Origin of the sequence: Paraburkholderia lebeckiae (assembly GCF_014201005.1) — a bacterium.
Classification (GTDB): Bacteria; Pseudomonadota; Gammaproteobacteria; order Burkholderiales; family Burkholderiaceae; genus Paraburkholderia; species Paraburkholderia tuberum.
On sequence record NZ_JACHDK010000035.1, the window covers coordinates 1 to 42,696 of the forward strand.

Below are 42,696 nucleotides of genomic sequence, written 5' to 3' on the forward strand. Positions count from 1 at the left end.
CTTCTGAGGCGATTACGGTCGGCAATAACACGATTAAGCTGCCGGGCATCGGCGCCTACCTGGCGCAGGCGATCAGCGACAAGAACCTGCACGCGGTCGGCTGGGTCATTCTGACGATGACGGTCGTGATTCTCGCCTATGACCAGTTGCTGTTCCGTCCGCTCGTCGCGTGGGCCGACAAGTTCCGCATGGAGACCACGACTTCGGGCAACGCGCCGCAGTCCTGGCTGCTCGACACGATGCGGCGCACACGTCTGATTCATCGGTTGCTGACGCCGGCGGGCGTGATGCTCGCGACCACCGCACGCATTCCGTTCCGTGTGCCTTTCGCGAGCGCGCGACGCGCCAGCGGACCGCGCGGCGAGAAATCGACGCGCGTGGGGGACATCGTGTGCGGCGTGCTCGTATTCGTGCTGACGGTCTATGCGATCTATCGCGTCGTCGCCTATGTGCGTGCCGGCGTCACGCTCGACGAGGTCGGTCACGTGTTCGTGCTCGGGCTCATCACACTACTGCGTGTCGCCGTGCTGATCGCGATCTCCTCGGTGATCTGGGTACCGATTGGCGTGTTGATCGGCCTGCGTCCGGCGCTCGCCGAGAAGGTCCAGCCGCTCGCGCAGTTTCTCGCCGCGTTCCCCGCGAACCTGCTGTTCCCGGTGTTCGTGATCGTGATCGTGCGCTTTCATCTGAATCCGGATATCTGGCTGTCGCCGCTGATCGTGCTCGGCACGCAGTGGTACATCCTGTTCAACGTGATCGCGGGCGCGACCGCCTATCCGAACGACTACCGCGAGGCGGCCATCAATTTCCGCATCCGGGGCTGGCAATGGTGGCGCCAGCTGATGCTGCCGGGCGTATTCCCTTACTACGTAACTGGCGCGATCACCGCATCGGGCGGCGCGTGGAACGCGAGCATCGTGTCCGAGTGCGTCCAGTGGGGCGATACCAATGTGGTCGCGCACGGCCTCGGCGCCTATATCGCCGAGACGACCGCCGCGGGCGACTTTCCGAAGATCATCCTTGGCGTCGCCGTGATGTCGCTATTCGTCACGCTATTCAACCGCGCGCTGTGGCGCCCCCTGTATGCCTTTGCCGAAATCAGGCTGCGACTCGACTAGGAGTGAACCCATGCAAAACGTCATTCAAGCCATTCCCGCCGACCGGCTCCAGTCGTCGCCGCGCGTGGGCGCGCAAGTGCTGAACATCGAGCACGTGAGCCGCGGCTTCCATAAAAACCAGAGCGACCTGCTGGTGCTCGACGACGTCAATCTGACGCTGCACGAGGGCGAAATCGTCGGACTGCTCGGCCGCTCGGGCTCGGGCAAGTCGACGCTGCTGCGCATCATCGCCGGTCTGATCCGGCCGACGAGCGGCAATGTGACCTACCTGGGCAAGCCGCTCGACGGTCCCGCCGAGGGTGTCGCGATGGTGTTCCAGACCTTCGCGCTGTTTCCGTGGCTGACGGTGCTGCAGAACGTCGAAGCGGGGCTGGAGGCGCTCGGCGTCGCCGTCGAGGAGCGGCGCACGCGCGCGCTCGCCGCGATCGATCTGATCGGCCTCGATGGTTTTGAAAATGCGTTTCCGCGCGAACTGTCGGGCGGCATGAGGCAGCGCGTCGGCTTCGCGCGCGCGCTCGTCGTCGATCCGACCATCCTGCTGATGGACGAGCCGTTCTCCGCGCTCGACGTGCTGACCGCCGAAACGCTGCGCACCGACCTGCTCGACCTGTGGAACCAGGACCGCATGCCGATCAAGTCGGTGCTGATCGTCACGCACAACATCGAGGAAGCCGTGTTCATGTGCGATCGTATTCTCGTGCTGTCGTCGAACCCCGGGCGCGTGGTGGCCCAGACCGTAGTGCCGTTCGCGCATCCGCGCAACCGGCTCGACCCGGATTTTCGCGCGCTCGTCGACGAAATCTACGCGAAGATGACCGCGCGCGCCAGCGACACCGCGGCCAAACGCGAACTCGAACCCGGCAGCTGGTTGCCGAACGTGTCGACCAACCTGATGGCCGGTCTGCTCGAAACGCTCGCTGCAGCGCCCTACAACGGCCGCGCCGACATGCCCGACATCGCGCGCACACTGCAGCTGGAAGTCGACGAACTGTTCCCAATCGCGGAGATGCTGCAGTACCTCGGCTTTGCCGAAGTCAGCGAGGGTGACGTGTTCCTGACGCCACCCGCGCATCGATTCGCCGAGGGCAGCACGCAGGAGCGCAAGATCATGTTTGCCGATCATCTATTGCAGCGCGTGCCGCTCGCCGCGCGAATCAGAAAGGTGCTCAACGAACGGCCCGGACATCGCGCGCCGCGCGTGCGCTTCGAGCAGGAACTCGAGGACCTGCTGTCCGACAGCGCAGCGCAGGAGACGCTCGATGCGGTGATCGACTGGGGTCGTTACGCGGAAATCTTCTCGTACAACGACAAGACGGAGACTTTCAGTCTCGCGGACGTCGAGACCTGAGCGAGTGCCGAAACGAAATGGCCGCGGAGAACCTGAGAGCGGTGGATCGTCTTCACGAGTTGGAGGTTTTTCCCAATCGACCGCCTCAGGCCCGCGCGCGCGAGCATGAAACTCGCGCGGCCCATCGATGAAGATTCGGGCTTCCAAGGAGAACGCAAGTACGCTGTCGCGTTATCGCTGCCCGACGTGCCGAACCTCGGCCAGTTGTTGCCGGCGTTGCTCGCCCTGCCGCTCCAGCATCCAGCCGGGGTACTCCGCCGGCAGCGCGCTGACTTCGGCCAGCTTCGCGAGCTCATCGGCGGATAGCGCGACGTTGGTCGCCGCGATGTTGTCGTCGAGCTGCTCGATTTTCTTCGCGCCGACGATGACCGTGCTGACGACACGCTGATGCAGCAGCCACGCCAGCGCGATCTGCGCGACCGAGACGTTTTTCGCTGCAGCGATTTCGCGCATCACGTCGATGCAGTCATACGCGCGCTCGCGATCGACCGGCGGAAAATCGAAGTTCGTGCGACGGCTGCCCGCCTCGGCCTGCTGCTCGCGTCCGTATTTGCCGCTCAGCAAACCGCCCGCGAGCGGACTCCACACCATCAGGCCGAGGCCTTCGCTTTGCAGCATCGGTACGAGTTCGCGTTCGAGATCGCGGCCCGCGAGGGTGTAATACGCCTGCAGCGTTTCGAAGCGCGCGGTGCCGAGCCGCTCGGCGATGCCGAGCGCCTTCGCGATCTGCCACGCGGCCCAGTTCGACACGCCGACGTAGCGCACGTGGCCGTGCTGCACAAGCGTATCGAGCGCTCGCACGGTTTCTTCGATCGGCGTGGCCGGATCGAAACCGTGGATCTGATACAGGTCGACGTGATCGAGTTGCAGACGCTTCAGGCTCGCCTTGATGCCGTCGAGGATGTGATAGCGCGACGCGCCGCGCGCGTTTGCGAACTCGCCGGTCTGACCGAACACCTTGGTCGCGATCACGACCTTATCGCGCGGTACTTGCAGATTCTTCAGCGCCTGGCCGGTGATCTGCTCGGACAGGCCGCCCGCGTAAACGTCGGCTGTGTCGATGAAATTGATGCCCGCGTCGAGCGCCCGGCCGACCAGCCGCTCCGCGTCGTTCTGCTGCAGATCGCCGATCTGCCGCCAGATGCCTTCGCCACCGCCGAAGGTCATCGTGCCCAAACACAACTCTGAAACAAACACACCGGTACGGCCCAACTGGTTATATCGCATCGTCGACGCTCCTTCGTGGGTGCAGGAAGAGTCGTCAAGCGTACTGCAATTGGCGGAGGCTGGCAGGAGAGGCGCGCACGCCGCAAAAAACTACGAATTCCAGCAGCGGCGCGAAGCCCGATGCGCCGCGCACGAGCGGCGAAAACCTGCGAGACTGACCGCTATTGCGCCGTCAGCGTGGAATGACCCGCAGCCCCAAAACGGTCGACATTGCCCGATACCGACTGGATATCCCCCGCGTCGCCCTCATCTACTCAAGCATGACTTCGGCAAAAGCTTCCGCCGCACTCGACGCGGCGCCCCGTTCCCGCAAGGCCCACTCCACCGCGAACGCGGCGCGCCCCGCCGCGCCAGCCCAGCAGGCACTCGACGGTTTTCACCCAGCCGTCGCCAACTGGTTCCAGCAAACCTTCGACGCCCCGACCGACGCACAAGCCGCCGCGTGGCCGCAGATCCGTAGCGGCCGCTCGACGCTGGTCGCCGCGCCGACGGGCTCCGGCAAGACGCTGACCGCATTCCTGTCCGCGCTGAACGAGCTGGTGTCGCAAGGCCTCGCGAACGGCGGCACACTGCCCGACGAAACGCTGATCGTCTACGTGTCGCCGCTGAAGGCGCTTTCGAACGACATCCGCCTGAATCTGCAACTGCCGCTGCAAGGCATCGCCGCCGAACTCGACAGGCTCGGCCTGCCGCCGCTCGACATTCGCACCGCGGTGCGCACCGGCGACACCACGCAGCAGGAACGCAATGCGTTGAAAAAGCGCGCGCCGCACATTCTCGTGACGACGCCCGAGTCGCTGTACGTGCTGCTCGGCTCGGATTCTGGCCGCCGCATGCTGGCAACGGTGCGCACGGTGATCGTCGATGAGATTCATGCGCTCGCCGGCAGCAAGCGCGGCAGTCATCTCGCGCTGAGCCTCGAACGGCTCGACGCGCTCTGCGCCCGGCGCCTGCCGCGCATCGGGCTGTCGGCGACGCAAAAGCCGGTCAGCGCGGTCGCGCGGTTTCTGGTCGGCGGCGCGAGTCTCGAGAGCGACGTACCGGCCGAGTGCGCGGTAATCGACGTCGGCCACATCCGCGCACGCGACCTCGCGCTCGAGATCCCGCCGGTGCCGCTCGAAGCGGTGATGGCCAACGAAGTGTGGGAGCGTATCTACGACCGGCTCGCCGAACTGGTCGCGCAGCACCGCACGACGCTGATCTTCGTCAACACGCGCCGGATGGCCGAGCGCGCCGCGCGTCATCTGACCGAGCGGCTCGGCAAGGACGCGGTCGCCGCGCATCACGGCAGTCTCGCGAAAGAACATCGTTTCGACGCCGAACAGCGCCTGAAACGCGGCGAACTGCGAGTGCTGATCGCGACCGCTTCGCTCGAACTCGGCATCGATATCGGCGAGGTCGACCTCGTCTGCCAGATGGGTTCGCCACGCGCGATCGCGCCGTTCCTGCAACGCGTCGGCCGCTCGGGCCACCACGTCGGCGGCATGCCGAAGGGGCGGCTCTTTCCCGCCTCGCGCGACGACCTGCTCGAATGCGCGGCGCTGCTCGATTGCGTGCGGCGTGGCGAACTCGATACGCTACGCATCCCGCGCGCGCCGCTCGACGTGCTCGCGCAACAGATCGTCGCGGAAGTGTCGAGCGCCGAGTGGAGCGAGGATGCGCTGTTCGACATGCTGCGGCGCGCCGCGCCGTACGTGGATCTGTCGCGCGAGCAATACGACGCGGTGCTGCGCATGCTCGCCGAGGGCTACACGAGCCGCCACGGTCCGCGCGCCGCGTATGTGCATCGCGATGCGGTAAGCGGCACGCTGCGCGGCCGGCGCGGCGGCAAGCTGGTCGCCGTAACGTCGGGCGGCACGATCCCCGAAAACGCCGATTACGCGGTCGTGCTCGAACCGCAGGCGATCAACATCGGCACCGTCAACGAGGACTTCGCGGTCGAAAGCCTCGCCGGCGATGTGTTCCAGCTCGGCAACGCGTCGTACCGGATTCTGCGAATCGAGAGTGGCCGGGTGCGGGTCGAGGACGCACAAGGGCAACCGCCGAACATTCCGTTCTGGCTCGGCGAGGCGCCGGGGCGCAGCGACGAACTGTCATTCGCGGTCGCGAGATTGCGGGAGCAGGTCGAGCGTTTGCTGACGGAGGGCGAGCCGGCGTCACACGCGGTTGCGTCGGCGCAAATCGCCGCGGCGCAATTCGAAGCAGCCGCAACGCCCACGAAATCCGCGGCAAAGCAAGGACGCAAAGCGAAAGCTGCCGTGGCGCAGCGCGCGACGCAGACCACAACGGCGTCCGCAACCGCCGCAGCCACGTTGCCCGCGAGCGAAGCCGAACCCGCCGCCGCGCGCCTCGACCACGCCATCGCCTGGCTCGCCGACGACCTCACGCTCGACGAGCCCGCCGCGCGCCAAATCGTCGAATACCTGGCGCGTGCGCGCGCCGCGCTCGGCGTACTGCCGACGCAGAGCACGCTGGTGATGGAGCGCTTCTTCGACGAATCGGGCGGCACCCAGCTCGTGATCCACTCGCCGTTCGGCAGCCGCGTGAACCGCGCGTGGGGGCTCGCGCTGCGCAAGCGCTTCTGCCGCAGCTTCAACTTCGAGTTGCAGGCCGCCGCCACCGAAGACGCGATCGTGCTGTCGCTGACCGGCAGCCACTCGTTCGTGCTCGACGAGGTCTGGCGCTATCTGCACTCGAACAGCGCCGAACGTCTGCTGATCCAGGCACTTCTCGATGCGCCGTTGTTCGGCGTGCGCTGGCGCTGGAACGCGACGACCGCGCTCTGCCTGCCGCGCTACACGGGCGGCCGCAAGACCGCGCCGCAACTGCAGCGCATGCGCAGCGAGGATCTGCTCGCAAACGTGTTTCCCGAGCAGGCCGCGTGTCTGGAGAACGTCGTCGGCGAACGCGAGGTGCCGCGCCACCCCTTAGTCGACCAAACCATCGACGACTGTCTGCACGACGCGATGGACAGCGAACGCTGGCTCGCGCTGCTGCGCCGCATCGAGCGCGGCGAGTTGCGGCTCGTCGCGCGTGATCTGCCGGCGCCGTCACCGCTCGCCGCCGAGATCCTGACCGCGAAGCCCTATGCGTATCTCGACGACGCGCCGATCGAGGAGCGCCGCACGCAGGCGGTTCTGAACCGCCGCTGGACGGACCCTGAAAGCGCCGACGATCTTGGCGCGCTCGACGCCGCCGCGATCGACAGCGTGCGCGACGAGGCGTGGCCGCAGGCGCGCAACGCCGACGAAATGCACGAAGCGCTGACGGGCCTCGCGTGCATCACCGGGGCCGAGGCGCTGGCGCACGAGGATTGGCCGACGCTGCTGGCGGCGTTGGCGAAAGCCGGCCGGGCGACGCGCTTGCCGCTGGCCGCGCAAGCCAACGCGAGCACGGGCAACGACAACGCCAGCGACAGCGCACTGTGGCTGCCCGCCGAACGCCTGACCTGCTTCGAAGCGCTGTACCCCGGCATTGCGCGCAATCGCTATACGCCGCCGCTGAGCGCCCCGAAGGGCTACACCGAGAGCTGGAGCGCTGACGACGCGCTCGTCGACGTGTTGCGCGCGCGGCTGACCGGCTTCGGCCCGCTGACGGTCGAGGCGATCGCGCGTCCGCTCGGTTTGCCGGCCGACCGGATCGAACAGGCGCTGATCCGGCTCGAAGCCGAAGGCTATCTGTTGCGCGGCCGCTTCACGCCGCACACGCGCGACGAGGAATGGTGCGAACGACACCTGCTCGCACGCATCCACCGCTACACGGTGAGGCGGCTGCGGCGTGAGATCGAGCCGGTCGAGCGGCACGACTTCATGCGCTTCCTGTTCGAATGGCAGCATCTGACGCCGACGACACGCGCAGAAGGCCGCGACGCGCTCGCCGCCGCGCTCGACCAGCTCGAAGGCTTCCAGGCCGCGGCCGGCGCGTGGGAGGAAGACATCCTGCCCGCGCGCGTGCGTGCCTACGCCAGCAGTTCGCTCGATGAGCTATGCCGCGCCGGCAAGATCGTCTGGACCCGCCTGACCGAGCGGGCGCGCGGCGCCGCCGGTCCGGTCCGCGGCACGCCGATCGTGCTGCTGCCGCGCGCCCAGTTGCGTGCGTGGCGCGCGCTGCTCGATCCGGCGCGCCAGGTCGAGTTGTCTGCGCTCGCGCAGAGCGTGCACGATACCCTCGCGCAACACGGCGCGATGTTCTTCGACGAACTGCTCGCCGAGGTGCGCGTGCTGCGCATGGAGCTCGAAAACGCGCTAGGCGAGCTGGTCGCGGCCGGCCTCGCGAACTCCGACAGCTTCGCGGGCTTGCGCGCGTTGCTGAAGCCGGTCGCCAAACGCAACGCGTTTCCCAGCAGCCGGCGCGCGCGAGCGAGCGCGCTGATCGGCGGCATGGACGACGCGGGGCGTTGGGCGCTCGTGAGCCGTCCGTCCGCCGTCGCGCCGGAAAATCCATCCGAACGGCGGCGCCAGTTGCCGCCCGAGGCGCTCGAACACGTCGCAATGACGTTGCTGCGCCGCTACGGTGTCGTGTTCTGGCGCGTGCTCGAACGCGAAGCCGAATGGCTTCCGCCGTGGCGCGATCTGCTGCGCGTTCTGCAGCGGCTCGAGGCGCGCGGCGTGATCCGCGGCGGGCGGTTCGTCAACGGGCTCGCGGGCGAGCAGTTCGCGCTGCCCGAGGCGATTCCGCTGCTGCGCGAGGTGCGCCGGCAGCCGCACGACGGTGCTCTTATCTGCGTTGCTGGGACCGACCCGCTGAATCTCGTCGGCACGCTGCTGGTCGGCGACAAGGTGCCGGCCGTGGCCGGAAACCGCGTGCTGTATCGCGACGGCGTGGCGGCGGCCACGCTGGTGGCCGGCAAGTTCCAGTTCGACGCGGCGCTCGACGCCAGCCCGCCCGAACGCGAACGCGCCCGCGCACTGCTGGCGCGCCGCCTCTAGCGACGTCGTCGTGGCGCCGTTTTGCCGCGCGATAATGCCGCCGCGCGCGGCCGCGCCGGCCCATACCCCTGGTTAGCAAAACGTTAATGATTCTTCGCTCGAATTGTCACGCTTAGATACAATGAGGCAGTTTCAATTTGGTATGAGGAAGACTGTCTGCCGCCGCCCGCCTTGATAGGGACCGCCGGCACACTCCGGGGATTCCATGAGCGACGAGCTACACGACCAGGTGCTTCACGCGCGGTTCGGCACGAGCAGCCCTCGCTGGAGCCTGGCGGCGGCCAGCGACACGCTGGAACTCGTGCCTGCGCACGGCCACGCGGCTGCCGGCGTCGCCATTTCCCTCACCTCTTCTCAAGCCTCCCAGGTCCGCGCGCTGAGCGGCGTGACCTCCCACGTCGTCGTCGACGTTCAGCTCGACGGCGCGCCGCTGCGGCTGCATCTGGTCGGCAAGAAACTCGATTGTCATCGCTGGGGCGGCACGGCGTCGGCCGATGGCGACACCGAATCCGTCGCGCGAGCGTTGCTGCACGGTCTGTCGTTCGCTGAACAGGTCGTCTCGGAGGTCAATTCGGTCGTCGTGATCGTCGACCGGAACGGCCGGATACAGCGCTTCAACCGGCTTGCCGAAGAGCTGACCGGGCTCAGGGAAGAGGACATCATCGGCCGCAGCGTCTGGACGCTGTTCATGTCGTCCGACGACGGCGGGGTCTCGAACGAGGTCAGCGCGAACTTTTTCAATCGTGGCGAACCGTACGAGATCGAACGGCGCATCAAAACGGTGCACGGCGAACGGCTGTTCCTGTTTCGCAACAAATTCGTGCGCAGCGGCAGCGGCATCGAAGACCAGTTCCTGATCTGCTCGGGCACCGACATCACCGAACAACGGCTCGCGCAGGACCGCCTGATCGAGCAGGCCACCACCGACCCGCTCACTGGCCTCGCCAATCGCAACGCGATCCAGGAGCGCATCCGGATCGCGATCGAACAGGCCGCGCCGGGCGAAACAGTCGGCGTCCTGTTTCTCGATCTCGACAACTTCAAAAAGGTCAACGATCACTACGGCCACGTGTTCGGCGACCGGCTGATCTGCGACGTCTCGGACGCGATCCGCAACTGCCTGAATCCGGGCGACTCGCTCGCGCGTCTGGGCGGCGACGAATTCATCGTGCTCGCGGCGAAGGGCTCCGCGCATGACCTGGAAAACACCGCGCTGCGCATTCTCGATCATATGCGCATGCCGTTCGCTGTCGGGCTCGTCGAGGTCTATACCGGCTGCTCGATCGGCATCGCGCGTTCGCCCGAGCACGGCGAAACCCTCGAATCGCTGATCCGTTCGGCCGACACGGCGATGTACGTCGCGAAGGACGAAGGCAAGCGCACGCATCGCGTGTTCTCGCCGGACATGAACCGCCGCGTCGCGGAGTTCATGTGGCTCGACACGAATCTGCGCCGCGGACTCGAGGAAGGCCAGTTCGCGCTGCACTATCAGCCGAAGCTGAACCTCGCGACGGGCGCCGTGCAAGGCGCGGAAGCGCTGGTGCGCTGGAATTCGCCCGAGCGCGGCCAGATCATGCCGGCGGAATTCATCCGTTATGCCGAGGAATCCGGACTGATCGGCGTGCTCGGCCGCTGGGTGATGGAAACCGCAGCGAAACAGGCGGCCCGCTGGAAAGCGGCCGGCTACGACCTGCGCGTCGCGATCAACGTGTCGGCGCGACAGCTCACGGATACAGCCGTAGTCCGCCATTTCACCGAGGCATTGCAGCACGCGAGTCTCGATCCATGCCTCGTCGACCTCGAACTGACCGAAAGCTGCCTGATCGAAAACGAAGCGGCCGCGATCGAGCTGATCAAGCAGTTCCGCCAACTCGGCGCGCAAGTGCATCTGGACGACTTCGGCACCGGCTACTCGTCCCTGTCGCAACTCGGCCGTATTCCGCTCGACGTGATCAAGCTCGACCGCAGCTTCACGCGCTCGATCCACGCGGATATGAAGGCACAGGCGCTGGTGCGCTCGATGGTCGCCGTCGCGCAGGAACTCGATTTCCAGGTGGTCGCCGAAGGGATAGAAACCGAGGCGGAAGAAGCCTTCATGAAGGGGCTCGGCGTCGATTACGTGCAGGGCTTCCTGTACGCGAAGCCGATGCCCGCCATCGAGTTCGAGCGCTGGCTGCTCGATAGGCGCAAGCTCAGACTGATTGCCTGAGCCCTGCTGTCGCGCGCTTCAGCCGAGGTGCGCGGACCAACCACCCACTTCGTCTTCATCCATCCCGACGGCGCGCGCCGCGGAGTGGATTTGCGTCCACGTCGCCGCGTCGATCGGAATGCCGCCGGCCTCGCGCTGCGCGCGCGTCACGCGCTCGGGCTCGCCGGGTTCGTAGATGCGCTCCGCGCCCGCCGCGAGCGGCGACGCCTTCACCCACGCGAGGAACGCATCGGCTTCGGCTTGCGCATCGGGCGCGTCGAATGCGGTGGGATCGATGATCACCGATAGCATGCAGTTGATGATCGCGTGTGTGGTGCCGAGCGTGTCCGCATGCGTCGTGAAGCCGCCCGACAGCGCGCCGCCGAAAATCTCGCACATCGCCGCGAGCCCGAAACCCTTGTAGCCACCGAACGGTGTCAACGCGCCGAACGGCGCTTCGTGCATGACTTTCGGTTCGAGCGTCGGCATGCCTTCGTGATCGATCAGCGCGCCGGGGGGGGTGTGCTTGCCCTGGTTATAAGCGACGCGCGTCTTGCCGAACGCGATCGTGCTGGTCGCGAAGTCGAGCACCAGCGGCGGTTTGCCTGGCCGCGGATAAGCGGCGCAGAACGGATTCGTGCCGATGCGCCGGTCCGCGCCGCCGAATGGCGCGACGAGCGGATCGCCCGCCACGTTGACGAAGTGAAACGACACCAGCCCGGCGCGCGCGCACTGCTCGGCCCAATGCCCGATGCGGCCGATATGATGCGCGCCGCGCAAGCCCACCGCGCAGACGCCGAGCCGCCGCGCGCGCTCGATGCCCCGCTCCATCGCCTCGAACGCGATCACCTGACCGAAGCCCTTGCCGCCTTCGACGGTCAGTACCGCGCCCGCGTCCTTCACGACGTCGGCGTGTCGATTCAGTTGCAGTTGCCGGTCGGCGAGCGATTCGACATAGCGCGGGATCATGCCGACGCCGTGCGAGTCGTGCCCGGTCAGATTCGCGGCCACCAGATGATCGGCCACCAGCTCCGCTTCGCGCGGCGTACTGCCCGCTCGCTCCCAGATCGCCCTGACGTAGGCATGCAGTTGATCGGCCGGAATCCGGGGCGTGGTGGTTTGGGCAGTCTGGGAGTCGGTCATTCAGCGTGTCGGTGAGGTTCGAACGGGAGGAATGAAACGGCGGGAAAAACAGCTGCATCAAAGCTGCATCAATAAACAGCGGGCCCGGGTCACGCCCGAGCCCCACTCAAACGAAACCAGAACTCACGGCGCCGCGGCAATCACTTCGGCAACCGCGGCCGTCAGCTTCTTGCCGTACGGAACGTGCAGGAACTCGTTCGGCCCATGTGCGTTCGACTTCGGCCCGAGCACGCCGCACACCATGAACTGCGACTTCGGGAAGCCCGCCTTCAGCACGTTCATCAACGGGATCGTGCCGCCGAGACCCATGTAGGCCGCGTCGGCGCCGAAGTGCTGACGCGACGCATCGTTGAGCGCGGTGGCGAGCCATGGCGCGACCTCCGGTGCGTTCCAGCCGCTCGCCGCGCCCGCATCCGGCTTGAACGTGACCTTCGCGTTGTACGGCGGATCGAATTCGAGCAGCGCCTTCAGTTCGGCGACCGCCTTCTCCGCTTCGATGGTCGGCGGCAGCCGCAGCGACAGCTTGAACGCCGTGCGCGGACGCAGCACGTTGCCGGCGTCGGCGAGCGCGGGCAAGCCAGCCGCGCCCGTCACCGACAGCGACGGACGCCATGTCGAATTGAGCAGCGCCTCGCGCGGATCGGTCGTGGTGGGCAGCACCTGACGGCCGTCCTGGCCGCACGCCCACGGCATCTTCTTCCAGACGTCATCGCCGAGAATCTTTGCGGCGGCCTCCGCTTCACGCAGACGATCGGCCGGCACCGTGCAGTGGAAGCCCTTCGGCAGCAGCGTGCCGTTCGCGGAGTCTTCGAGACGGTCAAACAGTTGCCGCATGATGCGGAAGCTCGACGGCACGATGCCGCCGTAGACGCCCGAGTGAATCCCTTCGTCGAGCACCTGCACTTCGAGATCGCCGCCGACGAGTCCGCGCAGCGACGTGGTCAGCCACAGCTGATCGTAATTGCCCGCGCCCGAGTCGAGACACACGACGAGCCCGACGTTACCGAGCCGCTCGCGCAGCGCGTCGACGTAGGGCAGCAGATCGTAGCTGCCCGATTCCTCGCAGGTTTCGATCAGCCCGACGCAGCGCGGCCGCTCGACACCCTGCGCATCCAGCGCGGCGAGCGCCGTCAGGCTCGCATAGATCGCGTAGCCGTCGTCCGCGCCGCCGCGGCCGTAAAGCTTGCCGTCTTCGAACTTCGGTGTCCACGGACCGAGGTCGTTGCGCCAGCCATCGAACTCGGGCTGCTTGTCGAGGTGGCCATAGAGCACGATGGTTTGGTCGCTGCCCGAGCGCGTCGCGGCCGTCTCGAAGAAGATCACCGGCGTGCGGCCCGGCAGGCGGATCACCTCGAGCTTCAGGCCGCGCACCGGTTGCTGTTCGGCCCATTGTGCGGCGTCGGTGATCACGCGCTCCAGATAACCGTGTTTCGCCCAGTCGGGATCGAACGCCGGACTCTTGGCCGGCACCGCGATGTAGTCCGTCAGCGCGGGCACGATCTCGTCGTTCCACTTGCGCTCGACGAATTCTCGTAGCGTGTCCGGGTTGAGTTGAGCCTGCTGGGTCGTGTCGTCGGTGATCATGATCGGGTCCGTGAAGTACTGTTCGGTCGAAACGATCATGATAGTCCCGATGCGTGTCGGGCTGAACCCCTTGCGGTGATTGGAGTGGAGACTGGAATGCGCAAGTGCGAGACGCGCGGCCGCCATTCGCGCGACAATCGCTATATGCATCGCGCATCAGGAGCTGGTATGGGTGGCAACGTGGCCGTTCAGGCCATCGGCGCGGCGTTCGCGCTGGCGCTGTATTTTCTGCCTGCGATCATCGCGGACCGGCGCAAGCGCCGCGACGTGCTGACGCTCGCGCTCTTCAATGCGTGCCTCGGCTGGACCGTACTCGGCTGGGTGCTCGCACTGTATTGGGCGCTACAGCCGAATCCGGCGGAGAGCCTCGCGCGGGACGTCGTGGAGACACGCAAGGTGTCGACCTTGCGCGCGTTTTCATCGGCGCTGACGCTGCGCGTGCGGCGACGCGAGGCCGCGCGCGACCGGCCCAAGCGCTGAAACGATTCGGGCGGCTCGAGCAATACGAGCAACAAACGAACAACAGGAAACCGATTGATTGACGTGCACGGGCGTCACTCAGGGGCGTCACTCAGGCCGCGCGCCCGATGCGACTCCACTGTACCGAGCCCGCCGGAATGGAGCGCGGCTCCGCGCGCACGGCATGCGCGGCAAAGCTTTCGTGGCGCAGTTCGCCGTGTTCGTCGAACCACTCGCAGATCACCCAGTCGCCGGGATTCAGCGCGACCGGACCCGCGTACGTCACGGTCATGCGCGGGCCCCCTTCTTTTAACTTGACGACGTCGCCCACATTGAAGGCGGCGGCGGATGTTGTCTGGAATGCGTCAATGGTAGCGGTCAGCATATTGGGTCCCCCTATCTTGAGCGTTTATTAAGTTGAGCCCGGCTTTATCGACTCCGACCTGTTGAACGTACACTCTAACGTAAAGTTAAGACAGATTAACAATCGAATTTAAACGCGGCAAGCGCTTTTTTATTGATACCGTTTTCATTAGGCCCGCAGTCCATGCTCGCTGGCTAAAGGTTCCCCGCATTACCGAACACAATCATCGCGACACCTTGCGGCTAACCCTATGTGCGCTACCGCACAAACGCAACAGTTACTGCAGGCCGTTTGCAGGCCGGTAGAAAATGCGAGGTCGGTTTCATCTGATTAAAAACGCTGACGCGATGTCGTCGAGCGGTTAATCGGAATGAGCCAGTTTGATCTAAATCAGAATTACCTGTGAACGAGTAGATCGCCGGTAAATAGCATGCAGTTCGTTATACCGCTTCGTTCAAATTGACCGATTTTTTCAGCGAGCCAACAAATGAAAACGATTACCAGCGGATTAATTTCAAACTGCCTGGGCCACCGAGCGCCGCACGCCTTGCTGATGACGCACCAGCAGCACGCTAAGGCCGATACACACGAACATCAGCACCGCATTAATAGCGAGGCTCAGCTGGAACGCGTGCGCATAAGAGGCGGGTGCCGAACTGCCGCCGAGCGCCCCGAAGAACGCGCCGCTGATCGCCGCGGTGCCGAACGCGGAGCCGATCTGCAACGTCGACGAGACCACACCCGATGCAAGCCCGGCCTTCTCGGGCACCACCTCCTGCAACACGATGCGCATGATCGACGGCAACAGCAGACCATGTCCGACGCCCGCGCACACTAGCCCGCAGTAGAACAGCAGATCGGGCGTCGCGGATTGGGTCGCGGACCAGCCGGTCACCGTGAAGCCCAGCGTCATCATCGAGAAACCTAGCGTCAGCACATGAGCGCCGATGCGCTTGACCACGGCCGGCGACGTCAACGGCCCAATCACGAAGCCGAGCGCGAATGGCATGATCGCGATGCCCGACGCGAGCGGCGTCCAGTGCAGGCCGGTTTGCAGAAAGATGCCGTAGGTCAGGAAGAACGCGCTATTGCAATAGAACAGGAACGCGAGCACGAGACCAAGAGCGAACGCGCGATTGCGGAACAGTTGCAGATCGACGAGCGGATGGCCGCCAGCGCGCTCGACGCGCCGCTCGGTCGCGACGAACAGCGCGAACACCGGCACCGCGAGTGCGAACATGGCGAAGGTCCACGCGGGCCAGCCGGCTTCGCGGCCATGCGTCATCGGATAGATGACGAGCAGCAGCACCGCCGATAGCAGTGCGACGCCCTTCAGATCGACGCCGGTATGCGTGGCCGGCTGGTTCTCCGGCACGAATTTCCATGTGCCGATGAACGCCGCGATGCCGATCGGGATGTTGATCAGGAAGATCACGCGCCAGTCGAGCCCGAACGGGTGATACGTGATCAGCGCGCCGCCGCCGAGTTGCCCGACGATCGACGACAAGCCGAACACGAAGCCATACAGGCTCATCACGCGCGTCTGCTGATGCAACGGCACGACCGCGCGAATCGTCGCGAGCACCTGCGGCGCCATCACCGCGGCCGCGATGCCTTGCACGATGCGCGAGATCACGAGCATGTGGCCGCTCGTCGCGAAACCGCACAACGCCGACGCGATCACGAAAGCCGCCATGCCCGTCATGAACATGCGACGGCGGCCGAACAGATCGCCAAGGCGGCCCCCCGTGATCAGCAGCACCGCGTAGGCGGACGCATAAGCCGACACGACGAGTTGCAGTTGCGCGTCGCTAGCGTTGAGGCCCGTGTGAATCGACGGCAGCGCCAGATTGACGATGAAGTAATCAAGCGGCGCAAGAAAGGCGCCGACGAACAGCACGGCGAGCGCGAGCGCCTGGCGCTGAAAGCCGGGCGCCGACGCTTTCGCGGCGACAGCCATGCCGGCCATCGCCGGGCCGGGACCGGTCACGGCTACGCTCGCCGCGCAGCTGACGGATCCACCGAATGCCGCCGGAGCGGACTTGATTGCTTCGCTTTTCATGACCGATCGTTCAAAAATTGGTTAAAAAAAATTTTGCGCCACTGCTCGCGGACGAGGCGCTACACCAGCGCGCGCATCGCCACATCGACGATACCGATCAGCGCATCTTCCTGATGCGCGACCCGCCCCATGACGCGCAAGCCCTGCATGACGCACAACAGGAAATCGCCGACGGCTTTTTCGTCGAGCGTCGAATCGAATGCGCCGCTCGCCTGACCGCGGATCACCGCCGCGGCGAGCAAAGTCGCCATGCGGCGCTGAATCGCGGCGACACGCGCGCGCAGCACTTCGTCATCGGGCTGCATTTCGAGCGTCGTATTCGTAATGAAACAGCTGCGCCGGCCGCTCAATGCGCACGAGACCCGCGCGTAGTGCAGCAGCGCGTCGCGCAGCGCCTGCTCCGGCTCGACCGTCGCGCTCAGTCGCTGCGCAAGCCGCGCGACCGCGCCTTCCGAGTAATGATCCAGCGCGGCGAGCATGATGCCGTGCTTGTCGCCGAACACGCCGTAAAGGCTGCCGCGCAGCAGACCGGTGGCCTTGCACAGATCGTCGATCGACGTCGCGTGGTAGCCGTGATCCCAGAACACCTGGCTCGCGTTCGCCAGCACGGTGGCCGTGTCGAACTCGCGCGGACGGCCGCGCTGACACGTTTCGCCGGCTTTTTTCGCGGCTTGCTTTGAATGACTCAATTGCGATGACCTTGTTGCCTGGTTGCGTTGGTCTGTCGATATTATGACTGGATGTTCAATAAATCAAGGATGGCATTCCGTAGGCCTACTTGCGTTGGGGTCATCCGTTAATTCGACAATAGCCATCAAAAAACCGGCGGCGGGCAGGGCCCGTCACCGGCTTCGTTGCGCGCTGACCGTGACAGCAAAGACTCAGGTCTCGAGCTTCGCATCCATCGTAATCGTCGCGTTCAGCACCTTCGACACTGGGCACCCGGCCTTCGCGTCCGCGGTGGCTTTGTCGAACGCGGCCTTGTCTCCGCCCGGAATCTTCACGGCCGCGTCGAGATGCACCGCGGTGATCGCGAAGCCGCCGCCGTCCTTGTCGAGCGTGACGGTGGCCGTGGTGCCGATGCGCTCCGGCGTGATGTTGGCCTTGCCTAGCTCCGCCGACAACGCCATCGAGAAACATCCCGCATGCGCAGCCGCGATCAGTTCTTCGGGATTCGTGCCGATGCCGTCCGCGAAGCGCGTCGCGAACGAGTACTGGGTGTCCTTCAGGACGCCGCTGTCGGTGGAAATCGAGCCCTTGCCGTTCTGCAGGCCGCCTTGCCAGACTGCCGATGCCTTGCGCTTCATTGCTCTCTCCTGTTTGTGCCTTGCCGCGCACGCTGCTCGACCAAAGATGATGCCCGCCGCGGCGGTCCGCCCGGATGTGTCCGCGCCTGGGCATCGGTCGCAGGTGCCGCGCGGCTTGCAGGCGCGGGCGCGGACCGGATTTCATCATAGGCGCTTCCGTGTCCCGGCGTGAAAAAGCGGCTTTTCACTATCTCAAAATCGGCAACGATATTTCACCAGAAACCCGCTTTTTTGCTGACATCGTAAGAAATGGACTCCGTTCAACGGATCGGGGAACGCGGTTTACGCCGATCCACCGCTCGACGATCGTCGCCGCTTCGGCGCCAGGTTCGCAAGACGTCGGCGGCGCGAAGCCCAGTTCGTCGGACGCGGGCGCCGGCGACGGTCGCTATTCGGGAAACGGCAGGCTTTGCTGCCCCAATGCGCGCATGTCGAACACGTTCAGCGTCATCGCGACCAGCGCGTAGTAGCCGAGCAGGCCGACCAGGTTGATCACGACCTGGTGCCCGAAACGCCCGACCGCCTGCGCATACGTCGCGGCCGTCACGCGCTTCGTCTCGTACAGTTCGCTCGCGAAGTCGTAGATCAGCGCGTCGTCGGCATCGGCGAACTCGGGGCGGCGCCCCTGGCGGATCGCCTCGGCGTCCGCTTCGCCGACGCCCGCCTGCAGCGCGATCGGATAGTGGATATACCACTCCGCCTGGGCCTGCCAGCGCGAAGCGGTCACCAGAATCGCAAGTTCCGACAGCCGCAGCGGCAGCCCGGTCTGGTAGCGGCAAAACGCGCCGAGGCGTTGCGCGTGTTGCGCGAGTTCGGGGCTGTGAATCCAGCCGAGGAACGGCCCATTCAGGTTGCCGCGCGGGCCGAACAGGATTTCGTCGAGCACCGCCTTCTGTTCGGGCGTGGCAGTGGACATGTCGAAGTAAGGCAAGCGCTCGGTCATCGTCGTTCTCGCAAAAGGCGGTAGGTCGAATCTCAGAGGGCGGCGAGCGACGCGCCGATCGCATCGCTGAGGCGGCTGACGATCTCGTCGATGTCGCGCTCCGTGCAGATGAACGGCGGCGCGAGCAGCACGTGGTCGCCGCTCTTACCGTCGACGGTCCCGCCCATCGGATATACCATCAGGCCGCGCGCGAACGCTTCGCGTTTGATCGTCGCGTGCAGTTTCAGTTTGGCGTCGAACGGCTCTTTGGTAACGCGATCCTTGACGAGTTCGACGCCGACGAACAAGCCGCGCCCACGCACGTCGCCGATATGCGCATGCTGCGCATAGTGCCCGCGTAGCCGGCCGCGCAACTGCTCGCCACGCGCCTGCACGTTCGCCAGCAGATCGTCTTCCGCGATCACGCGCTGCACTTCGAGCGCGGCCGCGCACGCGGTCGCATGGCCGATATAGGTATGGCCGTGCTGGAAGAAGCCGGAGCCGCCGACGATGGTCTGATAGATGCGATCGCTGACCAGCGTCGCGCCGATCGGTTGATAACCCGCGCCAAGGCCCTTGGCGATGGTCAGCATATCCGGCGCCACCCCGTCTTCGTCGCACGCGTACAGATAGCCGGTGCGGCCCATGCCCGACATGATCTCGTCGAGAATCAGCAGCACGCCGTAGCGGTCGCACACCGCGCGGATCTTGCGGAAGTATTCGCGCACCGGCGGCACGGCGCCCGCCGTGGCGCCGACCACCGTTTCCGCGACGAACGCCGCGACCGTGTCCGCACCGAGTGCGAGAATCTTCTGCTCGAGTTCATCGGCGAGACGCTGCGCGAACGCTTCTTCGGTTTCGTCCGCGCGCTGCTCGCGATATGCGTAGCACGCGCTCACGTGATGCGCTTCGATCAGGATCGGCAGGAACGGCTCGCGGCGCCATGCATTGCCGCCGATCGCGAGTGCGCCGAGGGTGTTGCCGTGATAGCTCTGCCGGCGCGCGATGAAGTGGCGCCGCTGAGTCTCGCCCTTCTCGACGAAATACTGACGCGCGAGCTTGAGCGCCGCCTCGATCGCCTCCGAGCCACCCGACACGAAGTACACGTGCTCGAGTCCGGCCGGCGCGCTCGCGACGAGCCGGTCGGCCAGTTGCTCGGCCGGCTCCGTCGTGAAGAACGACGTGTGCGCGTACGGCAACCGTTGCGCTTGCCGCTTGATCGCGTCGATCACGCGCTGGTTGCTGTGACCGAGGCACGACACGGCTGCGCCGCCCGACGCGTCGATATAACGCTTGCCCGTGGAGTCGATGATTTCGATGCCGTCGCCCGCGACGGCCACCGGCAAGGTTTGCTTCGGAAAGCGATGAAAAACGGTGGACATGATGTTCAGTTCCTGGAGAGGGTGGCGGACGCTGAAACGCGGGCCGGTTCGGGCGTCGCGCAGGCGACGAAAGTGTCGAACGCGCATTGCCTCTGGCGATACGCTTTCATCGACACACCAGCGTTGCCGATTTCGAACAGCGCGGTGGCGAGGGTGTTTTCGTCGTCGGGATCGTGAGGATCGTCGCGATAGAGCGGCAAGCCCGATGGCGCGCGATCGTGCAGTACGTCGAGCAAGGCCGCCGGTCGCAGCGGGCCGGCCGCGGCGAGCGCGGGCAGCAATGCGTTCAAGCGCGACTGCCGGTCGCGCGACGACTCGGTGACGATTTGCGCTTCGGCTTCACAGCCCGGATGAATCATGTGATTCGCGTGGCCCGACAGTGTTCGCACCGCCTCGACCGAGCAGCGCCGCGCGCTTGCTTCGACGCTGAACAGACGCGCGTCGCCCGCGCAGCCGAGCGTGTGATGAAAACCGCTCGCCGACGGCATGCCGCGCAGAATCTGCAACGCCTGATCGAGCGAGCCGGCGTCGAGCACCGCGCGCGCGATGATCATGCGCGGCACGCCGGCCGCCGGCGTACGGATGCGCAGATTATTGATGGCCTGCGTGATCCCGGCGCGATTGGCCGCGAACGTATGACCCGGCAGCGAGCCGGGATAGTAGAAGCTGACGAAGCCGGGGCGGCCGTGCGGCTGGACTTCGACCATCGCGCAGTGTTCGCGCAGAAACGGGTCGCCGTCCTCGTTGTGCGCTATGTAGCGCGGGTTGCCCGAGTTGCCGGCGTTGCGCTCGATAGCCGCGAGCGTCGTGCAGCCGTCCGGCGCGTCGTGAATCAGCTCGCCGCGGCAGTTCCACAGGAATACGTCTTCGGTGGCCCAGCCGAGGCCGGCCGCCAGGCCGTCGAGTTCGGCAAGCAACGCCGGATAGTGCGCGCGCGCCGCGTCGCGCAGCGTCTGCACGAACGGTGCGCCGCGCCAGCGCCGCACCGCGTGCCATGCGGCGCTTTGCGCCATGTAATCGGCGAACACCGGGCGGGCGATTTCGCCGAGTTGGTAGCCGATGTCGTACGGCTCACCGCTGACCTGAAAAACACTGAATTCCTGCATCGACGCCCTGGTTCGCACCATATTCAACAATCGGTACGCATTTATACGCCAATACAACATTTGTTGTCAAATGCCGTTGAACGATATCGAGTGGAGCGCGCCGTGCCTCACGCAATCGTTCAAGGCACGTACGCGCCCTTCGCATGCAACGATTGTTCGGCGAGCGCAAGCTGCTCGAGCGCATCCGCGCCTTCGAGCGCAAGCAAATGCGCGACCAGCGCTTCGGCGATCGCGGTGGCCGCCACCAGCGACGGAAAGAACGACGGGCTTTCGTGCGAGAAGATCAGTACCTTGTCGGCGTTCAACGCGATCGGCGACACGGCGCTGTCGGTGATGGCGATCAGTTTGCTGCCTTGTTCGAGCGCGGCCTCGGCGACGCGCGCGGCTTCGACCGAATACGGCGCGAAGCTGATGACGATGGTCGCGCTGTCGCGCTCGATCGTGCGCAGTTGCATTTCGAGCGTGCCGGCCTCGCCGTTGAGCAGCGACACCGACGGACGAAACAGCCGGTAGCCATAGACGAGACCGAACGCCACCGCGTAACACGAGCGGAAGCCCGCCACGTGCACGTGCGACGCGCGCCGCAACACCCGCGCGGCCTCGACGATCACGCGGCCGTTATGCGCGGCGGTCGTTTCGAGATTGTGCTGCTGCGCGACGAGAAGATCGTTCGCGAGCGCATCTTTCGATTTGACCATCGAGCGCGCCCGGCTCGTCAACGGCTCGGGCCGCGTGCGCACGCGCGCGACGAACAGATCGCGCAATTCGTTCCAGCCGGGAAACCCCAGTTGCTGCGACAGCCGCACCAGCGACGCGGGCTGCACCTGCGCGCGCTCGGCCACCTTGCGCATCGACGACACCGCGACCTCGTCGGGATGATCGAGCAGGAAGCCCGCTCCCATCTGGAACTGCGGGCTCAGTTCGGGAAAGCGCGCCCGAATCAGGGCGACGAGTTGATCGAAGCTGTCTGGCATGGTGAGGTGGGTCGGCGCCGAGTTGAGAGATGACAACAAATGTTACCACCGGGCAGGCGCGTTTCAACGGCGCGAAGATGCTCAGTTCGCCAGCGCTTGCCGATGCGCGTCGACGAAGTCCGCCATGCTGTCGAAGCGGAAGTCGATGTCAGGCTGCGAGCCCGGGTTCATCGTCGCGCCAAAGCCCGGCTGTGAATGACGGCGGTAAATCCAGCACGACGCCAGGCCGAACTCGTTTGCGGGCTTGTGGTCATGGAAGAGACTTTCCGCCGTGTGAAGGATTTTCTCCTTCTTGATGCCGCGCTGATCGAGCTTCTGAAGCATGTACTCGAAGTTGCGCGGCGACGGCTTGTAGGACCCGACGTCCTCCGCTGTGATGATGGCGTCGAACTCAATCTGCAGTCTGGCGTTGCTGAAGGCGAAACTTTCGTTGTCGATGTTCGACAGGATGACCAGCTTGTAGTGCTTCTTCAGATATTGCAACGCGAGCGCAGAGTCGGCGAATGCCGGCCAGTTTCCGATCGACTGGCCGTATGCCACGCATTCTTCGTGTGTATAGGGCAGACCCCACTCTTCAGCCATGCGCTTATATACGATGGGAAGCAGTTCCTGATAGCGCTTCGCAGGGGTGAAGTTCTGCTGCGACGACTCGTGGCGAGCGTGCGCTTCGAGAACCTCGTCACGCGTGAGCGGCGTCCTGGCTCGCTCCAGCAGAGGCCTCAGGCCTTCAAGGATGCCACTCTCCCAGTCGATCAAGGTGCCGTAGCAGTCAAAAGTCAGTGTATCGAAATCGGTCAGTTTCACGACTCCTCCTGTCGGATGGCGTGCTCAAAGGTTGAACCCATGCCGAAGCGGAGCTAATCTGGTCAAACAAGGGTCCAATACCTGGAGACTATATGCGCCCCCTCGTCCTGACAATGGCTGTCTTGACAGCCGCCGGCATCACCGCATCCGCCAATGCTCAATCGGTGGTCACCCTCGGTCACTCGGCTCCGCTTACGGGCCCCCAGGCGCCGAACGGAAAGGACAACGAGAACGGCGCCCGCCTTGCTATCGATGAACTCAACAAGAGCGGTGTCACGGTCGCCGGCCAGAAGGTAACTTTCAAACTCGACTCCGAGGACGACCAGGCAGATCCGAAGGTTGGCGTTCAGGTCGCGCAGAAACTCGTCGACAGCGGCGTGATTGCTGTCCTCGGCCCGTACAACTCAGGCGTGGCTATTCCGGCATCGCGCGTCTATAACACCGGCGGGGTACCGATGCTGCCGGTTGCCTCCAATCCGGCGCTGACGAAGCAAGGCTTCAGGAACATCTTCCGTATCGGCGCGAGTGACGAGCAGCTAGGCGGAACGATGGGTCAGTTTGCGGCCAAAACATTGAAGGCCAAGACCGCCGCGGTGATCGACGACCGCACGGCATATGGGCAAGGTGTGGCCGAGCAGTTCGTCAAAGAGGCAAAGGCAAATGGAATTCAAATCGTGGACCAACAGTTCACGAACTCGTCGGCGACTGACTTCCTCGGCATTCTCACCAGCATCAAGGCCAAAAATCCGGATGTCGTCTTCTTCGGCGGATACGCAGCTCAAGGCGCGCCGATGGCCAGGCAGATGCGCGCACGCGGACTGCGAGCCAAGCTGCTGGGCGGTGATGGCATTTGCTCGGCCGACATGGGCAGGGTTGCCGGTGACGCGGCCTCTATCGTGTATTGCGCCCAGGGCGGCACCGCGCTCGACAAGACCCCGGCCGGCCGTGAGTTTCTGCAGAAATACAAGGCCGCGTTCAACACCGACACGCAGGTTTATGCGGTCAGCTACTACGACGGCGTAAAACTGCTGGCCGATGCGATGGTCAAAGCGGGAACCACGACCGACAAGGCAAAGCTCACCGCCCAGTTGGCGAAGACCAACTACAAGGGCGTGGCAGGCACCTACTCTTTCGATGAAAACGGCGATCTGAAGGGCGCACCCACGACCGTCTATGTGATCAGAAACGGCCTTCCGGTGCCCTACGGGCAGTGACGTTCAATCGAGTAACCCCAACGCACACATGAAAATCACGCGCACTATTTCGACAGTCGAGGTTCATACCGGCGGCGAAGCGTTCCGTATAGTGACGAGCGGGCTTCCTCGTCTTCCCGGTGACACCATCGTCAAGCGTCGAGCGTGGCTGAAGGAGAACGCCGACGAAATTCGTACCGCGCTGATGTTCGAACCGCGCGGTCATGCTGACATGTACGGCGGATACCTGACCGAACCCGTTAGTCCCACGGCAGACTTCGGAATCATCTTCGTCCACAACGAGGGTTATAGCGACCACTGCGGACACGGCGTTATCGCGCTGTCTACCGCGGCGGTCGAGTTGGGCTGGGTTCAGCGCCAGATTCCCGAGACGCGAATCGGCATCGACGCTCCATGTGGCTTCATCGAGGCGTTCGTGCAATGGGATGGTGAACACGCCGGCAACGTACGCTTCGTCAACGTTCCGTCGTTCATCTGGAAACGGGATGTCACGGTCGAGACGCCGTCGTTTGGCACGGTCAAGGGTGACATCGCCTTCGGTGGTGCCTTCTACTTCTATACGGACGGTGCGCCGCACGGTCTCGCAGTCCGGGAGTCGTCTGTCGAGGAACTGATCAAGTTTGGCGCCGAGGTCAAAAAAGCTGCAAACGACGCGTACCCGGTTGAGCATCCCGATATCCCGGAAATCAACCACATCTACGGGACCATCATTGCCAACGCACCACGGCACGAAGGCTCGACGCAAGCCAACTGTTGCGTGTTCGCCGACCGTGAAGTGGACCGTTCGCCCACCGGCTCAGGGACTGGCGGACGCGTCGCGCAACTCTATCTGCGCGGCGAACTGGCGAGCAACGAGACGCTCGTCAATGAGTCCATCATCGGCACGGTCTTCAAGGGGCGTGTACTCAGTGAGACGACCGTCGGCGACTTCAAGGCCGTCGTCCCCGAGGTCCAGGGCAACGCATACGTTTGCGGTTTCGCAACCTGGATCGTGGACGAGCGTGACCCGCTGACTTACGGTTTCCTCGTCCGATAATCGGTTCCTTGCAGTCGCTTTTAGCGCGGAACGCTGTGACAGGCATTCCGCGTTGTTTGATTGGCGAATCGAGCGGCCCCACCAGTAGGTTGAAGCCCGGTTTCGTGCGCGAGGCCAGCGCGTTGGCATCAACTCATCGGCCCGTTCTTACCTCGCGTCTTCTTTGCGGTCGCTCTGCTTCGGTTCCGAAGCGCGAAGAACACACCGGCTCCGAGCGCGACGAGCAGAACCACGATCAGGCCGCCACTGCTGTCGCTCATGCCGGTCATGCCACGAGATTCGCTCTGGCTGTGCGCCGCCGAGGCAGCCACCGGCGCGGAAGCCTCCGCCGCGACGGGCTGCGGAAGCGCCACACCGGCGGCACTCCCTTGACGCACCAGAGAAACCTCCGACGTCGGCGAGGCCTGGGACGCCTGAGATGCATCAGACGCTGATACGGCTGGAGGCGCTTCGGGATTGGGACCGACAGGTGCCATCGCCGTTTCCGAGGCCGTCACGACAGGCGCGGCCGGCTCAGGCGCGGCGGGCTGAGGCGCGGCCGCCTGAGGAGCGACGTCGACGGATCGGGCCATGGCCTTCCACTGCGCGAACACGCCGTCCACGCAGTGCACATCGATACAGGCGTTTCGCGCCTGCCGCCACTTCGCCAGTTGCGCGGACGAGAGTTTCCCGCTGCTCAGAAGAGCCTGTTGCTGCGCGAAGATGTCGTCGTACTCGTTGTTCAGGATCGCGTGATCGCAAATGACGCGCTCAGCGGGTTGCTGCGTGGTTGCACACTGAATGTCGTTCGCCGATGCAGCGGTCGAACCCAACGCCGCCATGGATAGCAGCAATACTCCGAATCGTAGTGCCAAGTGCACCCGTCCTCCCAGAATGTGGTGTCAAAGTCCAGGCACCACGATGAATCCGCCTGGCTCGTCACCGTATGTATCGACTCTGCCTTCCAGCAGATAACGTGCCGCCAACGCGCACAGCGCCGCGTCGACGTCGTCGATCGAAGTCAGCGCCGCTGTTGCGATACCTTCCCGCTCGAGGATTGCCCGGCGCTGCGGACCTTTTTGCTTCGCGGACGCGACGTCCGTCCCGAGGAAAGCGCATGTGATCGCGTGGGGGAATGTCTCGAAGCACACGCGGCCATTGAGTTTTTCGCCGCCGCTGAAAAGCGGAAAGTGCGCGACGAATGCGTCGTAAACGCGCTCGCCGTTGAACATCCATCCATAGAAGCCGCTTTTGCTGGCGATCGCCGTTTCGCGAGCCGGTGTCGCAAACGAAAAGATTCGCTGCCGCGCGAGCGCCTTCTCGGCTAGTCGTCCCGCGGCGCCTGTTCGCCAACGACACGGCGCATCGATGCCGACCGCCGCCACCTCGAGTGCGCGACACCGTTCGAGCATCTGTTCGGGGGTCGCGTTACCGAGATGGCTCACGATCTCGGTACCGCGCAAGACGACCAGATGGTTTCCCTTCCGGTCGCCGCCAACATCGATGCCCGCTACCGTGGTCGGCGTCAAAGCAGCGCCACCACCCTCACATCGCCCTGCTCCGCCGACGCCACCACCTTCTCGCCGATCCGGCGGAACGTGATCGACACCGACGCATCCCCGACCCGCAAATCGCTGACCTCGAGCCAGTCGATACCTTCGGGCAACATCGGCTGTTCGATCAGCACTTCGCGGCGCTCGGCGTCGATCGTGATGCCCAGACACGCCTCGAGCATCATGAACGGCGAGCCCGCCGCCCATGCCTGCGGCAAACACGCGACCGGATAGGCCGTGGGCGGCTCGCCGCGGCGTCGCGGGAAGCCGCAAAACAGCTCGGGCAAGCGCATGTCGAAATTGACCGCGGCCTGGAACAGCGCCTGCAGCAGCTTCACGGCCGACGCCTTGCCGCCATAGCGTGACAGCCCGCGCGCGCACAGCGCGTTGTCGTGCGGCCAGACCGAGCCGTTGTGATATGCCATCGGATTGAAGCGCGCCTGGCTGGCGGCCAGCGTGCGCACGCCCCAGCCGGTGTGGAACAGCGTCGAGTCGAGCGCCCGCACCACCGCCTCGCCGCGCTCGCGCGTGGGCAGGCCGAACGCCAGCAGATGCCCCGCGTTCGATGCCATCACGCGACACAACTCGCCATGACCGTCGAGCGCGATGCCATAAAAGCCGATCTCGTCCATCCAGTACTTTTCTTCGACGCAGCGGCGGATCTTCTTCGCGCGCTCCGCGTATTGCGCGGCCGCGTCGCGCAGGCCGCGCAGCTTCGCGAAGTGAGCCATCGTGTCGAACGCGGCGCTCGCATAGGCCTGCACTTCGACGAGCGCAATCGGGCCGTCAGGGAAGCGCCCGTCCGCATGGAACACCGAATCGTGACTGTCTTTCCAGCCCTGGTTCGCGAGGCCGCCATCCGATTCGCGCTGGTAATCGAGCAGCCCGTGCCGGTTTTTGTCGCACACGCCCGCGACCCACTGCGCCGCGCGTTCGAGCGCGGGCCATAGTTCGTCGATCAATCCGACGTCGCCGGTGCGGGCCGCGTAGGCGCCGGCCAGCACGATGAACAGCGGCGTGGTGTCGACACCGCCGTAGTACAGCGCGAACGGGACTTCGCCGGCCGCGGCCATTTCGCCCTTGCGCATCTCGTGCATGATCTTGCCCGGCGCGGCGTCGCGAAACGGCGAGTTCTCGCGCGCCTGATGTTCGGCGAGAAAGCGCAGCACGCCGGCTGCGAGATGCGGTTGCAGCCACAGCGTCTGCAGCGACGTGATCACCGCGTCGCGGCCGAACGGGGTCGAAAACCATGGGATGCCCGCGTACGGGTACGGGCCGGTCGCGAGATCCGTCGTCAGCAGGCCGAGGTCGGCGAACGAGCGGTCGATCCACGCGTTGAACAGCGGATTGCTCGAACGCACGCGCGCGCTCGCGTTGCGTCGCTCGCGCATCACCAGGTGCGCATCCACCATTGCCGCGCGTACCGCCGCGCGGCCGACGCGCGGGCGCTCCGCATCGATCTGCGAGAGATGCGCTTCGCTCACCGCATGCATCGGCTGCGACACGTCGGCGCCGGGCTTGCCGGTCATCGGCACGACCTGCACCGCTATCGACAGATAGATCGACACGCACGCCTGCGCGGGCAGCTTGACGGTGTAGTCGGCGCGGTCGGCGAACAGCTTGTCCGGCTGCGGCGAGAACGCGATCTGCACGTTGCGCGCCACGTCGTCGAGACCGATGTAGCCGAGCAGCACCTGCTGATTCTCGATGCGCGCGGGCTGCACGCGACCCTGTTTGTCGCGCTTCAGGCCGCGCACTTCGAACATGTCGCGGAAATCGCTGGAAAACGAAATCGACAGCGGCACGCTCGCATCGCTCGTGCCGTAGTTCGTGAGCTCGATCGCCTCGTTGAGCACGGTGCCCGACAGCACGCGCACACGCTCGACGTGGATCACGCCTTCGGGCGTGCTATCGCCGCCTAGCGGCGGCAGCGGGCGGTTGGTCAGATGCGCGGTGAAACTGGTGTTGTCGCTGCTTACGCTGCCCGACAGCAGCGACGGCGCGCGGCCGCCGAAGGTCAGGCGCAGTTGCGACATCACGCGCGTATCGTTGACGAACAGGCCATCGTCGTGGCCGGTGATATCGCCGAGCGGATCGTTGACGACGAAGGTGTCGCCCGACTTGAGCACGTGCTGCGTAGCGCTCGCGACGTTAAGGTTTTCCGTCGGGATGAAAACGCCGTCCTGCTCGGGCTCGCGATGATCGACGCCGCCCGAGTGGGTCAGCCCGCCGAGGGCTTCTGGCTGCTGTATCAAGGTCGCTCCTATGGATTCGCTGCTGCGTTTAGTTGCACTTCGGGTCTCTCGCCTCGGATCTGCCGCCGGATGGCCCGGTTGCCCCGTCACCCGGGCCCCCGATTGGCCGGACCCCCGATTGGCCGGACCATCCGATTGTAGAGGCTCTGTCCGCGTGAGACGAGCTTATCGCCTCGGAGTTTCGGCTTTTTACGCCGTTTTTTGACGGCGTTTCCGGTGGCACGGGACGTGCAGGCGGCAGGATGCGCGGAACGTAAAAAAACCCACGGCCTCGTGAGCCGTGGGTTGGCGACCGTCGTTGAACGCGTTGTCGGGCGTCTATCCGGCCTGTTACCGCTTCGCGACCGGCTTCGCCTCACGCAGCGTCTCGCCGATGAACAGCTGACGCGGACGACCGATCTTCTGCTCGGGATCGGCGATCATTTCGTTCCACTGCGCGATCCAGCCGACCGTGCGTGCCATCGAGAAGATGCAGGTGAACATCGACGTCGGGATGCCCAGCGCGCGCTGCACGATGCCCGAGTAGAAGTCGACGTTCGGGTACAGCTTGCGCGACACGAAGTACTCGTCTTCGAGCGCGATCTTTTCCAGCGCCATCGCGAGCTTGAACAGCGGGTCGTCGTGCAGGCCCAGCTCTTCGAGCACTTCGTGGCAGGTTTCGCGCATCAGCTTCGCGCGCGGGTCGTAGTTCTTGTACACGCGGTGGCCGAAGCCCATCAGCTTCACGCCCGAGTTCTTGTCCTTCACCTTCGCGATGAAGTCGGGAATGTTGTCGACCGAGCCGATTTCTTCCAGCATGTTCAGCGCGGCTTCGTTCGCGCCGCCGTGCGCCGGGCCCCACAGACACGCGATACCGGCCGCGATACACGCGAACGGATTCGCGCCCGACGAACCGGCGAGCCGCACGGTCGACGTCGACGCGTTCTGCTCGTGGTCCGCGTGAAGAATCAGAATGCGGTCGAGCGCGCGCACCAGCACGTCGTTGACCTCGTATTCCTCGGCCGGATTCGAGAACATCATGCGCATGAAGTTCGCGCTGTACGACAGGTCGTTCTTCGGATACACGAACGGTTGACCGACGCTGTACTTGTACGCCATCGCGACCAGCGTGGGCAGCTTCGCGATCATGCGGACCGCCGATACGTCGCGATGCTGCTGGTTCGTGATGTCGAGCGAGTCGTGGTAGAACGCGGACAGCGCGCCGACCGCGGCGACCAGAATCGCCATCGGGTGCGCGTCGCGACGGAAGCCGCGGAAAAAGAAGTGCATCTGCTCGTGCACCATCGTGTGCTGCGTGACGGTGTTCTCGAACTCGGCTTTCTGCTGGGCGTTCGGCAGTTCGCCCTTCAGCAGCAGGTAGCAGGTTTCGAGGAAGTCGGCGTTCTGCGCGAGGTTGTCGATCGGGTAGCCGCGGTAGAGCAGTTCGCCCTTGTCGCCGTCGATATACGTGATTTCGGAGTTGCACGCCGCCGTCGACATGAAGCCCGGGTCGTACGTGAATTTGCCGCTCTGGCCGTACAGCTTGCGGATGTCGATGACATCGGGGCCCAGCGAGCCCTGATAGATCGGCAGATCGATGGTCTGGTCGCTGTCCGAAAAGCTCAGCGTTGCGTGTGACTTCGAGTTCATCTACGTCTTCCTTTTGCTTGATACCGCACTCGCGCCGGCATGCATTCCCGAAGAAGTACGGGCATGCTCAGGCTCCGCTGCGCATTCTACGGGTCGGCGTGTCGTTGATTGCGTCGATTGATCGCAACAGTCCATCTCCTTGGGCGCAACATTCGTTGTCGGCACGCGGCGGGTGCATCGCGATGCCGATGAAAGTCGCACGAAGGTCGGAACACCAGCCGCAACAATGTTTTGCTGCCAGCACACTGCGTCGGGCGTGATCCATCTGCGATACTCAGTCCGTGCATTGATGCTTGCGGCCCGCGATTCGAAGCGGGTTTTTTTGATCACACAGAAAAGCAGGACGAATACAAATGAATGTCTCTCTCGAAACGCTGTTTCCGGATCATGTCCATACCGAAGACCACACGGTCACCGCGCTGAATCATCAGGATATCGTCGTCGCGTTGTCGGCGGCGCTGAAGACGCAGGACGTCGCGGTGCTGCACATGCTCTACCCGCGCACCGACGCGCGCACGCATCGCAGTCTCGACACGCTCGTCGACGTGCTGCATGGACACGGCCTGCATGAAGTCGCGGATCTGATCGCGCAGGAAGCGCACTATCTGTTGTTCAAGGACCCCGTGAAGGCGTGGAAGGTGTTCCACGAAATCCGCAACGACTCGCTCGCGATCGGCGTGCATCTGTACTATCACGGGCTCGTCGGCGAGGTGGCCGAACGCGCGCTCGACAAGGACGCGCATCGCAAGGCCTGACGCAGTAACGGGCGATCGGCGGCGGCACGCGCCGGCCGATCGCAGTTGATTTTCGCTTTACTTGCTCAGCGCGCGCTCATCGCCTGAATGAAATCATCCACGTAACGATTGAACGCGGACGGATGGGCGAGGTTCATGCCATGCGACGCACCGCGTACCGTTTCGCGGCGCGCATCGGGCAACCATCCCCGCAACGCCGTCACCGTGCGATGAAACATGTCGGGACTCTTCTCGCCGTCGATCAGCAGGACCGGGCAGCGCAGATCGGCCGCGTCCTGCGGCACGTAGGCGGGCAGCGGATCGCGGAATTGCCGCGCGAGCGTGTGCGCGTTGTCCGTCGCCATGCGGCGAAAACCCGGGGTGCTCATCGCCCAGAAGCCGGGGCGGCTCACCGAATCGACGAACAGTTGCAAGCCTGCTTCGACCTCGCCGCTTTCGATCAACTGAGCCGCTTTCGCGCGCAATGCGTTGACCGTCTCCGGCAGGCTCGCGGGTGGACGTCCGGCGATCTGCAGCGGGCCGCCCGGATCGGCGAGCGTCAGCGTGCGCACGTGTTCGCGATGGCGTCGCGCGAAATGATAGGCGACGCAGCCGCCGCGCGAATGCCCGACCACATGCGCGGGCCCCGCGCCGAAACGCGCGATGAACTCCGCCACTTCATCGGCGTGGCTGCTCCAGCTGAACGGCAGGTCTGCCGAGCTATCCGTCACTGGCCAGTAATGCGTGAGACTGACCGCGACGCAGCGATAGCGCTTCGACAGACCGGCCAGTTGCGGCTGCCAGTAGCGGTGGTCGCACAACGAGCCGTGCACGAACAGCAGCAAGTCGCCGTCGCCGGCTTCGACGTAAGGCATGCGCAAGCCGTTGCGCAGTCCGATGAAGGATGGCGATGACGACGGCGACGAAGCGGAAACAGATTGATTCACGGGTGAGCTACGGGCAGCGCGGCATCGGCGCGCGAATGCGCGCGGAGCCGGCAACAAGCATTGGAAATGAGCATATCGGCGTCCCGGAAAATGGGACGCGATGCGCATTGTCACATAAGCGTCAGCGACGCGTCGGGCAGGCGTCTGCCGGGTGCCCCGACGGAGCGCCTATTGAGCACCCACGAAAAAAAGACGCACCATGCGGAAAAGCGAATCGTCTCCATCGCTTGCTCTGGCCGAGGCCGTTGTATTCCAGCTTTTCCGCGAACCACTCGCGCGTGGCGACAAAGGGACTACTCGTTTGGATTGTGCCCACCAATCCGGCAGCCAGCTTGCGCCTCGTGCTCAATCAGATTGATACGGCCACACTGACCCAGCAGGGCATCTGCGATGGAATGGGGTGGAATGCAATTTGGCCGTCACCCAAGCCCCCATCCACCACTCACGCGTCCCAGGCTTCGTCCACCCACCCCGCCGCGGCCGCCGCGCCCGCGCCACGCACCGCGCAGGTCAACGGTTCGTCGGCGACGTGCACGTCGAGGCCGATTTCCCGGCTCAAACGCCGCCCCAGATTGCGCAGCAGCGCGCCGCCACCGGTCAGCACGATGCCCTTGTGCGCGATGTCCGTCACCAGTTCGGCGGGAGCCAATTCGAGCCCACGCTTCACCGCGCCGATCACCTGACTCAGCGGCCCTTCGATCGCCTCCGAAATATCGCGGTTGCTCAACTGCACCGTGCGCGGTAGCCCATCGTCGACGCTGCGGCCGGTTGCGTTCATCTGCTCGAGCGGCACGTCGTGCACGGCCGAGCCGATGGCTCTCTTGACGTGCTCGGCGGTCTGCTCGCCGAGCAGCACGCCATACAGATTGCGCACGTAGCCGATGATCGCCGCGTCGAAATTGTCGCCGCCGACGCGCACCGAGCCGCTATACGCGGTGCCGCCCAGCGCGATCACGCCGACCTCGGTGGTGCCGCCGCCGATGTCCACCACCATCGAGCCGGTCGCGTCGCCCACCGGCAGGCCCGCGCCGAGCGCCGACGCGAGCGATTCGCCGATCAGGCTGACCTTCCACGCGCCAGCCGCCTCGGCCGCTTCGCGGATCGCGCGGCGCTCGACGTGGGTCGCGGAGGCCGGCACGCACAGCGTGAATGCCGCGCGCCGGCTGAAGAGCGAACGCGGCCGCGCCATGTCGACGAATTGCTTGATCATGTGTTCGGCGGCGGAGAAGTTGGCGATGACGCCGTGGCGCATCGGCCGCACCGCTTCGAGATTGCGCGGCACGCGGCCGAGCAGCTGGCGCGCCTCGGCGCCGATCGCGGCGATCCGCTTCGACCCGCTCGCGGGCTGCGTCTCGAAGCACACGACGGACGGCTGGTTCAGCACGATGCCACCGTCGTCGGTATAGATAAGAGTGTTGGCCGTGCCGAGATCCACCGCCACGGAGTGGCGGAACAGTCGCTCAAAGAGCGGGTAATGCGGCGTCGGTCTGGCCATATGCAGGCTCTGATGTGTCGTTATGCGCCGTCCAAGGCGGTCTGGAAATGCGCCCCCGGTACCCCGAAGCCGCGCGACACGCCCGCTGGGCGTTGCGCTTCCCGCGCGGCGGGGGTGATTTTCAAGCTATTGCCCATATGACGGCAAGCCCGTCAGAATCTTTAGGGCCACTTTCTAGTGGGGTTGTGTCAATCGCGCGACAGCTCGCCCAGTGCGCGTTCCAGCGCGTCACGGCCGAGCGCGACGCCGTCGGCGGTGATCGTGTGGCCGACGCCGGGCAGCACGTAGGCGTCGACCGCGTAGCCGGCGGAGTTGAAAGCGTCGGCCGCGGATTCGAGTTCGCGCACCGGGATCACCTCGTCGTTCTCGCCGTGGACGAGCGTGAGCGGCGTCGCGCGGTTCGACGATACGATCGGCGAGGCGAGCCGCCCCGAATACGCGACGACGCCCGCCGCGCCCTCAACGCTCGACGCGACGTGATGCAGTGCCATGATCGAACCTTGCGAGAAGCCGACCAGCGCAAGCCGGTCGAAAGACAGCTGCCAATGCGCGAGCTCGGCGTCGAGCACGTGGCGCAGCGCCGGATAGGCGGCGGCGACGCGCGCCTCGCGGTTCGCCGCGCCGACGTCGCGCAGGCTGAACCACTGGCGGCCGCCGAAGCCGCCGTCGAACGGATCGGTGCCGTCGAGCGACACGAACGCCGTGCCGGGCAGGTCCTCGCTCCAGATGTCGGCGAGCGGCATCAGATCGCGCGCGTTGCTGCCGACGCCGTGCATCAGCACAACGAGGCTCGTCGCGGGCGTGTTTTGCGGCGAGCGCCGCCAGCCGTGTTCGAATTGTTGCCAGCTCATGGGTGTGTGGTCCTTTTTTCCGTGGGATTGGGTGTACGTTTCGGCCTTTGGTGACGCAGCCTCAGCCGCGAGCATACGCCGCGTGCCGCGTTCGCGCCGTCGGGCGCCGCATCGGCTGCTGCCGTGGCCGGCGCCGCCCGGCGATTGCGGGTATGCTTTTGCGCATCGACGGACCCGCCGCCGCGGTACACGGTCCACGGCATCCTGCGCCGACCATGCATTGCGAATCGCGCGCCCTCGCCGTCCGTCCTCACGCCGTTCGCGCCGTCCGCCGCAAAACATCCGGAGAACGCCTTTTGAGCCAGCCCAACGCCGCGCCTGATTCCGCGTCGCCGCCGCCTCAGCCACCCGCGCCACCGTCGCCGCCCGCGCCTCTCGAAGGCGGCCGGCTGGTTCTCGCGACGATCGCGGTCGCGCTCGCCACGTTCATGAACGTGCTCGACACGTCGATCGCGAACGTCGCGATTCCGACCATTTCCGGCAACCTCGGCGTCTCGGTCGACGAGGGCACGTGGGTGATCACCGTGTTCGCGGCCTCCAACGCGGTGGCAATTCCGCTGACCGGTTGGCTCACGCAGCGCATCGGCCAGGTGAAGCTGTTCGTCGGCGCGATCCTGTCCTTCACGCTCGCGTCGTGGCTGTGCGGCATCGCGCCGACGCTGCCGATCCTGCTGCTGGCGCGGGTATTCCAGGGCGCGGTGGCCGGACCGCTGATTCCGTTGTCGCAGGCGATCCTGCTCGGCTCGTATCCGAAGGAGAAGTCGTCGACCGCGCTCGCGCTGTGGGCGATGACCGCCACCGTCGGCCCGATCGCGGGCCCGGCGCTAGGCGGCTGGATCACCGACAGTTACAGCTGGTCGTGGATCTTCTACATCAACATCCCGGTCGGCCTGTTCGCGGCCGGCGTCACGTGGATGATCTACCGCACCCGCGAATCGCCGACGCGCAAGCCGCCGATCGACGTGGTCGGCCTCGGCCTGCTGATCACGTGGGTCGCGTCGCTGCAGATCATGCTCGACAAGGGCAAGGATCTCGACTGGTTCTCGTCGCCGGTGATCGCGATTCTCGGCCTCGTCGCGCTGATCAGCTTTGCGTTTTTCCTCGTATGGGAGCTGACCGAGGAGCACCCGATCGTCGATCTGCGGCTCTTTCAGCAGCGCAATTTTCTCGGCGGCACGATCGCGATTTCGATCGCCTACGGGGTATTTTTCGGCAATCTCGTGCTGCTGCCGCAATGGATGCAGGAGTACCTGAACTACCGTTCGATCGACGCCGGCCTCGTCACCGCACCGCTCGGCATCTTCGCGATCATTCTTGCGCCGATACTCGGCCGCGTGCTGCCGCACTCGGACGCGCGCGTGATCTCGACGGTCGCGTTCGTTGGCTTCGCGATCGTGTTCTACATGCGCTCGAAGTACGTGATCGAGATCGACACGTGGCACCTCGTGCTGCCGACGCTGCTGCAAGGCATTCCGATGGCGCTGTTCTTCGTGCCGCTAACGGCGATCATCCTGTCCGGCCAGCCGCAGAGCCGGATTCCGGCGGCGGCGGGGCTGTCGAATTTCGTGCGGGTGTTCTGCGGCGCGGTGGGCACGTCGATCGCGGGTACCGCGTGGAACAACCGCACGATACTGCATCATGTGCGGCTCACCGAGCAGGCGTCGGTCGACAACCCGTTGTTCGCGCAGCAGATCGACAACACGCAGTCGGTGCTGCATCTGAATCCACAATCGGCGAATGCGCTGTTCGATTTCACCGTGAACACGCAGGCCGCGATGATGGGCCTGAACGACGTCTTCTTTGTGTCGGCGATCATCTTCGTGCTGATCATTCCGCTGATCTGGATCACGCGGCCGGCCAAGGGCGGCGGTGGACCGGATGCGGCCGGCGCTCATTGAGGCAGATTCGTTTTCGTGCGACGGCGACGCTCGCGCGGTGGCCACGAAGCGGCGTCAGCGGAAATAGCGCGCCGGCGTGTCGCCGAACGCATCGCGAAACACCGCGATAAACGACGACACGTCGTTGTAGCCGACTTCGAGCGCCACCTGCGTGACGCTCTCACCGGCGCCCAGATGTTCGAGCGCGGCCAGCAGACGCAACTGCTGGCGCCATTGACCGAAGGTCTGCCCCGTTTCCTTCGCGAACAAACGCGCGGCCGTGCGCGCGGTCACGCCCGCGGCCGCGGCGAGTTCCTCCAGCACCAGCGATTGCGCGGGATTCGCGCTGAGCGCCTCGGCGATGCGCCGCGCGCGCGGATCGGCCGGCCAGTTCAAGCCAAGCGGCGCGGCGGGCAAGCCGGCGACGCGATCCAGCAGCACCTGCAGCAGACGGCGGGCGGGTTCATCGGGCGCGTGATCGTGCGGCAGATCGGCCGCGGCGGCGAGCAGCGCCTGCACCAGTGTGTCGGGGATCAGCGCGCCGGTCTGCGCGGGCAGCGGCGCGGCGTCGGCGGAGTCGTCGGTGGCGTCCATTGCGGCATCGGTTGCGACGTAGAGCGAATACGACTGCACCGGGCGCGTCGCGTGCAGGCAGTGCTGCGTATTCGCGGCGATCCACAGCGCGCGGGCGGGCGGCACGACCCAACGGCCGGATGCCGTGCGCACGGTCAGCACGCCTTCGCTGACGTGAATCAGACGCGCGCGCCGATACGCGCGCCACGGCTCGTCCAGCGTCGCATGGCGCTCGCCGACCACGAAGACCGCTTGCTCGATGCCGTCCGGATCGAAGGCTTCCGTCATGGTGTCTGCTCTGACGCGGGACGTCCGCGAAGGGAGCAAGATTAGCACGCGCGCGGGGCGCGGCTGCGAGGCGGGCTAACAGGGTTCGGCCACCATGAGCGCGCACCCCGCCTAAGGCCTGGTTACCCCGCCCGCTCCACCAACTCCTCCAGCACCGTCCGATACGACGTCATGCCAATCACCCGCCCGTCGGCGGCGTGATGCTGCTCTCGGTCGCGCTGGGCTTCTTGATCTATTCACTCGTCGAAGGCCGCTAATCCGGCTGACCGGATTGGATCGTCGCGATGCTCGCCTGCGCACTCGGCTGGTGTCGCGAAGCGGGAACCGTACGCGCGCAGCCACGTATCGTTGATCAAACCGTGGTCTTCGAAACCGTTGAGCTTAAATGTACTCAGAATATTGAAACCGAGTTCGCCCAGCACGGCATCGAGACGTCCTTCAGCCTCGGCGTTCAAGATCCACTGAAACCACGGGGATACCTTGGCGTTTGCTCGCCATCGGTCAACCAGCGTTGCCTGGCCGAACGGCGTGGGTCCGTTGACGCTGATGATGCGCCGCACGCGATCCGGATGGCGAGACGCGAGACCCATACCAACCGGCCCGCCGAAATCATGCATGACGAGCGTTATCTCCCGCAGGTCTAGTGCCAACACGAAGCGTTCGAGATTGTCGCCGCTGGTTACTACACCGGCAGTTGGCTCATCTTGAACGGAACATCGCTCGAAACATGGTCGACATTCGGCGGCGCTGGGGCAATCGGATTCGCAGCGTCCGCGACCTCTTCATGGCTGGGCGCCCCTCATGCAGTGCGCATACGCCGTTTGAACCTCGCAAGGCTGCGACCGGTTGAATCCGCCACTCTGAACGGCCTTTCGAATTGCATATAGCGGCCTTTCAATATTCACCGAGGCCAATTTCACGCGCGGCCTTGACCGCGAAGCGGGCAATCACCCTGAATCGTCATTCAGGCGACTTTGTGCGCCATTCCGTTGCTGCTTTATTTTTCTCGCTAGAATCACCGGCTGCCAACCGCTCCGTCACGCTGCTCCCGATACATTCGGCTTTTCTAACAAGCTACTTTTGATTAGAAGGAAGACTCTATGTCAAGCGATTCGAGCAAAACGGATTTGGGCGATTTCGAGAGGTATATGGAAACTCTCGTGCGTGACTGGCACGTGCCGGGAGTCGGTGTGAGTATTGTCAGGAATGACGAGGTCGTGATGACGCAGGGGTACGGCCATCGTGACGTTGCGAAGGCGCGGCCATTTACTTCCTCGACACTGTTTCCAATCGCGTCGAATACGAAACTTTTTACCGCTGTCGCCGCAGGTCTGCTGGTTGAACGTGGCCTGCTGAGTTTCGATGAACCGATTCGCAATGCAGTACCCAGTCTGCGGTTTTATGATCAGTCACTTGATGCGGCAGTCACATTACGCGACATGCTCGGGCACAAAACTGGTGTGCCGCGTTATGACATGATCTGGTACGAATCGGACTACTCGACGAAGGATCTCTTTGATCGCATCCGCTTCATGAAGCCGATTGCTCCGATGCGCTCGCGGCTCATCTACAACAACATGATGTACGAAGCGGTCGGCCATATCATCGAGCTGATAAGCGGTAAGCCATGGGAACAATTCATCAGCGACGAGATTCTGGTGCCCCTTGGTATGCACCGAACCTTGTTCACGTATGGCGACGCAAAAGCCGACGACCAGGGAGACTACGCGTTACCTTTCTCTGAACGACGCGACAGTAATGAATTTTGGCAAACACCTGCGCCGAAAGATGACAAGTCCAGTCCGGCGGGCAGCATCGTCTCCAGCCTGGAGGACATCGCGCGCTGGTCGATCATGCTGATGAACGACGGACGGATCGACGGCAAGCAGGTCATACCCGAGAGCGTTCTAAAAGCGACGCTCGCTCTCGGCTTGCCGTGGCCAACCGAAATGAGTGACGTGTTCGGCTTCAAAACCGATCTTAACGGCATCTACGGCATGGGACGCATGACGGCCGCGTTTCGGGGTCATCTGTTGACGAGTCATGGCGGCACGCTGCGTGCGTTTCATTCGCAGGTGTCATATTTGCCGGAAGAGAAGATCGGTGTTTCCGTATTCGTGATAGGCGACCATTGCGCCCCGCTAAGCAACGCAATCGGCTTCGATATCTATAGTCGCGCGCTTGGCCTCAAAGAGACCGACTGGACAGCGCGCCTGCTCGACTTTCGCAAGAAGGCAAAGGCGACAATGCGCGAGGCCCGAGAACGGGCCGTGCCACGTGCGGTTCCGAACACACAGCCGTCGCACAACTTAGCGGATTACGCCGGCTCGTACGAGCACCCGGCGTATGGAACGCTGGATATCACAACTGACGGCACGCAACTCCAGTTCGAATTCCGTCAGGTCAAGCTGCCCCTTAACCATTTCCATTACGATCGCTTTGACACGGCTGATGACGAGACAAATGGCGCATGGTCGGTTTCGTTCCTTACAAGCATGCTCGGCGATATAGATCGCGCGGCGATACGGCTTGATCAGGCGGAAGCCGTATTCGCTCGTCTGCCAACGCTACCCGATGCGGACGTCCTCGCAAGACTTGTCGGCACGTACGAAACGCCTCTTGGCAGGAAGATCGGTGTCAAGCTGAGTCGAGACCACGATATCGCATTGTTCCATCCGGGCGAACCGGCCGATGTCCTGAAACCATTCAAAGGCCTGCAATTTCGCAGCAGCGATTTCCCGGACATCACGTTTGAATTCGTTCTCGAAGAGGACGGTCGTGCGAAAGCGCTTCGCCACTGGAATGCACATGTCGAGTTGGAGTGGCCGCGCATCGACGACTCCATCCCTGCTGACGCGCTCGAAAGCGACGGGCTGCTCAAGAGTTAGCCTCGCGTTCCCGGCAGACGGCTGTGGGTACGGCTAACTGCCCAGACACGTCGCCTGCTCACGTGCTTTAACAGAACCATCCTTTCCCGATGCACCGCCTTCGTCATGACAACCTTTGAACCGGTCACATTGACTACCACGCGTCTCATTCTGCGGCCGCTGCGTCATGAGGACGCGCAAGGGCTGTTTGCGATCTGGTCAGATCCTGAGGCAATGCGCTATTTTCCGTTTCGAGCGATGACATCGCTAGACCAGGCAACGGATCGCGTCTCACGCAAATTGAAGACGTCAGCCGACGGCCAGGATTTCATCTGCGTAGTTGCATTGCGGGCGACCCGTGAAGTGCTCGGCGACTGCGCTCTCTTTAATGCGAACGAGCAATGCCGGCGCGCGGAGATAGGCTTTAGTCTGAAACGCAAGCATTGGGGAAACGGATTTATGCGAGAGGCGGCTTCTGCGCTAATCGAGCATGGTTTCGGCACGCTGAATTTACACCGGATTGAAGCGGATATCGACCCACGGAATTCAGCCTCGGCGCGTCTTCTCGAGCGGCTCGGGTTTATCCGTGAAGGGTTGTTGCGTGATCGTTGGATAGTTGGCGACGAGGTGTCAGATAGCGAGTTGTATGGCCTGCTTGAACGTGATCGTCTGGCCTATATAGACACTAACTGCCGTTAGACCGATGAACTTGCCACTGTCCCTTGAGAGGCTGAACTCTCCTGGACGGAGCAAATTCACTTCGGAGTGTCGACTTACCGGAATTGCCTTACCACTACTGCAATCTTTGGTGCGATGGTGGCCACGCGACAAACGGGAGCGGCGCACCGCCCCCAACTCGCCCCTTATCCATTTTTTGTTGCGTAGCCCAACCGAATGAAAGTGAGGTTTTGTCTTCCATTTGACGACCACGTGGACGCAAGCTGCCACCTACTTCAGCTCCGACGTGATTAATCCGACCTACACAGAGGAGCCCCATGCCATCGAAAGATCCCCTTACACCCAGTACTCGCTTCCTTGATGGCAACGCAATCCGACGCATCCTTTCGGACCGGATCGATATCCGCCGCGAAGGCGTGGGAATCGTCGTTGGAATGGTGGGCGACGGCGAGCGGCGCGTTGTCGGCTATGGCCGATTCGATCAGAACGACGCCCGTATCCCCGACCAGCACACTGCGTTCGAAATTGGATCAGTGACGAAAGTGTATACCGCGATCCTGCTCGCGGACATGATCGCGAGTGGCGAAGTCTCGCTTGATGAGCCAGTCCAGCGTCTTTTGCCCGGCAATCCGGCCGTACCAGAACGCAACGGCAGGACTATCACTCTACATGACCTTGCGACGCATACATCCGCGTTGCCCCGTCACCCCAACAACATGGCCGGGAACGGTTCACCCGACCCGTTCTCGGGTTACACGATCGATCTTCTTTACGCGTTCCTGGCCCGCTACGAACTGACCCGTGACATCGGCTCGGAGTTCGAGTATTCGAACCTCGGCGTTGGCCTCCTGGGCTATGCGCTTGCATGTCGGGCAGGAGCGGATTACGAAACCGTGCTGAGGGCTCGCATCCTCACACCGCTGCAACTGGCGAGTACGGCCATCGCACTGCCTGACGAGATTGAAAGGAGGTGCATCCCTGGTCACGACCTCGACCTGCGTTTCGCGCAGCGGATGGATCTCGGTCAGGTGTTTGGAGCGGCAGGGGCGTTGGTGTCTACGGTAGGTGATCAACTGCAATTTCTCGAAGCCGTGATGGGTCATCGGCCGTCCGCACTCGATAAAGCAATTGGCCATACGCTCGACATACGTCGGCAGCTTGGAGACCAGGTCATTCCACTTTGTTGGGGAATGGGCGTCGGCAGCGCAGATGGCGAACCAGAATGGTTCGGCCATACCGGAGGAACACTGGGGTGCCGGTCGTTCATCGGGTTCGATCGTCGCGCATCACGAGGCGTCGTGGTGTTGGCGAACGCGGCGTTCGACGTTGGCGACATTGGCTTGCATCTCTTGAAACCCGAAAAACCCCTACGGCAACCGGTCAAGATTCGAAACGAGATCGACGTCGATCCCGTCCGCTTGCAATCCTATGCAGGGCGTTTCTGGCTGCGTCCGGACTTCATCCTGACGATGACGGTCGATAAGGGACAACTTTTCACCCAAGGTACCGGGCAACCGAGAATCGCGCTGTATCCCGAGGCCGAACACCGATTTTTTGCGAAGTTGATTGACGCGCAGATCACCTTCGAAATGGACGATCAAGGGATCGCCGAAAAGCTGACGCTGCATCAGAACGGGTACGATCTGGTCGCGCGCAAAATGGATTCTTGATGACGCGAATTCCTAGGGTCTGTTTACATTTGACGAAATCTTTCAATTACCCACTTTTTTCTCGGCCCAGCCAATACCCAAGCTCGATGTCGATCAATCGATGCATACCTCGCCAGATGACTTTGTTGCCGGGC

32 protein-coding genes and 1 pseudogene are annotated in these 42,696 nt (G+C 64.2%); 12 read left to right on the forward strand and 21 right to left on the reverse strand.

The genetic code is table 11. The annotated features are described in order from the left end of the window. Together HDG39_RS32390 and HDG39_RS32395 are read left to right on the forward strand one after the other, a co-directional pair. Nucleotides 1–1,118: ABC transporter permease (locus HDG39_RS32390; RefSeq protein WP_184012052.1), on the forward strand; the 1,118-nt coding region annotated here is incomplete at its 5' end. A 10-nt stretch (nucleotides 1,119–1,128) separates the two neighbouring features. Then, complete coding sequence (locus HDG39_RS32395) at nucleotides 1,129–2,466, forward strand: ABC transporter ATP-binding protein (RefSeq protein ID WP_184012055.1); 1,338 nt, start codon at nucleotides 1,129–1,131, stop codon at nucleotides 2,464–2,466. 171 nt (nucleotides 2,467–2,637) lie between these two features. On the opposite strand, the gene HDG39_RS32400 is transcribed toward HDG39_RS32395, so the two are convergent. Further along, a complete protein-coding gene (locus tag HDG39_RS32400) occupies nucleotides 2,638–3,693 on the reverse strand; it encodes an aldo/keto reductase (RefSeq protein ID WP_184012057.1) in 1,056 nt (351 codons plus the stop codon). A 260-nt stretch (nucleotides 3,694–3,953) separates the two neighbouring features. Between HDG39_RS32400 and HDG39_RS32405 the strand changes: the two genes are divergently transcribed. Together HDG39_RS32405 and pdeR are read left to right on the forward strand one after the other, a co-directional pair. Then, nucleotides 3,954–8,621 carry a DEAD/DEAH box helicase gene (locus HDG39_RS32405; RefSeq protein ID WP_184012059.1) on the forward strand — a complete coding sequence of 1,556 codons (4,668 nt, stop codon included), beginning with the start codon at nucleotides 3,954–3,956 and terminating at the stop codon, nucleotides 8,619–8,621. Between the two features lie 205 nt (nucleotides 8,622–8,826). Then, a complete protein-coding gene (gene pdeR, locus HDG39_RS32410) occupies nucleotides 8,827–10,830 on the forward strand; it encodes a cyclic di-GMP phosphodiesterase (RefSeq protein WP_184012061.1) in 2,004 nt (667 codons plus the stop codon). A gap of 18 nt (nucleotides 10,831–10,848) precedes the next feature. Here the strand turns inward: pdeR and HDG39_RS32415 are convergent, their stop codons facing one another. After that, a complete protein-coding gene (locus HDG39_RS32415; protein WP_184012063.1) occupies nucleotides 10,849–11,952 on the reverse strand; it encodes a malate/lactate/ureidoglycolate dehydrogenase in 1,104 nt (367 codons plus the stop codon). A 123-nt stretch (nucleotides 11,953–12,075) separates the two neighbouring features. Continuing rightward, complete coding sequence (locus HDG39_RS32420; RefSeq protein WP_184012103.1) at nucleotides 12,076–13,536, reverse strand: M20 family metallopeptidase; 1,461 nt, start codon at nucleotides 13,534–13,536, stop codon at nucleotides 12,076–12,078. 168 nt (nucleotides 13,537–13,704) lie between these two features. On the opposite strand from HDG39_RS32420, the gene HDG39_RS32425 reads away from it, so the two are divergent. After that, complete coding sequence (locus HDG39_RS32425; RefSeq protein ID WP_018425315.1) at nucleotides 13,705–14,016, forward strand: superinfection immunity protein; 312 nt, start codon at nucleotides 13,705–13,707, stop codon at nucleotides 14,014–14,016. 91 nt (nucleotides 14,017–14,107) lie between these two features. Here the strand turns inward: HDG39_RS32425 and HDG39_RS32430 are convergent, their stop codons facing one another. The 9 genes from HDG39_RS32430 to HDG39_RS32470 form a co-directional block, all read right to left on the reverse strand. Next, the gene (locus HDG39_RS32430; RefSeq protein ID WP_184012065.1) at nucleotides 14,108–14,380 is read right to left on the reverse strand and encodes a YodC family protein; all 273 of its coding nucleotides are present in this window, start codon (nucleotides 14,378–14,380) and stop codon (nucleotides 14,108–14,110) included. Nucleotides 14,381–14,873: 493 nt separating this feature from the next. Next, nucleotides 14,874–16,421, reverse strand: a complete 1,548-nt coding sequence (locus tag HDG39_RS32435; protein WP_184012067.1) for an MFS transporter — start codon at nucleotides 16,419–16,421, stop codon at nucleotides 14,874–14,876. A 59-nt stretch (nucleotides 16,422–16,480) separates the two neighbouring features. After that, nucleotides 16,481–17,110: a TetR/AcrR family transcriptional regulator gene (locus HDG39_RS32440; RefSeq protein WP_184012069.1), complete on the reverse strand. Its 630-nt coding sequence runs from the start codon at nucleotides 17,108–17,110 to the stop codon at nucleotides 16,481–16,483. A 192-nt stretch (nucleotides 17,111–17,302) separates the two neighbouring features. After that, nucleotides 17,303–17,728, reverse strand: a complete 426-nt coding sequence (locus tag HDG39_RS32445; RefSeq protein WP_184012071.1) for an OsmC family protein — start codon at nucleotides 17,726–17,728, stop codon at nucleotides 17,303–17,305. Between the two features lie 388 nt (nucleotides 17,729–18,116). Then, entirely contained in the window at nucleotides 18,117–18,671 is a 555-nt protein-coding gene (locus HDG39_RS32450; RefSeq protein WP_184012073.1) for a carboxymuconolactone decarboxylase family protein, read from the reverse strand. A gap of 32 nt (nucleotides 18,672–18,703) precedes the next feature. Further along, the gene (locus HDG39_RS32455) at nucleotides 18,704–20,032 is read right to left on the reverse strand and encodes an aspartate aminotransferase family protein (protein WP_184012075.1); all 1,329 of its coding nucleotides are present in this window, start codon (nucleotides 20,030–20,032) and stop codon (nucleotides 18,704–18,706) included. 5 nt (nucleotides 20,033–20,037) lie between these two features. Next, complete coding sequence (locus tag HDG39_RS32460) at nucleotides 20,038–21,159, reverse strand: C45 family autoproteolytic acyltransferase/hydrolase (protein ID WP_260328429.1); 1,122 nt, start codon at nucleotides 21,157–21,159, stop codon at nucleotides 20,038–20,040. A 98-nt stretch (nucleotides 21,160–21,257) separates the two neighbouring features. Further along, complete coding sequence (locus HDG39_RS32465) at nucleotides 21,258–22,112, reverse strand: MurR/RpiR family transcriptional regulator (RefSeq protein WP_184012077.1); 855 nt, start codon at nucleotides 22,110–22,112, stop codon at nucleotides 21,258–21,260. A gap of 81 nt (nucleotides 22,113–22,193) precedes the next feature. Beyond that, on the reverse strand, nucleotides 22,194–22,916 hold the full coding sequence (locus HDG39_RS32470; RefSeq protein WP_184012079.1) for a haloacid dehalogenase type II: 723 nt from the start codon (nucleotides 22,914–22,916) through the stop codon (nucleotides 22,194–22,196). Nucleotides 22,917–23,008: 92 nt separating this feature from the next. On the opposite strand from HDG39_RS32470, the gene HDG39_RS32475 reads away from it, so the two are divergent. Further along, entirely contained in the window at nucleotides 23,009–24,130 is a 1,122-nt protein-coding gene (locus tag HDG39_RS32475; RefSeq protein WP_184012081.1) for a branched-chain amino acid ABC transporter substrate-binding protein, read from the forward strand. Nucleotides 24,131–24,158: 28 nt separating this feature from the next. Continuing rightward, complete coding sequence (gene lhpH, locus HDG39_RS32480) at nucleotides 24,159–25,166, forward strand: trans-3-hydroxy-L-proline dehydratase (RefSeq protein WP_184012083.1); 1,008 nt, start codon at nucleotides 24,159–24,161, stop codon at nucleotides 25,164–25,166. Nucleotides 25,167–25,294: 128 nt separating this feature from the next. On the opposite strand, the gene HDG39_RS32485 is transcribed toward lhpH, so the two are convergent. The 4 genes from HDG39_RS32485 to gltA form a co-directional block, all read right to left on the reverse strand. Continuing rightward, nucleotides 25,295–26,026, reverse strand: a complete 732-nt coding sequence (locus HDG39_RS32485; RefSeq protein ID WP_311735904.1) for a hypothetical protein — start codon at nucleotides 26,024–26,026, stop codon at nucleotides 25,295–25,297. A 21-nt stretch (nucleotides 26,027–26,047) separates the two neighbouring features. Then, a complete protein-coding gene (locus HDG39_RS32490; protein ID WP_184012085.1) occupies nucleotides 26,048–26,674 on the reverse strand; it encodes a DUF429 domain-containing protein in 627 nt (208 codons plus the stop codon). Then, on the reverse strand, nucleotides 26,671–28,950 hold the full coding sequence (locus HDG39_RS32495; protein ID WP_184012109.1) for an amylo-alpha-1,6-glucosidase: 2,280 nt from the start codon (nucleotides 28,948–28,950) through the stop codon (nucleotides 26,671–26,673). The genes HDG39_RS32490 and HDG39_RS32495 overlap by 4 nt, the downstream gene beginning before the upstream one ends. Before the next feature lie 333 nt (nucleotides 28,951–29,283). After that, complete coding sequence (gene gltA / locus HDG39_RS32500; protein ID WP_184012087.1) at nucleotides 29,284–30,582, reverse strand: citrate synthase; 1,299 nt, start codon at nucleotides 30,580–30,582, stop codon at nucleotides 29,284–29,286. Nucleotides 30,583–30,935: 353 nt separating this feature from the next. On the opposite strand from gltA, the gene HDG39_RS32505 reads away from it, so the two are divergent. Next, a complete protein-coding gene (locus tag HDG39_RS32505) occupies nucleotides 30,936–31,337 on the forward strand; it encodes a hypothetical protein (RefSeq protein ID WP_018425331.1) in 402 nt (133 codons plus the stop codon). A gap of 65 nt (nucleotides 31,338–31,402) precedes the next feature. Here the strand turns inward: HDG39_RS32505 and HDG39_RS32510 are convergent, their stop codons facing one another. The 3 genes from HDG39_RS32510 to HDG39_RS32520 all read right to left on the reverse strand — a co-directional run bounded on the left by HDG39_RS32510 (nucleotide 31,403) and on the right by HDG39_RS32520 (nucleotide 34,609). Continuing rightward, on the reverse strand, nucleotides 31,403–32,191 hold the full coding sequence (locus HDG39_RS32510; RefSeq protein ID WP_184012089.1) for an alpha/beta fold hydrolase: 789 nt from the start codon (nucleotides 32,189–32,191) through the stop codon (nucleotides 31,403–31,405). Between the two features lie 514 nt (nucleotides 32,192–32,705). After that, on the reverse strand, nucleotides 32,706–33,758 hold the full coding sequence (locus HDG39_RS32515) for a rod shape-determining protein (RefSeq protein WP_184012091.1): 1,053 nt from the start codon (nucleotides 33,756–33,758) through the stop codon (nucleotides 32,706–32,708). Between the two features lie 188 nt (nucleotides 33,759–33,946). Beyond that, nucleotides 33,947–34,609 carry an alpha/beta hydrolase gene (locus tag HDG39_RS32520; protein ID WP_184012093.1) on the reverse strand — a complete coding sequence of 221 codons (663 nt, stop codon included), beginning with the start codon at nucleotides 34,607–34,609 and terminating at the stop codon, nucleotides 33,947–33,949. A 296-nt stretch (nucleotides 34,610–34,905) separates the two neighbouring features. Between HDG39_RS32520 and HDG39_RS32525 the strand changes: the two genes are divergently transcribed. Continuing rightward, nucleotides 34,906–36,507 carry a DHA2 family efflux MFS transporter permease subunit gene (locus tag HDG39_RS32525; protein ID WP_018425335.1) on the forward strand — a complete coding sequence of 534 codons (1,602 nt, stop codon included), beginning with the start codon at nucleotides 34,906–34,908 and terminating at the stop codon, nucleotides 36,505–36,507. A gap of 54 nt (nucleotides 36,508–36,561) precedes the next feature. Here the strand turns inward: HDG39_RS32525 and HDG39_RS32530 are convergent, their stop codons facing one another. Further along, nucleotides 36,562–37,347, reverse strand: a complete 786-nt coding sequence (locus HDG39_RS32530) for an AraC family transcriptional regulator (RefSeq protein WP_184012095.1) — start codon at nucleotides 37,345–37,347, stop codon at nucleotides 36,562–36,564. A gap of 290 nt (nucleotides 37,348–37,637) precedes the next feature. Next, nucleotides 37,638–38,018: pseudogene (locus HDG39_RS32535) on the reverse strand (alpha/beta fold hydrolase); the annotation flags it as partial. A 429-nt stretch (nucleotides 38,019–38,447) separates the two neighbouring features. On the opposite strand from HDG39_RS32535, the gene HDG39_RS32540 reads away from it, so the two are divergent. The 3 genes from HDG39_RS32540 (at nucleotide 38,448) to HDG39_RS32550 (ending at nucleotide 42,562) form a co-directional block, all read left to right on the forward strand. Further along, on the forward strand, nucleotides 38,448–40,235 hold the full coding sequence (locus HDG39_RS32540) for a serine hydrolase (protein WP_184012097.1): 1,788 nt from the start codon (nucleotides 38,448–38,450) through the stop codon (nucleotides 40,233–40,235). A gap of 105 nt (nucleotides 40,236–40,340) precedes the next feature. Continuing rightward, nucleotides 40,341–40,913 carry a GNAT family N-acetyltransferase gene (locus HDG39_RS32545; protein WP_184012099.1) on the forward strand — a complete coding sequence of 191 codons (573 nt, stop codon included), beginning with the start codon at nucleotides 40,341–40,343 and terminating at the stop codon, nucleotides 40,911–40,913. A 296-nt stretch (nucleotides 40,914–41,209) separates the two neighbouring features. Then, a complete protein-coding gene (locus HDG39_RS32550) occupies nucleotides 41,210–42,562 on the forward strand; it encodes a serine hydrolase (protein WP_184012101.1) in 1,353 nt (450 codons plus the stop codon). Nucleotides 42,563–42,696: the final 134 nt, after the last annotated feature.

Coding starts and splice junctions, on each gene's coding strand:
- HDG39_RS32395 (WP_184012055.1), top strand. CDS start 1,129: ATGCAAAACGTCATTCAAGCCATTCCCGCCGACCGGCTCCAGTCGTCG.
- HDG39_RS32400 (WP_184012057.1), bottom strand. CDS start 3,693: ATGCGATATAACCAGTTGGGCCGTACCGGTGTGTTTGTTTCAGAGTTG.
- HDG39_RS32405 (WP_184012059.1), top strand. CDS start 3,954: ATGACTTCGGCAAAAGCTTCCGCCGCACTCGACGCGGCGCCCCGTTCC.
- pdeR (WP_184012061.1), top strand. CDS start 8,827: ATGAGCGACGAGCTACACGACCAGGTGCTTCACGCGCGGTTCGGCACG.
- HDG39_RS32415 (WP_184012063.1), bottom strand. CDS start 11,952: ATGACCGACTCCCAGACTGCCCAAACCACCACGCCCCGGATTCCGGCC.
- HDG39_RS32420 (WP_184012103.1), bottom strand. CDS start 13,536: ATGATCACCGACGACACGACCCAGCAGGCTCAACTCAACCCGGACACG.
- HDG39_RS32425 (WP_018425315.1), top strand. CDS start 13,705: ATGGGTGGCAACGTGGCCGTTCAGGCCATCGGCGCGGCGTTCGCGCTG.
- HDG39_RS32430 (WP_184012065.1), bottom strand. CDS start 14,380: ATGCTGACCGCTACCATTGACGCATTCCAGACAACATCCGCCGCCGCC.
- HDG39_RS32435 (WP_184012067.1), bottom strand. CDS start 16,421: ATGAAAAGCGAAGCAATCAAGTCCGCTCCGGCGGCATTCGGTGGATCC.
- HDG39_RS32445 (WP_184012071.1), bottom strand. CDS start 17,728: ATGAAGCGCAAGGCATCGGCAGTCTGGCAAGGCGGCCTGCAGAACGGC.
- HDG39_RS32450 (WP_184012073.1), bottom strand. CDS start 18,671: ATGACCGAGCGCTTGCCTTACTTCGACATGTCCACTGCCACGCCCGAA.
- HDG39_RS32455 (WP_184012075.1), bottom strand. CDS start 20,032: ATGTCCACCGTTTTTCATCGCTTTCCGAAGCAAACCTTGCCGGTGGCC.
- HDG39_RS32460 (WP_260328429.1), bottom strand. CDS start 21,159: ATGGTGCGAACCAGGGCGTCGATGCAGGAATTCAGTGTTTTTCAGGTC.
- HDG39_RS32465 (WP_184012077.1), bottom strand. CDS start 22,112: ATGCCAGACAGCTTCGATCAACTCGTCGCCCTGATTCGGGCGCGCTTT.
- HDG39_RS32475 (WP_184012081.1), top strand. CDS start 23,009: ATGCGCCCCCTCGTCCTGACAATGGCTGTCTTGACAGCCGCCGGCATC.
- lhpH (WP_184012083.1), top strand. CDS start 24,159: ATGAAAATCACGCGCACTATTTCGACAGTCGAGGTTCATACCGGCGGC.
- gltA (WP_184012087.1), bottom strand. CDS start 30,582: ATGAACTCGAAGTCACACGCAACGCTGAGCTTTTCGGACAGCGACCAG.
- HDG39_RS32505 (WP_018425331.1), top strand. CDS start 30,936: ATGAATGTCTCTCTCGAAACGCTGTTTCCGGATCATGTCCATACCGAA.
- HDG39_RS32510 (WP_184012089.1), bottom strand. CDS start 32,191: ATGCCTTACGTCGAAGCCGGCGACGGCGACTTGCTGCTGTTCGTGCAC.
- HDG39_RS32515 (WP_184012091.1), bottom strand. CDS start 33,758: ATGGCCAGACCGACGCCGCATTACCCGCTCTTTGAGCGACTGTTCCGC.
- HDG39_RS32520 (WP_184012093.1), bottom strand. CDS start 34,609: ATGAGCTGGCAACAATTCGAACACGGCTGGCGGCGCTCGCCGCAAAAC.
- HDG39_RS32530 (WP_184012095.1), bottom strand. CDS start 37,347: ATGACGGAAGCCTTCGATCCGGACGGCATCGAGCAAGCGGTCTTCGTG.
- HDG39_RS32540 (WP_184012097.1), top strand. CDS start 38,448: ATGTCAAGCGATTCGAGCAAAACGGATTTGGGCGATTTCGAGAGGTAT.
- HDG39_RS32545 (WP_184012099.1), top strand. CDS start 40,341: ATGACAACCTTTGAACCGGTCACATTGACTACCACGCGTCTCATTCTG.
- HDG39_RS32550 (WP_184012101.1), top strand. CDS start 41,210: ATGCCATCGAAAGATCCCCTTACACCCAGTACTCGCTTCCTTGATGGC.